The 57,671-nt window shown below is 50.9% G+C and carries 59 protein-coding genes (2 of these 59 only partly in view); 42 read left to right on the top strand and 17 right to left on the bottom strand.

The features are described from left to right. On the top strand, positions 1-235 hold the 3' end of the coding sequence (gene otsB / locus HUZ68_RS13240; RefSeq protein ID WP_001302045.1) for a trehalose-phosphatase. 566 nt of this gene lie to the left of the window's left edge; only the last 235 of its 801 coding nucleotides appear in the window; its start codon lies off the left edge, out of view; the stop codon is at positions 233-235. Continuing rightward, positions 210-1,634, top strand: coding sequence for an alpha,alpha-trehalose-phosphate synthase (otsA, locus tag HUZ68_RS13235; protein WP_001295646.1), 1,425 nt, complete (start codon positions 210-212; stop codon positions 1,632-1,634). The genes otsB and otsA overlap by 26 nt, the downstream gene beginning before the upstream one ends. Before the next feature lie 6 nt (positions 1,635-1,640). Here otsA and uspC read toward each other — a convergent pair whose 3' ends face one another. After that, positions 1,641-2,069, bottom strand: a complete 429-nt coding sequence (gene uspC / locus HUZ68_RS13230; RefSeq protein WP_239593894.1) for a universal stress protein UspC — start codon at positions 2,067-2,069, stop codon at positions 1,641-1,643. Between the two features lie 779 nt (positions 2,070-2,848). Between uspC and flhD the strand changes: the two genes are divergently transcribed. From flhD to flhE, 15 genes are all read left to right on the top strand, one after another. After that, complete coding sequence (gene flhD / locus HUZ68_RS13225) at positions 2,849-3,199, top strand: flagellar transcriptional regulator FlhD (protein WP_001295647.1); 351 nt, start codon at positions 2,849-2,851, stop codon at positions 3,197-3,199. Positions 3,200-3,201: 2 nt separating this feature from the next. Continuing rightward, a complete protein-coding gene (gene flhC, locus HUZ68_RS13220; protein ID WP_001291603.1) occupies positions 3,202-3,780 on the top strand; it encodes a flagellar transcriptional regulator FlhC in 579 nt (192 codons plus the stop codon). A 126-nt stretch (positions 3,781-3,906) separates the two neighbouring features. Then, positions 3,907-4,794, top strand: a complete 888-nt coding sequence (motA, locus tag HUZ68_RS13215; RefSeq protein WP_000906336.1) for a flagellar motor stator protein MotA — start codon at positions 3,907-3,909, stop codon at positions 4,792-4,794. Then, positions 4,791-5,717, top strand: coding sequence for a flagellar motor protein MotB (gene motB, locus HUZ68_RS13210; RefSeq protein ID WP_000795630.1), 927 nt, complete (start codon positions 4,791-4,793; stop codon positions 5,715-5,717). The genes motA and motB overlap by 4 nt, the downstream gene beginning before the upstream one ends. Before the next feature lie 4 nt (positions 5,718-5,721). Then, complete coding sequence (gene cheA / locus HUZ68_RS13205; RefSeq protein ID WP_077778251.1) at positions 5,722-7,686, top strand: chemotaxis protein CheA; 1,965 nt, start codon at positions 5,722-5,724, stop codon at positions 7,684-7,686. 20 nt (positions 7,687-7,706) lie between these two features. After that, positions 7,707-8,210, top strand: coding sequence for a chemotaxis protein CheW (gene cheW / locus HUZ68_RS13200; RefSeq protein ID WP_000147302.1), 504 nt, complete (start codon positions 7,707-7,709; stop codon positions 8,208-8,210). Positions 8,211-8,354: 144 nt separating this feature from the next. Then, entirely contained in the window at positions 8,355-10,016 is a 1,662-nt protein-coding gene (tar, locus tag HUZ68_RS13195) for a methyl-accepting chemotaxis protein II (RefSeq protein WP_001313042.1), read from the top strand. A gap of 45 nt (positions 10,017-10,061) precedes the next feature. Then, positions 10,062-11,663 carry a methyl-accepting chemotaxis protein IV gene (gene tap / locus HUZ68_RS13190; protein ID WP_021513093.1) on the top strand — a complete coding sequence of 534 codons (1,602 nt, stop codon included), beginning with the start codon at positions 10,062-10,064 and terminating at the stop codon, positions 11,661-11,663. Between the two features lie 18 nt (positions 11,664-11,681). Further along, the gene (cheR, locus tag HUZ68_RS13185; protein WP_021559268.1) at positions 11,682-12,542 is read left to right on the top strand and encodes a protein-glutamate O-methyltransferase CheR; all 861 of its coding nucleotides are present in this window, start codon (positions 11,682-11,684) and stop codon (positions 12,540-12,542) included. A 2-nt stretch (positions 12,543-12,544) separates the two neighbouring features. Continuing rightward, positions 12,545-13,594 carry a protein-glutamate methylesterase/protein glutamine deamidase gene (cheB, locus tag HUZ68_RS13180; protein WP_000036371.1) on the top strand — a complete coding sequence of 350 codons (1,050 nt, stop codon included), beginning with the start codon at positions 12,545-12,547 and terminating at the stop codon, positions 13,592-13,594. Between the two features lie 14 nt (positions 13,595-13,608). Further along, positions 13,609-13,998, top strand: a complete 390-nt coding sequence (gene cheY / locus HUZ68_RS13175; RefSeq protein ID WP_000763867.1) for a chemotaxis response regulator CheY — start codon at positions 13,609-13,611, stop codon at positions 13,996-13,998. A 10-nt stretch (positions 13,999-14,008) separates the two neighbouring features. Beyond that, on the top strand, positions 14,009-14,653 hold the full coding sequence (gene cheZ, locus HUZ68_RS13170; protein WP_000983609.1) for a protein phosphatase CheZ: 645 nt from the start codon (positions 14,009-14,011) through the stop codon (positions 14,651-14,653). Positions 14,654-14,854: 201 nt separating this feature from the next. Beyond that, positions 14,855-16,003, top strand: a complete 1,149-nt coding sequence (gene flhB / locus HUZ68_RS13165; RefSeq protein ID WP_029392727.1) for a flagellar biosynthesis protein FlhB — start codon at positions 14,855-14,857, stop codon at positions 16,001-16,003. Next, positions 15,996-18,074 (top strand): flagellar biosynthesis protein FlhA, encoded by a 2,079-nt coding sequence (gene flhA, locus HUZ68_RS13160; protein WP_000066966.1) that lies wholly within the window; start codon positions 15,996-15,998, stop codon positions 18,072-18,074. Before flhB ends, flhA begins: the two co-directional genes overlap by 8 nt. Further along, positions 18,074-18,466 (top strand): flagellar protein FlhE, encoded by a 393-nt coding sequence (gene flhE, locus HUZ68_RS13155; RefSeq protein ID WP_001259576.1) that lies wholly within the window; start codon positions 18,074-18,076, stop codon positions 18,464-18,466. The genes flhA and flhE overlap by 1 nt, the downstream gene beginning before the upstream one ends. Positions 18,467-18,587: 121 nt before the next feature. On the opposite strand, the gene HUZ68_RS13150 is transcribed toward flhE, so the two are convergent. Next, entirely contained in the window at positions 18,588-19,076 is a 489-nt protein-coding gene (locus HUZ68_RS13150; RefSeq protein ID WP_001307852.1) for a lysozyme inhibitor LprI family protein, read from the bottom strand. A gap of 90 nt (positions 19,077-19,166) precedes the next feature. Between HUZ68_RS13150 and HUZ68_RS13145 the strand changes: the two genes are divergently transcribed. Next, complete coding sequence (locus HUZ68_RS13145) at positions 19,167-19,211, top strand: hypothetical protein (protein ID WP_212734366.1); 45 nt, start codon at positions 19,167-19,169, stop codon at positions 19,209-19,211. 41 nt (positions 19,212-19,252) lie between these two features. On the opposite strand, the gene argS is transcribed toward HUZ68_RS13145, so the two are convergent. After that, positions 19,253-20,986 (bottom strand): arginine--tRNA ligase, encoded by a 1,734-nt coding sequence (argS, locus tag HUZ68_RS13140; protein ID WP_001025322.1) that lies wholly within the window; start codon positions 20,984-20,986, stop codon positions 19,253-19,255. A 215-nt stretch (positions 20,987-21,201) separates the two neighbouring features. Here argS and HUZ68_RS13135 point away from each other — a divergent pair, with 215 nt between their 5' ends. The 4 genes from HUZ68_RS13135 (at position 21,202) to torZ (ending at position 26,470) form a co-directional block, all read left to right on the top strand. Beyond that, positions 21,202-21,768 carry a VOC family protein gene (locus tag HUZ68_RS13135; RefSeq protein ID WP_001307851.1) on the top strand — a complete coding sequence of 189 codons (567 nt, stop codon included), beginning with the start codon at positions 21,202-21,204 and terminating at the stop codon, positions 21,766-21,768. Between the two features lie 13 nt (positions 21,769-21,781). After that, positions 21,782-22,528, top strand: a complete 747-nt coding sequence (cutC, locus tag HUZ68_RS13130; protein WP_068866705.1) for a copper homeostasis protein CutC — start codon at positions 21,782-21,784, stop codon at positions 22,526-22,528. A 387-nt stretch (positions 22,529-22,915) separates the two neighbouring features. Next, positions 22,916-24,016 carry a NapC/NirT family cytochrome c gene (locus HUZ68_RS13125; RefSeq protein ID WP_001214275.1) on the top strand — a complete coding sequence of 367 codons (1,101 nt, stop codon included), beginning with the start codon at positions 22,916-22,918 and terminating at the stop codon, positions 24,014-24,016. 24 nt (positions 24,017-24,040) lie between these two features. Continuing rightward, positions 24,041-26,470: a trimethylamine N-oxide reductase TorZ gene (torZ, locus tag HUZ68_RS13120; protein WP_000176796.1), complete on the top strand. Its 2,430-nt coding sequence runs from the start codon at positions 24,041-24,043 to the stop codon at positions 26,468-26,470. 164 nt (positions 26,471-26,634) lie between these two features. On the opposite strand, the gene cmoB is transcribed toward torZ, so the two are convergent. From cmoB to HUZ68_RS13095, 5 genes are read right to left on the bottom strand one after another with little or no spacing between them, the layout of a single operon-like run. Next, positions 26,635-27,606 carry a tRNA 5-methoxyuridine(34)/uridine 5-oxyacetic acid(34) synthase CmoB gene (gene cmoB, locus HUZ68_RS13115; RefSeq protein ID WP_000564725.1) on the bottom strand — a complete coding sequence of 324 codons (972 nt, stop codon included), beginning with the start codon at positions 27,604-27,606 and terminating at the stop codon, positions 26,635-26,637. Beyond that, the gene (gene cmoA, locus HUZ68_RS13110) at positions 27,603-28,346 is read right to left on the bottom strand and encodes a carboxy-S-adenosyl-L-methionine synthase CmoA (RefSeq protein WP_000019588.1); all 744 of its coding nucleotides are present in this window, start codon (positions 28,344-28,346) and stop codon (positions 27,603-27,605) included. Before cmoA ends, cmoB begins: the two co-directional genes overlap by 4 nt. A gap of 40 nt (positions 28,347-28,386) precedes the next feature. Further along, entirely contained in the window at positions 28,387-28,782 is a 396-nt protein-coding gene (locus HUZ68_RS13105; RefSeq protein WP_000252980.1) for an MAPEG family protein, read from the bottom strand. Positions 28,783-28,834: 52 nt separating this feature from the next. Next, a complete protein-coding gene (locus HUZ68_RS13100) occupies positions 28,835-29,653 on the bottom strand; it encodes a DUF72 domain-containing protein (RefSeq protein ID WP_000639274.1) in 819 nt (272 codons plus the stop codon). After that, complete coding sequence (locus HUZ68_RS13095; RefSeq protein WP_001537046.1) at positions 29,650-30,216, bottom strand: hydrolase; 567 nt, start codon at positions 30,214-30,216, stop codon at positions 29,650-29,652. Before HUZ68_RS13095 ends, HUZ68_RS13100 begins: the two co-directional genes overlap by 4 nt. Before the next feature lie 309 nt (positions 30,217-30,525). Here HUZ68_RS13095 and aspS point away from each other — a divergent pair, with 309 nt between their 5' ends. From aspS to ruvC, 4 genes are all read left to right on the top strand, one after another. After that, entirely contained in the window at positions 30,526-32,298 is a 1,773-nt protein-coding gene (aspS, locus tag HUZ68_RS13090; RefSeq protein WP_001258662.1) for an aspartate--tRNA ligase, read from the top strand. Positions 32,299-32,415: 117 nt separating this feature from the next. Further along, entirely contained in the window at positions 32,416-32,868 is a 453-nt protein-coding gene (nudB, locus tag HUZ68_RS13085) for a dihydroneopterin triphosphate diphosphatase (protein WP_001300367.1), read from the top strand. Positions 32,869-32,896: 28 nt separating this feature from the next. Then, positions 32,897-33,637, top strand: coding sequence for a YebC/PmpR family DNA-binding transcriptional regulator (locus HUZ68_RS13080; protein ID WP_000907234.1), 741 nt, complete (start codon positions 32,897-32,899; stop codon positions 33,635-33,637). Between the two features lie 34 nt (positions 33,638-33,671). Then, positions 33,672-34,193, top strand: a complete 522-nt coding sequence (ruvC, locus tag HUZ68_RS13075; protein WP_001295503.1) for a crossover junction endodeoxyribonuclease RuvC — start codon at positions 33,672-33,674, stop codon at positions 34,191-34,193. A gap of 1 nt (position 34,194) precedes the next feature. Here the strand turns inward: ruvC and HUZ68_RS13070 are convergent, their stop codons facing one another. After that, on the bottom strand, positions 34,195-34,797 hold the full coding sequence (locus HUZ68_RS13070) for a YebB family permuted papain-like enzyme (protein ID WP_001024929.1): 603 nt from the start codon (positions 34,795-34,797) through the stop codon (positions 34,195-34,197). A 70-nt stretch (positions 34,798-34,867) separates the two neighbouring features. Between HUZ68_RS13070 and yobI the strand changes: the two genes are divergently transcribed. The 3 genes from yobI (at position 34,868) to ruvB (ending at position 36,702) form a co-directional block, all read left to right on the top strand. Then, on the top strand, positions 34,868-34,933 hold the full coding sequence (yobI, locus tag HUZ68_RS13065; RefSeq protein ID WP_010723105.1) for a stress response small protein YobI: 66 nt from the start codon (positions 34,868-34,870) through the stop codon (positions 34,931-34,933). Positions 34,934-35,071: 138 nt separating this feature from the next. Continuing rightward, complete coding sequence (ruvA, locus tag HUZ68_RS13060; RefSeq protein WP_239593893.1) at positions 35,072-35,683, top strand: Holliday junction branch migration protein RuvA; 612 nt, start codon at positions 35,072-35,074, stop codon at positions 35,681-35,683. 8 nt (positions 35,684-35,691) lie between these two features. After that, a complete protein-coding gene (gene ruvB / locus HUZ68_RS13055; protein WP_000568519.1) occupies positions 35,692-36,702 on the top strand; it encodes a Holliday junction branch migration DNA helicase RuvB in 1,011 nt (336 codons plus the stop codon). A gap of 143 nt (positions 36,703-36,845) precedes the next feature. Here ruvB and znuB read toward each other — a convergent pair whose 3' ends face one another. Continuing rightward, positions 36,846-37,631, bottom strand: coding sequence for a zinc ABC transporter permease subunit ZnuB (gene znuB, locus HUZ68_RS13050; RefSeq protein ID WP_000571478.1), 786 nt, complete (start codon positions 37,629-37,631; stop codon positions 36,846-36,848). Beyond that, on the bottom strand, positions 37,628-38,383 hold the full coding sequence (gene znuC / locus HUZ68_RS13045) for a zinc ABC transporter ATP-binding protein ZnuC (protein WP_000202996.1): 756 nt from the start codon (positions 38,381-38,383) through the stop codon (positions 37,628-37,630). The genes znuB and znuC overlap by 4 nt, the downstream gene beginning before the upstream one ends. A gap of 78 nt (positions 38,384-38,461) precedes the next feature. Here znuC and znuA point away from each other — a divergent pair, with 78 nt between their 5' ends. From znuA to lpxM, 3 genes are all read left to right on the top strand, one after another. Further along, complete coding sequence (gene znuA / locus HUZ68_RS13040) at positions 38,462-39,394, top strand: zinc ABC transporter substrate-binding protein ZnuA (RefSeq protein WP_001342995.1); 933 nt, start codon at positions 38,462-38,464, stop codon at positions 39,392-39,394. Positions 39,395-39,409: 15 nt separating this feature from the next. Further along, positions 39,410-40,732 carry a murein DD-endopeptidase MepM gene (mepM, locus tag HUZ68_RS13035; protein WP_001184045.1) on the top strand — a complete coding sequence of 441 codons (1,323 nt, stop codon included), beginning with the start codon at positions 39,410-39,412 and terminating at the stop codon, positions 40,730-40,732. 119 nt (positions 40,733-40,851) lie between these two features. Continuing rightward, entirely contained in the window at positions 40,852-41,823 is a 972-nt protein-coding gene (gene lpxM / locus HUZ68_RS13030) for a lauroyl-Kdo(2)-lipid IV(A) myristoyltransferase (protein WP_000448381.1), read from the top strand. A gap of 130 nt (positions 41,824-41,953) precedes the next feature. Here lpxM and pyk read toward each other — a convergent pair whose 3' ends face one another. Together pyk and hexR are read right to left on the bottom strand one after the other, a co-directional pair. Continuing rightward, positions 41,954-43,396, bottom strand: a complete 1,443-nt coding sequence (pyk, locus tag HUZ68_RS13025) for a pyruvate kinase (protein WP_000091148.1) — start codon at positions 43,394-43,396, stop codon at positions 41,954-41,956. Between the two features lie 127 nt (positions 43,397-43,523). Further along, positions 43,524-44,393, bottom strand: coding sequence for a DNA-binding transcriptional regulator HexR (hexR, locus tag HUZ68_RS13020; RefSeq protein ID WP_001056694.1), 870 nt, complete (start codon positions 44,391-44,393; stop codon positions 43,524-43,526). A gap of 337 nt (positions 44,394-44,730) precedes the next feature. On the opposite strand from hexR, the gene zwf reads away from it, so the two are divergent. From zwf to kdgA, 3 genes are all read left to right on the top strand, one after another. Beyond that, a complete protein-coding gene (gene zwf, locus HUZ68_RS13015) occupies positions 44,731-46,206 on the top strand; it encodes a glucose-6-phosphate dehydrogenase (protein ID WP_000301720.1) in 1,476 nt (491 codons plus the stop codon). 234 nt (positions 46,207-46,440) lie between these two features. Next, positions 46,441-48,252 carry a phosphogluconate dehydratase gene (gene edd, locus HUZ68_RS13010; protein WP_001069467.1) on the top strand — a complete coding sequence of 604 codons (1,812 nt, stop codon included), beginning with the start codon at positions 46,441-46,443 and terminating at the stop codon, positions 48,250-48,252. Positions 48,253-48,288: 36 nt separating this feature from the next. Next, complete coding sequence (gene kdgA, locus HUZ68_RS13005) at positions 48,289-48,930, top strand: bifunctional 4-hydroxy-2-oxoglutarate aldolase/2-dehydro-3-deoxy-phosphogluconate aldolase (RefSeq protein ID WP_000800512.1); 642 nt, start codon at positions 48,289-48,291, stop codon at positions 48,928-48,930. A 55-nt stretch (positions 48,931-48,985) separates the two neighbouring features. Here the strand turns inward: kdgA and purT are convergent, their stop codons facing one another. Then, the gene (gene purT / locus HUZ68_RS13000) at positions 48,986-50,164 is read right to left on the bottom strand and encodes a formate-dependent phosphoribosylglycinamide formyltransferase (RefSeq protein WP_000173474.1); all 1,179 of its coding nucleotides are present in this window, start codon (positions 50,162-50,164) and stop codon (positions 48,986-48,988) included. A gap of 133 nt (positions 50,165-50,297) precedes the next feature. Here purT and yebG point away from each other — a divergent pair, with 133 nt between their 5' ends. From yebG to ptrB, 4 genes are all read left to right on the top strand, one after another. Continuing rightward, complete coding sequence (gene yebG, locus HUZ68_RS12995; RefSeq protein ID WP_000257738.1) at positions 50,298-50,588, top strand: DNA damage-inducible protein YebG; 291 nt, start codon at positions 50,298-50,300, stop codon at positions 50,586-50,588. Between the two features lie 66 nt (positions 50,589-50,654). Beyond that, positions 50,655-51,011, top strand: a complete 357-nt coding sequence (gene yebF / locus HUZ68_RS12990) for a protein YebF (RefSeq protein ID WP_001295500.1) — start codon at positions 50,655-50,657, stop codon at positions 51,009-51,011. Positions 51,012-51,336: 325 nt separating this feature from the next. Next, complete coding sequence (locus HUZ68_RS12985; RefSeq protein ID WP_033814652.1) at positions 51,337-51,996, top strand: tellurite resistance TerB family protein; 660 nt, start codon at positions 51,337-51,339, stop codon at positions 51,994-51,996. Positions 51,997-52,204: 208 nt separating this feature from the next. Beyond that, positions 52,205-54,265 carry an oligopeptidase B gene (ptrB, locus tag HUZ68_RS12980; RefSeq protein WP_033814653.1) on the top strand — a complete coding sequence of 687 codons (2,061 nt, stop codon included), beginning with the start codon at positions 52,205-52,207 and terminating at the stop codon, positions 54,263-54,265. On the opposite strand, the gene exoX is transcribed toward ptrB, so the two are convergent. The 3 genes from exoX to holE form a co-directional block, all read right to left on the bottom strand. Next, the gene (gene exoX, locus HUZ68_RS12975; RefSeq protein WP_000944256.1) at positions 54,262-54,924 is read right to left on the bottom strand and encodes an exodeoxyribonuclease X; all 663 of its coding nucleotides are present in this window, start codon (positions 54,922-54,924) and stop codon (positions 54,262-54,264) included. The two genes, ptrB and exoX, sit on opposite strands and share 4 nt — an antisense overlap. Positions 54,925-54,947: 23 nt before the next feature. Beyond that, on the bottom strand, positions 54,948-55,604 hold the full coding sequence (gene yobB / locus HUZ68_RS12970) for a carbon-nitrogen hydrolase family protein YobB (RefSeq protein ID WP_000011660.1): 657 nt from the start codon (positions 55,602-55,604) through the stop codon (positions 54,948-54,950). A 101-nt stretch (positions 55,605-55,705) separates the two neighbouring features. Further along, positions 55,706-55,936: a DNA polymerase III subunit theta gene (holE, locus tag HUZ68_RS12965; protein ID WP_000916763.1), complete on the bottom strand. Its 231-nt coding sequence runs from the start codon at positions 55,934-55,936 to the stop codon at positions 55,706-55,708. A gap of 138 nt (positions 55,937-56,074) precedes the next feature. Here holE and yobA point away from each other — a divergent pair, with 138 nt between their 5' ends. The 3 genes in view from yobA to HUZ68_RS12950 are tightly spaced (at most 11 nt apart) and all read left to right on the top strand, a layout consistent with a single transcriptional unit that may run on beyond the window. After that, positions 56,075-56,449, top strand: a complete 375-nt coding sequence (gene yobA, locus HUZ68_RS12960) for a CopC domain-containing protein YobA (protein WP_000168747.1) — start codon at positions 56,075-56,077, stop codon at positions 56,447-56,449. 3 nt (positions 56,450-56,452) lie between these two features. Next, on the top strand, positions 56,453-57,325 hold the full coding sequence (gene copD, locus HUZ68_RS12955) for a copper homeostasis membrane protein CopD (RefSeq protein ID WP_033814654.1): 873 nt from the start codon (positions 56,453-56,455) through the stop codon (positions 57,323-57,325). An 11-nt stretch (positions 57,326-57,336) separates the two neighbouring features. Beyond that, a protein-coding gene (locus HUZ68_RS12950; protein ID WP_000976483.1) for a YebY family protein crosses the window boundary here: on the top strand, positions 57,337-57,671 show its 5' portion. It continues 7 nt past the right edge of the window; the window shows 335 of its 342 coding nt (coding positions 1-335); the start codon lies at positions 57,337-57,339; its stop codon lies beyond the right edge, outside the window.

Genomic DNA, 57,671 nt, shown 5'->3' with positions numbered 1-57,671 from the left:
CGGGCGAACGCCCGTATTTCTGGGCGATGATTTAACCGATGAATCTGGTTTCGCAGTCGTTAACCGACTGGGCGGAATGTCAGTAAAAATTGGCACAGGCGCAACTCAGGCATCATGGCGACTGGCGGGCGTACCGGATGTCTGGAGCTGGCTTGAAATGATAACCACCGCATTACAACAAAAAAGAGAAAATAACAGGAGTGATGACTATGAGTCGTTTAGTCGTAGTATCTAACCGGATTGCACCACCAGATGAGCACGCCGCCAGTGCCGGTGGCCTTGCCGTTGGCATACTGGGGGCACTGAAAGCCGCAGGCGGACTGTGGTTTGGCTGGAGTGGTGAAACAGGGAATGAGGATCAGCCGCTAAAAAAGGTGAAAAAGGGTAACATTACGTGGGCCTCTTTTAACCTCAGCGAACAGGACCTTGACGAATACTACAACCAATTCTCCAATGCCGTTCTCTGGCCTGCTTTTCATTATCGCCTCGATCTGGTGCAATTTCAGCGTCCTGCCTGGGACGGCTATCTACGCGTAAATGCGTTGCTGGCAGATAAATTACTGCCGCTGTTGCAAGACGATGACATTATCTGGATCCACGATTATCACCTGTTGCCATTTGCGCATGAATTACGCAAACGGGGAGTGAATAATCGCATTGGTTTCTTTCTGCATATTCCTTTCCCGACACCGGAAATCTTCAACGCGCTGCCGACATATGACACCTTGCTTGAACAGCTTTGTGATTATGATTTGCTGGGTTTCCAGACAGAAAACGATCGTCTGGCGTTCCTGGATTGCCTTTCTAACCTGACCCGCGTCACGACACGTAGCGCAAAAAGCCATACAGCCTGGGGCAAAGCGTTTCGAACAGAAGTTTACCCGATTGGCATTGAGCCAAAAGAAATAGCCAAACAGGCTGCCGGGCCACTGCCGCCAAAACTGGCGCAACTTAAAGCGGAACTGAAAAACGTACAAAATATCTTTTCTGTCGAACGGCTGGATTATTCCAAAGGTTTGCCAGAGCGTTTTCTCGCCTATGAAGCGTTGCTGGAAAAATATCCGCAGCATCATGGTAAAATTCGTTATACCCAGATTGCACCAACGTCGCGTGGTGATGTGCAAGCCTATCAGGATATTCGTCATCAGCTCGAAAATGAAGCTGGACGAATTAATGGTAAATACGGGCAATTAGGCTGGACGCCTCTTTATTATTTGAATCAGCATTTTGACCGTAAATTACTGATGAAAATATTCCGCTACTCTGACGTGGGCTTAGTGACGCCACTGCGTGACGGGATGAACCTGGTGGCAAAAGAGTATGTTGCCGCTCAGGACCCAGCCAATCCGGGCGTTCTTGTTCTTTCGCAATTTGCGGGAGCGGCAAACGAGTTAACGTCGGCGTTAATTGTTAACCCCTACGATCGTGACGAAGTTGCAGCTGCGCTGGATCGTGCATTGACTATGTCGCTGGCGGAACGAATTTCCCGTCATGCAGAAATGCTGGACGTTATCGTGAAAAACGATATTAACCACTGGCAGGAGTGCTTCATTAGCGACCTAAAGCAGATAGTTCCGCGAAGCGCGGAAAGCCAGCAGCGCGATAAAGTTGCTACCTTTCCTAAGCTTGCGTAGGAGCGGTTAATCTCCCGTAAGTGGAACTAACAGCACATCGACCTCACTTGAGGCAATCACTCTTTTCGCCGAGCAGGATGCTCGCGAAAAGAAACTGTGATTGTGATTACCGCAAATCACCAAATCGAAATGATATTTGCGACAAACTTCCAGAATATGTTCGCTTAACTCACCGTAGGCAATAAACCTCTTGTCAACGGGATACCCCGCATCCTGAATTAACTTATCAAGAAAGCTTTGCGTTTCTTCCTGCATCACGCTGCGTAAATCTTCAAGCATCGGCGCAGCTAATTGATTGTACATTTCCGGGTCGGAAGCGAGAGTAATTAAACTGATGTGTCCCTTTACTGGCCTGGCGATAGATACCGCTTTTGCCAGCAGTTGCTGACTTTCCGGTGTAACCGCAACAGCGACAAGAATATTGCTATAGCTCATAACCTGTTCCTTATTCTGTGAACTTCAGGTGACATTAAAGCTTTACTCCTAATGGAGAAACGACGCAATCCCAACTCAGTCAAACAGGTAAATATTAGTCTGATTATTAGTAAAGACAATTAATCAATCACTCTCGGTGATCATATGATTTCAACTGTAATTATAAGAAAATAATGTACTGATTCCCCGCATTAAACAAGTGGTTAATATATGCAAAACATTTTATTAACATTAAGTTGATTGTTGCCTTTCTTTGTATTTAATTAGTTTGTTGTGCGGTAAGTGTCTGTTTAAAAATAGCTTATCTGGTATTGCATGAAAGTGATTATTTATAGCAGATGATTATTTACGGTGAGTTATTTTAACTGTGCGCAACATCCCATTTCGATTATTCCTGTTTCATTTTTGCTTGCTAGCGTAGCGAAAAACTTTTTAACAGATTGAAATACACCCAAAACAAAAGTATGACTTATACATTTATGTTAAGTAATTGAGTGTTTTGTGTGATCTGCATCACACATTATTGAAAATCGCAGCCCCCCTCCGTTGTATGTGCGTGTAGTGACGAGTACAGTTGCGTCGATTTAGGAAAAATCTTAGATAAGTGTAAAGACCCCCTTCTATTTGTAAGGACTTATTAAACCAAAAAGGTGGCTCTGCTTATTGCAGCTTATCGCAACTATTCTAATGCTAATTATTTTTTACCGGGGCTTCCCGGCGACATCACGGGGTGCGGTGAAACCGCATAAAAATAAAGTTGGTTATTCTGGGTGGGAATAATGCATACCTCCGAGTTGCTGAAACACATTTATGACATCAACTTGTCATATTTACTACTTGCACAGCGTCTGATTGTTCAGGACAAAGCGTCCGCTATGTTTCGTCTCGGCATAAATGAAGAAATGGCGACAACATTAGCGGCACTGACTCTTCCGCAAATGGTTAAGCTGGCAGAAACCAATCAGCTGGTTTGTCACTTCCGTTTTGACAGCCACCAGACGATTACTCAGTTGACGCAAGATTCCCGCGTTGACGATCTCCAGCAAATTCATACCGGCATCATGCTCTCAACACGCTTGCTGAATGATGTTAATCAGCCTGAAGAAGCGCTGCGCAAGAAAAGGGCCTGATCATGAGTGAAAAAAGCATTGTTCAGGAAGCGCGGGATATTCAGCTGGCAATGGAATTGATCACCCTGGGCGCTCGTTTGCAGATGCTGGAAAGCGAAACACAGTTAAGTCGCGGACGCCTGATAAAACTTTATAAAGAACTGCGCGGAAGCCCACCGCCGAAAGGCATGCTGCCATTCTCAACCGACTGGTTTATGACCTGGGAACAAAACGTTCATGCTTCGATGTTCTGTAATGCATGGCAGTTTTTACTGAAAACCGGTTTGTGTAATGGCGTCGATGCGGTGATCAAAGCCTACCGTTTATACCTTGAACAGTGCCCGCAAGCAGAAGAAGGACCGCTGCTGGCATTAACCCGTGCCTGGACATTGGTGCGGTTTGTTGAAAGTGGATTACTGCAACTTTCCAGCTGCAACTGCTGCGGCGGCAATTTTATTACCCACGCTCACCAGCCTGTTGGCAGCTTTGCCTGCAGCTTATGTCAACCGCCATCCCGGGCAGTAAAAAGACGTAAACTTTCCCAGAATCCTGCCGATATTATCCCACAACTGCTGGATGAACAGAGAGTACAGGCTGTTTAACTGATACGATGTGGCGCAACATTCCAGCAGCGGTAACGACGTACCGCTGCTTTTTTTTGCCCCAATCGCGCGTTAACGCCTGACGACTGAACATCCTGTCATGGTCAACAGTGGAAGGATGATGTCGTGCTTATCTTATTAGGTTACCTGGTTGTTCTCGGTACAGTTTTCGGCGGTTATTTGATGACCGGTGGAAGCCTTGGAGCACTCTATCAACCCGCTGAACTGGTGATTATTGCCGGTGCAGGGATTGGGTCGTTTATCGTCGGCAATAATGGCAAAGCGATTAAAGGCACGCTGAAGGCGCTGCCGTTGCTGTTTCGTCGCTCCAAATACACCAAAGCAATGTATATGGATCTGCTGGCTCTGCTTTATCGGTTGATGGCGAAATCGCGGCAGATGGGGATGTTTTCGCTGGAACGTGATATTGAAAATCCCCGTGAGAGCGAGATCTTCGCCAGCTACCCACGCATCCTCGCGGATAGCGTCATGCTTGATTTTATCGTCGATTATCTGCGCCTGATTATCAGCGGTCACATGAACACCTTCGAAATCGAAGCCCTGATGGATGAAGAGATTGAGACGCACGAAAGCGAGGCAGAAGTCCCGGCGAACAGTCTGGCGCTGGTCGGGGACTCACTTCCGGCGTTTGGTATTGTCGCGGCTGTAATGGGGGTCGTTCACGCGTTAGGTTCAGCCGATCGTCCTGCCGCCGAGCTGGGGGCGCTTATCGCACATGCGATGGTGGGGACTTTCCTCGGCATTTTATTGGCTTACGGATTTATTTCCCCATTAGCGAGTGTTTTACGTCAGAAAAGCGCCGAAACCAGCAAAATGATGCAGTGCGTCAAAGTCACACTGCTTTCTAATCTGAACGGTTACGCACCGCCTATCGCCGTTGAGTTTGGTCGCAAAACGCTCTATTCCAGCGAACGTCCGTCGTTTATTGAACTGGAAGAGCATGTGCGTGCGGTGAAAAATCCGCAACAACAGACGACAACCGAGGAAGCATGAAGAATCAAGCGCATCCGATTATTGTCGTCAAACGACGCAAAGCCAAAAGCCACGGGGCAGCACATGGATCGTGGAAGATTGCTTATGCCGACTTTATGACCGCGATGATGGCCTTTTTTCTGGTGATGTGGCTGATCTCCATCTCCAGCCCAAAAGAGTTGATTCAGATTGCGGAGTACTTCCGGACTCCACTGGCGACTGCGGTTACGGGCGGCGATCGCATTTCTAATAGTGAAAGCCCAATTCCCGGCGGTGGTGATGATTACACCCAAAGCCAGGGGGAAGTGAATAAGCAGCCGAACATCGAAGAGTTGAAAAAACGCATGGAGCAAAGTCGATTGCGGAAATTGCGGGGTGATCTCGACCAGTTGATAGAGTCCGATCCGAAACTGCGGGCGTTGCGTCCACATCTCAAAATCGATCTGGTCCAGGAAGGTCTACGTATTCAGATCATCGATAGCCAGAATCGCCCGATGTTTAGAACCGGCAGTGCCGATGTCGAACCCTATATGCGCGACATTCTGCGCGCCATCGCGCCTGTACTGAACGGTATTCCCAACCGTATTAGCCTTTCAGGTCATACCGATGATTTTCCCTACGCCAGCGGTGAGAAAGGTTACAGCAACTGGGAGCTTTCTGCCGATCGGGCCAATGCATCCCGCCGCGAACTGATGGTCGGCGGGTTGGATAGCGGCAAAGTGTTACGTGTCGTCGGCATGGCGGCAACGATGCGCTTAAGCGATCGCGGACCTGATGATGCCGTCAACCGTCGCATCAGCCTGCTGGTACTGAACAAACAAGCCGAACAGGCCATTTTGCATGAAAACGCCGAAAGCCAGAATGAGCCAGTAAGCGCCCTGGAAAAACCTGAGGTTGCACCACAGGTCAGTGTTCCCACAATGCCATCAGCCGAACCGAGGTGACAGCGTGAGCATGGATATAAGCGATTTTTATCAGACATTTTTTGACGAAGCGGACGAACTGTTGGCTGATATGGAGCAGCATCTGCTGGTTTTGCAGCCGGAAGCGCCAGATGCCGAACAATTGAATGCCATCTTTCGGGCTGCCCACTCGATCAAAGGAGGGGCAGGAACTTTTGGCTTCGGCGTTTTGCAGGAAACCACGCATCTGATGGAAAACCTGCTCGATGAAGCCAGACGAGGTGAGATGCAACTCAACACCGACATTATCAATCTGTTTTTGGAAACGAAGGACATCATGCAAGAACAGCTCGACGCTTATAAACAGTCGCAAGAGCCGGATGCCGCCAGCTTCGATTATATCTGCCAGGCCTTGCGTCAACTGGCATTAGAAGCGAAAGGCGAAACGCCATCCGCAGTGACCCGATTAAGTGTGGTTGCCAAAAGTGAACCGCAAGATGAGCAGAGTCGCAGTCAGTTGCCGCGACGAATTATCCTTTCGCGCCTGAAGGCCGGCGAAGTCGACCTGCTGGAAGAAGAGCTGGGGCATCTGACAACGTTAACTGACGTGGTGAAAGGGGCGGATTCTCTCTCGGCAATATTACCGGGCGATATCGCCGAAGATGACATCACAGCGGTACTCTGTTTTGTGATTGAAGCCGATCAGATTACCTTTGAAACAGTAGAAGTATCGCCAAAAATATCCACCCCACCAGTGCTTAAACTGGCAGCCGAACAAGCGCCAACCGGTCGCGTGGAGCGGGAAAAAACGACGCGCAGCAGTGAATCCACCAGCATCCGTGTAGCGGTAGAAAAGGTTGATCAATTAATTAACCTCGTCGGCGAGCTGGTTATCACCCAGTCCATGCTTGCCCAGCGTTCCAGCGAACTGGACCCGGTTAATCATGGTGATTTGATTACCAGCATGGGGCAGTTACAACGTAACGCCCGTGATTTGCAGGAATCAGTGATGTCGATTCGCATGATGCCGATGGAATATGTCTTTAGTCGCTATCCCCGGCTGGTGCGTGATCTGGCGGGAAAACTCGGCAAGCAGGTAGAACTGACGCTGGTGGGCAGTTCCACCGAGCTCGACAAGAGCCTGATAGAACGCATTATCGACCCGCTGACCCACCTGGTACGCAATAGCCTCGATCACGGTATTGAACTGCCAGAAAAACGGCTCGCCGCAGGTAAAAACAGCGTCGGAAATTTAATTCTGTCTGCCGAACATCAGGGCGGCAACATTTGCATTGAAGTGACCGACGATGGGGCGGGGCTAAACCGTGAGCGAATTCTGGCAAAAGCGGCCTCGCAAGGTTTGACTGTCAGCGAAAACATGAGCGACGACGAAGTCGCGATGCTGATATTTGCACCAGGCTTCTCCACGGCAGAGCAGGTCACCGACGTCTCCGGGCGCGGCGTCGGCATGGACGTCGTTAAACGTAATATCCAGGAGATGGGCGGTCATGTCGAAATCCAGTCGAAGCAGGGTACTGGCACTACGATCCGCATTTTACTGCCGCTGACGCTGGCCATCCTCGACGGCATGTCCGTACGCGTAGCGGATGAAGTTTTCATTCTGCCGCTGAATGCTGTTATGGAATCACTGCAACCCCGTGAAGCCGATCTCCATCCACTGGCCGGCGGCGAGCGGGTGCTGGAAGTGCGGGGTGAATATCTGCCCATCGTCGAACTGTGGAAAGTGTTCAACGTCGCGGACGCGAAAACCGAAGCCACCCAGGGAATTGTGGTGATCTTACAAAGTGGCGGTCGCCGCTACGCCTTGCTGGTGGATCAATTAATTGGTCAACACCAGGTTGTGGTTAAAAACCTTGAAAGTAACTATCGCAAAGTCCCCGGCATTTCTGCTGCGACCATTCTTGGCGACGGCAGCGTGGCACTGATTGTTGATGTCTCCGCCTTGCAGGCGATAAACCGCGAACAACGTATGGCGAACACCGCCGCCTGAATGAGTAAAAAGGTAACAATATGACCGGTATGACGAATGTAACAAAGCTGGCCAGCGAGCCGTCAGGCCAGGAATTTCTGGTATTTACCCTTGGTGATGAAGAGTACGGTATTGATATCCTGAAAGTGCAGGAGATCCGTGGCTACGATCAGGTAACACGGATTGCGAACACGCCAGCGTTTATCAAAGGCGTCACGAATCTGCGCGGCGTTATTGTGCCGATTGTTGACTTACGAATTAAGTTCAGCCAGGTGGATGTGGACTATAACGACAACACGGTAGTTATCGTCCTGAATCTCGGACAGCGGGTGGTCGGCATCGTGGTTGACGGCGTTTCAGATGTGCTTTCATTGACGGCGGAGCAAATTCGTCCGGCACCGGAATTTGCCGTGACGCTTTCAACAGAATATCTCACTGGACTGGGCGCACTGGGCGACCGGATGTTGATTCTGGTGAACATCGAAAAACTGCTGAACAGCGAAGAGATGGCGCTGTTAGATAGCGCGGCGTCAGAAGTGGCGTAATTCTCCCGATTTCCTCAATTGAAATGAACCCGATGATCTGCGCATCGGGTTTTTTATTTCAATTTCGCGGCGGGTGGCATCAGCAATAAAGTTTCCCCCTTCCTTGCCGATAACGAGATCAACTTGTTTTCAGGAAGGTGCCTTATGATTAACCGTATCCGCGTAGTCACGCTGTTGGTAATGGTGCTGGGGGTATTCGCACTGTTACAGCTTATTTCCGGCAGTCTGTTTTTTTCTTCCCTTCACCATAGCCAGAAGAGCTTTGTGGTTTCCAATCAATTACGGGAACAGCAGGGCGAGCTGACGTCAACCTGGGATTTAATGCTGCAAACGCGCATTAACCTGAGTCGTTCAGCGGTGCGGATGATGATGGATTCCTCCAATCAACAAAGTAATGCCAAAGTTGAATTGCTCGATAGCGCCAGGAAAACATTGGCCCAGGCCGCGACTCATTATAAAAAATTCAAAAGCATGGCACCGTTACCTGAAATGGTCGCTACCAGTCGTAATATTGATGAAAAATATAAAAACTATCACACAGCGTTAACTGAGCTGATTGATTATCTTGATTATGGCAATACTGGAGCTTATTTCGCTCAGCCAACCCAGGGAATGCAAAATGCAATGGGCGAAGCGTTTGCTCAGTACGCCCTCAGCAGTGAAAAACTGTATCGCGATATCGTCACTGACAACGCAGATGATTACCGATTTGCCCAGTGGCAACTGGCGGTTATCGCGCTGGTGGTGGTATTGATTCTGCTGGTAGCGTGGTACGGCATTCGCCGTATGTTGCTTACACCGCTGGCAAAAATTATTGCTCACATTCGCGAAATCGCCGGTGGTAACCTGGCGAATACCCTGACCATTGACGGGCGCAGTGAAATGGGCGACCTGGCGCAGAGCGTTTCACATATGCAACGCTCTTTGACTGACACCGTCACTCATGTCCGCGAAGGTTCAGATGCCATCTATGCCGGTACCCGTGAAATTGCGGCGGGCAACACCGATCTTTCCTCCCGTACTGAACAGCAGGCATCCGCGCTGGAAGAAACTGCCGCCAGCATGGAGCAGCTCACCGCGACAGTGAAGCAAAACGCCGATAACGCCCGCCAGGCCTCGCAACTGGCGCAAAGTGCCTCCGACACCGCCCAGCACGGCGGCAAAGTGGTGGATGGCGTAGTGAAAACGATGCATGAGATCGCCGATAGTTCGAAGAAAATTGCCGACATTATCAGCGTTATCGACGGTATTGCCTTCCAGACTAATATCCTCGCGCTGAATGCCGCGGTTGAAGCCGCGCGAGCGGGTGAACAGGGCCGTGGTTTTGCCGTGGTGGCGGGCGAAGTGCGTAATCTTGCCAGTCGTAGCGCCCAGGCGGCAAAAGAGATCAAAGCTCTCATTGAAGACTCCGTCTCGCGCGTTGATACCGGTTCGGTGCTGGTCGAAAGCGCCGGGGAAACAATGAACAATATCGTCAATGCTGTCACTCGCGTGACTGACATTATGGGCGAGATTGCATCGGCATCGGATGAACAGAGCCGTGGCATCGATCAAGTCGCATTGGCGGTTTCGGAAATGGATCGCGTCACGCAACAGAACGCATCGCTGGTGCAGGAATCAGCTGCCGCTGCAGCTGCGCTGGAAGAACAGGCTAGTCGTTTAACGCAAGCGGTTTCCGCGTTTCGTCTGGCAGCCAGCCCACTCACCAATAAACCGCAAACACCATCCCGTCCTGCCAGTGAGCAACCACCGGCACAGCCACGACTGCGAATTGCTGAACAAGATCCAAACTGGGAAACATTTTGACGAGTATTTACTAACGCGGTCATTGCCGCCTGATGGGGAGCGTTGATGTTTAATCGTATTCGAATTTCGACCACGCTGTTTTTAATTTTGATTCTCTGCGGGATCTTGCAGATTGGCAGTAACGGCATGTCTTTTTGGGCATTTCGCGACGATTTGCAACGACTGAATCAGGTCGAGCAGAGCAATCAGCAACGTGCGGCATTAGCGCAAACTCGGGCGGTAATGTTACAGGCCAGTACCGCGCTGAACAAAGCAGGCACTCTGACAGCGCTTAGCTATCCGGCGGATGACATTAAAACGTTGATGACGACGGCGCGCGCCAGTCTGACGCAATCCACCACGCTGTTTAAAAGTTTTATGGCGATGACTGCGGGCAACGAGCACGTCAGGGTATTGCAAAAAGAGACGGAGAAAAGTTTTGCCCGCTGGCACAACGATCTCGAACATCAGGCGACCTGGCTTGAAAGTAATCAACTTTCGGATTTCCTCACTGCGCCGGTGCAGGGATCACAGAATGCGTTTGACGTTAACTTTGAGGCCTGGCAGCTGGAGATCAACCATGTGCTGGAAGCCGCCAGTGCGCAAAGCCAGCGTAACTATCAGATTTCGGCGCTGGTGTTTATCAGCATGATTATTGTTGCGGCGATCTACATCAGCAGTGCGCTGTGGTGGACGCGCAAGATGATTGTTCAACCACTGGCCATTATCGGTAGCCATTTTGACAGCATTGCTGCGGGTAATCTGGCGCGTCCGATTGCGGTATATGGTCGTAATGAGATCACCGCCATTTTTGCCAGCCTGAAGACCATGCAGCAGGCTTTGCGTGGGACGGTGAGTGATGTGCGTAAGGGAAGCCAGGAGATGCACATTGGGATCGCGGAGATTGTCGCAGGCAATAACGATCTCTCAAGTCGTACCGAACAGCAGGCGGCATCGCTGGCACAAACGGCCGCCAGTATGGAGCAATTAACCGCCACGGTAGGGCAAAACGCCGATAACGCACGACAGGCGTCGGAACTGGCAAAAAATGCCGCGACAACGGCGCAGGCGGGCGGTGTTCAGGTCAGTACCATGACTCACACCATGCAGGAGATCGCCACCAGCTCGCAAAAAATTGGCGACATTATCAGCGTTATCGACGGAATTGCTTTCCAGACTAATATTCTGGCCCTGAATGCGGCAGTGGAAGCGGCTCGCGCCGGAGAGCAGGGGCGTGGTTTTGCGGTAGTGGCAGGTGAAGTGCGCAATCTTGCCAGCCGTAGCGCGCAGGCAGCAAAAGAGATCAAAGGGCTGATCGAAGAGTCAGTCAATCGTGTCCAGCAGGGTTCGAAACTGGTGAATAACGCCGCCGCGACCATGACCGATATTGTCAGTTCGGTGACCCGCGTGAACGACATTATGGGAGAAATTGCTTCGGCGTCGGAAGAACAACGGCGGGGGATTGAGCAGGTTGCACAGGCTGTCAGCCAGATGGATCAGGTGACTCAGCAGAACGCCTCGCTGGTAGAAGAAGCGGCGGTGGCAACGGAACAACTGGCGAATCAGGCCGACCATCTTTCGTCGCGTGTGGCGGTATTTACCCTTGAAGAACATGAAGTAGCACGACATGAGTCGGCGCAGTTACAAATTGCGCCAGTGGTATCCTGAAGTGATTGAGAAGGCGCTATGACTTCATCTCTGCCCTGTGGGCAAACGTCTTTATTGTTACAGATGACCGAGCGCCTGGCGCTTTCCGACGCGCATTTTCGGCGGATAAGTCAATTGATCTATCAACGAGCCGGGATCGTTCTGGCTGACCATAAACGCGACATGGTTTACAACCGACTGGTTCGTCGTTTGCGTTCGCTGGGACTGACGGATTTCGGTCATTATCTGAACTTGCTGGAATCTAATCAGCACAGCGGTGAGTGGCAGGCGTTTATCAATTCGCTGACCACGAATCTGACGGCATTTTTCCGTGAGGCACATCATTTCCCTCTGCTCGCGGATCACGCACGTCGCCGTTCTGGCGAGTATCGCGTATGGAGCGCGGCGGCTTCGACCGGCGAAGAGCCGTACAGCATTGCGATGACGCTGGCTGACACATTGGGCACCGCGCCCGGACGCTGGAAAGTGTTTGCCAGTGATATCGACACCGAAGTGCTGGAAAAAGCCAGAAGCGGTATCTATCGCCATGAAGAGTTGAAAAACCTGACGCCGCAGCAACTGCAACGGTATTTCATGCGAGGGACGGGACCGCATGAAGGGCTGGTACGCGTGCGTCAGGAGCTGGCGAACTATGTTGATTTTGCCCCGCTGAATTTACTGGCGAAACAGTACACCGTGCCGGGGCCGTTTGATGCGATCTTCTGTCGTAACGTCATGATCTACTTCGATCAAACTACCCAGCAGGAGATTTTGCGCCGCTTTGTTCCGCTCCTTAAATCCGACGGATTGCTGTTTGCGGGTCACTCTGAAAACTTTAGCCACCTTGAGCGCCGCTTCACGCTGCGTGGTCAGACGGTGTATGCGCTAAGTAAGGATTAACGATGAGCAAAATCAGGGTGTTATCTGTCGATGATTCGGCACTGATGCGCCAGATCATGACAGAAATCATCAACAGCCATAGCGACATGGAAATGGTGGCGACCGCCCCTGATCCGCTGGTTGCGCGTGATTTGATTAAGAAATTCAATCCCGATGTATTGACGCTGGATGTTGAAATGCCGCGGATGGACGGACTGGATTTCCTCGAAAAATTAATGCGTTTGCGTCCAATGCCCGTAGTGATGGTTTCTTCCCTGACCGGCAAAGGGTCAGAAGTTACGCTGCGCGCGCTGGAGCTGGGGGCGATAGATTTTGTCACCAAACCGCAACTGGGTATTCGCGAAGGTATGCTGGCGTATAGCGAAATGATTGCTGAAAAGGTGCGTACGGCAGCAAAGGCGAGCCTTGCAGCACATAAGCCATTGTCGGCACCGACAACGCTGAAGGCGGGGCCGTTGCTGAGTTCTGAAAAACTGATTGCGATTGGTGCTTCAACGGGTGGAACTGAGGCAATTCGTCACGTACTGCAACCGTTGCCGCTTTCCAGCCCGGCACTGTTAATTACCCAGCATATGCCGCCCGGTTTCACCCGCTCTTTTGCCGACAGACTTAATAAGCTTTGCCAGATCGGGGTTAAAGAAGCCGAAGACGGAGAACGTGTCTTGCCGGGGCATGCCTATATCGCGCCGGGCGATCGGCATATGGAGCTGGCGCGTAGTGGCGCAAATTATCAAATCAAAATTCACGATGGCCCGGCGGTTAACCGTCATCGGCCTTCGGTAGATGTGTTGTTCCATTCTGTCGCCAAACAGGCGGGGCGTAATGCGGTTGGGGTGATCCTGACCGGTATGGGCAACGACGGCGCGGCAGGAATGTTGGCGATGCGTCAGGCGGGGGCATGGACCCTTGCGCAAAACGAAGCAAGTTGCGTGGTGTTCGGCATGCCGCGCGAGGCCATCAATATGGGTGGTGTCTGCGAAGTGGTCGATCTTAGCCAGGTAAGCCAACAAATGTTGGCAAAAATTAGTGCCGGACAGGCGATACGTATTTAAATCAGGAGTGTGAAATGGCGGATAAAGAACTTAAATTTTTGGTTGTGGATGACTTTTCCACCATGCGACGCATAGTGCGTAACCTGCTGAAAGAGCTGGGATTCAATAATGTTGAGGAAGCGGAAGATGGCGTCGACGCTCTCAATAAGTTGCAGGCAGGCGGTTATGGATTTGTTATCTCCGACTGGAACATGCCCAATATGGATGGCCTGGAGTTGCTGAAAACGATTCGTGCAGATGGCGCGATGTCGGCATTGCCAGTGTTAATGGTGACTGCAGAAGCGAAGAAAGAGAACATCATTGCTGCGGCGCAAGCGGGGGCCAGTGGCTATGTGGTGAAGCCATTTACCGCCGCGACGCTGGAGGAAAAACTCAACAAAATCTTTGAGAAACTGGGCATGTGAGGATGCGACTATGATGCAACCATCAATCAAACCTGCTGACGAGCATTCAGCTGGCGATATCATTGCGCGCATCGGCAGCCTGACGCGTATGCTGCGCGACAGTTTGCGGGAACTGGGGCTGGATCAGGCCATTGCCGAAGCGGCGGAAGCCATCCCGGATGCGCGCGATCGTTTGTACTATGTTGTGCAGATGACCGCCCAGGCTGCGGAGCGGGCGCTGAACAGTGTTGAGGCGTCACAACCGCATCAGGATCAAATGGAGAAATCAGCAAAAGCGTTAACCCAACGTTGGGATGACTGGTTTGCCGATCCGATTGACCTTGCCGACGCCCGTGAACTGGTAACAGATACACGACAATTTCTGGCAGATGTACCCGCGCATACCAGCTTTACTAACGCGCAACTGCTGGAAATCATGATGGCGCAGGATTTTCAGGATCTCACCGGACAGGTTATTAAGCGGATGATGGATGTCATTCAGGAGATCGAACGCCAGTTGCTGATGGTGCTGTTGGAAAACATCCCGGAACAGGAGTCGCGTCCAAAACGTGAAAACCAGAGTTTGCTTAATGGACCTCAGGTCGATACCAGCAAAGCCGGTGTGGTAGCCAGTCAGGATCAGGTGGACGATTTGTTGGATAGTCTTGGATTTTGATTTGTATTGCCTGATGTGGCGTGACCACGTCATATCAGGCGGTCTGATAAGGCGATGACGCCGCATCCGACAAACGCACACTATGCTTGATGTGTGGCAGCAAAAGCCCTAAATCCCGCCTGTTTTGCCCCTTACTCAAACCATTGAACGCTTTGCGCTCTGGCATCATTTACGCTTAATACTCTTTCCAGGATTGGCGACGTGTCTGACGAGAGCGACGACAAAACAGAAGCCCCCACACCTCACCGACTAGAAAAAGCGCGGGAAGAGGGGCAAATCCCGCGTTCCCGTGAACTGACTTCACTGCTGATTTTGCTGGTGGGCGTTAGTGTTATCTGGTTTGGCGGTGTGTCGCTGGCCCGTCGATTGTCGGGCATGCTCTCCGCTGGGCTGCATTTTGATCACAGTATTATCAATGACCCGAATCTGATCCTCGGGCAAATTATTCTGCTGATCAGAGAAGCCATGCTGGCGCTGCTGCCGCTGATTAGCGGCGTGGTGCTGGTGGCGCTCATTTCTCCGGTCATGCTGGGAGGGCTGGTATTTAGCGGCAAATCCTTGCAGCCGAAGTTTTCCAAACTCAACCCGCTATCGGGCATTAAACGGATGTTCTCGGCACAGACTGGCGCGGAGTTACTTAAAGCAATTTTGAAAACCATCCTGGTTGGCAGCGTGGCGGGGTTTTTTCTCTGGCATCACTGGCCGCAGATGATGCGCTTAATGGCCGAGTCTCAGATTACCGCCATGGGTAATGCGATGGATCTGGTAGGGCTATGCGCACTGCTGGTGGTGCTTGGTGTCATTCCAATGGTGGGATTTGACGTCTTTTTCCAAATCTTCAGCCACCTGAAAAAGCTGCGAATGTCGCGGCAGGATATTCGTGATGAGTTCAAACAAAGCGAAGGCGACCCCCATGTTAAAGGACGGATCCGTCAGATGCAGCGAGCTGCCGCACGGCGTCGGATGATGGCCGATGTGCCGAAAGCGGATGTCATTGTCAATAACCCGACCCACTATTCGGTAGCGTTGCAGTATGACGAAAACAAAATGAGCGCACCGAAAGTGGTCGCTAAAGGTGCAGGGCTGGTCGCGCTGCGCATTCGTGAAATTGGCGCTGAAAATAACGTCCCGACGCTTGAAGCGCCGCCGCTGGCGCGAGCGCTGTATCGACATGCGGAGATTGGTCAACAAATCCCGGGTCAACTGTACGCCGCGGTGGCGGAAGTGCTGGCCTGGGTCTGGCAACTGAAACGCTGGCGTCTGGCTGGTGGACAGCGCCCTGTACAACCTACTCATCTTCCGGTGCCGGAAGCCCTGGATTTTATTAACGAGAAACCGACCCATGAGTAATCTGGCCGCGATGCTGCGCCTGCCCGCAAACCTGAAATCGACACAATGGCAGATCCTTGCCGGACCGATTTTGATCCTGTTGATCTTGTCGATGATGGTGCTGCCACTGCCCGCATTCATACTCGACCTGTTGTTTACCTTCAATATTGCCTTGTCGATCATGGTGTTGCTGGTGGCGATGTTTACCCAGCGCACGCTTGAGTTTGCTGCGTTTCCGACCATTCTGTTGTTTACCACGCTGTTGCGTCTGGCACTTAACGTGGCTTCAACCCGTATCATTTTGATGGAAGGGCATACCGGCGCAGCGGCGGCTGGGAAGGTGGTCGAAGCGTTCGGTCACTTCCTCGTTGGTGGCAATTTCGCTATCGGTATCGTGGTGTTTGTCATTCTCGTGATCATCAACTTTATGGTCATTACCAAAGGTGCCGGGCGTATCGCAGAAGTGGGTGCGCGCTTTGTTCTCGATGGTATGCCGGGTAAGCAGATGGCGATTGACGCCGACCTTAACGCCGGATTGATTGGTGAAGATGAGGCGAAAAAACGCCGCTCCGAAGTCACTCAGGAAGCCGATTTTTACGGCTCAATGGACGGGGCAAGTAAGTTTGTCCGCGGCGATGCCATCGCCGGGATCCTCATCATGGTCATTAACGTTGTCGGCGGGTTGCTGGTCGGCGTGCTGCAACATGGCATGAGCATGGGACACGCGGCGGAAAGTTATACGCTCTTGACCATTGGCGACGGTCTGGTGGCACAAATCCCGGCGCTGGTGATTTCTACCGCCGCGGGGGTCATTGTTACGCGTGTCAGCACCGATCAGGATGTTGGCGAGCAGATGGTGAATCAGCTTTTCAGTAACCCAAGCGTTATGTTGTTAAGCGCCGCCGTGCTCGGTTTGCTCGGCCTGGTGCCTGGAATGCCGAACCTGGTATTTTTGCTGTTCACTGCTGGATTGCTGGGGCTGGCCTGGTGGATCCGCGGACGCGAACAAAAAGCGCCTGCCGAACCCAAACCGGTAAAAATGGCAGAGAATAATGCCGTTGTCGAAGCGACGTGGAACGATGTACAACTGGAAGATTCTCTGGGAATGGAAGTGGGTTATCGACTGATCCCGATGGTTGATTTCCAACAAGATGGCGAGTTGCTGGGCCGTATTCGTAGTATTCGTAAGAAATTTGCTCAGGAAATGGGCTTCTTGCCGCCGGTGGTGCACATTCGCGACAATATGGATCTGCAACCTGCCCGCTATCGCATTTTGATGAAAGGCGTGGAGATAGGCAGTGGTGATGCTTATCCGGGGCGCTGGCTGGCGATTAACCCTGGAACCGCTGCCGGGACGTTACCTGGTGAGGCGACCATCGATCCGGCATTTGGCCTGAATGCTATCTGGATTGAAAGTGCGCTAAAAGAACAGGCGCAGATTCAGGGGTACACCGTGGTTGAGGCCAGCACGGTGGTAGCAACGCATCTTAACCACCTCATTAGCCAGCATGCCGCAGAGCTGTTTGGTCGTCAGGAGGCGCAACAGCTGCTGGATCGCGTCGCCCAGGAGATGCCAAAGCTGACGGAAGATCTCGTTCCTGGCGTCGTCACGCTCACCACATTGCATAAAGTGCTGCAAAATCTCCTCGATGAAAAAGTACCGATTCGCGATATGCGCACCATTCTCGAAACGCTGGCGGAACATGCACCCATCCAAAGTGATCCACATGAATTAACCGCCGTCGTGCGCGTGGCGTTGGGACGGGCGATTACCCAGCAGTGGTTTCCTGGCAAAGATGAAGTCCATGTTATTGGCCTCGATACACCGCTGGAACGTTTGTTGCTACAGGCGTTGCAGGGCGGGGGCGGACTGGAGCCAGGGCTGGCGGATCGTTTACTGGCGCAAACTCAGGAAGCGCTATCCCGTCAGGAGATGTTGGGTGCGCCGCCAGTATTGTTGGTGAACCACGCGCTGCGACCATTATTGTCTCGCTTTCTGCGCCGCAGCTTGCCGCAGTTAGTGGTGCTGTCGAATCTGGAACTATCTGATAACCGACATATCCGCATGACGGCGACAATTGGCGGTAAATGATGAGAACCTTATTAGCAATATTATTGTTTCCGCTGCTAGTGCAAGCCGCCGGGGAGGGGATGTGGCAGGCAAGTAGTGTCGGAATTACGCTAAATCATCGCGGTGAGTCGATGTCGTCAGCGCCTCTTTCTACTCGACAACCTGCTTCAGGATTGATGACGCTGGTGGCGTGGCGTTATCAGCTTATCGGCCCGACACCTGCAGGACTGCGGGTTCGCTTGTGTTCGCAATCTCGTTGTGTCGAATTAGAGGGGCAGAGCGGAACCACCGTGGCCTTTTCCGGTATAGCGGCAGCAGAACCGTTGCGCTTTATCTGGGAAGTGCCTGGCGGTGGGCGGTTAATTCCACCGCTAAAGGTACAACGGAATGAAGTGATTGTGAATTATCGCTGAAGGACAAATAAAAATTACGCGCTCGCGAGTATGTTTAATGACTCAGTGAAAAAGGCTGGATGTTTTGTTGCAATCATTTATCAGGAATAGATTGCAACAAAACATGCCAAAAATATGTGAATTATCCTCTTGTCAAAGGGCTTGGATAAAAATCTTCAGAGTTACGGTATAGCTGCAACTGGCGAGTTCGCGTATTGGTCTGTATGATCATACATGATAGCCATTCTGATTCAGAATAAGGGTCACTTAAATCCTGAACATCCTCATTTGAAAGGATTAATTCACATTCTTTGTCTCTAAAATCCAGCCAGGCTCGTTGTGATTTTTTAAGCAAGTTAAGTTGTTCGGTATCAGGTTTTTTTGCACCTGTGCGTGGCACTTGTTCTATATAACGATAAGCTTCACCATAAGCTTTATTTAATTGCGCATCGACGAGATTGTATTCTTGTCGCAGACATGATTTGATCACGTTAATGTCAGTATCATCATCTGAATTTTTTTGCCAACAATCTTTGATGGCTGAAATGTCATGATCATTTACTATAACCGTATCTTCTGCGTAAGCCTGGCAAGAGATAATGCCTAATGTTAATACAAGAAATTTAAACACTGCGGTATTCCTTAAATTGAACCGTTATCGTTTTCCTGGGCCTGGATATTACGCTTCTGGCCTCTTACTCAACAGTGAGAAAACGATGGCATGTCCGTTTTCAGAATACATTTAGATGGCAATAAAAAAGCCTGATCGGCTAACCCTGATCAGGCTTCACTCTCACGAAAAATCGATTACATACGCTCTACAGTCTCAATACCCAGCGTATCCAGACCCAGCTTCAGCGTCTTCGCCGTCAGTTGTGCCAGTTTTAGACGGCTGTTACGCACTTCTTCGTTTTCTGCGCTGAGGATCGGGCAGTGCTCGTAGAAGCCAGAGAACAGACCGGCCAGATCGTACAGGTAAGCACACATTACATGCGGCGTGCCTTCACGGGCAACCACGGTGAGGGTTTCTTCAAACTGCAGCAGGCGAGCTGCCAGTTGCGCTTCACGATCTTCACGGATGATAACCGGAGCTGCAGCCAGTTGCTCTTCGTCAATTTCTGCTTTACGGAACACGGACAATACACGCGTGTATGCATACTGCATGTAAGGCGCGGTATTACCCTCAAACGCCAGCATGTTGTCCCAGTCGAAGATGTAGTCCGTGGTGCGGTTTTTGGAGAGATCCGCATATTTCACCGCACCAATACCAACCGCGTTAGCCAGTTTTTCCAGCTCGTCGGCTGGCATATCCGGGTTCTTTTCTGCCACCAGACGGCGTGCACGTTCCAGGGCTTCATCCAGCAGATCGGCCAGTTTCACTGTACCACCCGCGCGGGTTTTGAACGGTTTGCCGTCTTTACCCAGCATCATGCCGAACATGTGGTGTTCCAGCGGTACGGATTCCGGTACATAGCCTGCTTTACGGACGATCGCCCATGCCTGCATCAGGTGTTGATGCTGACGGGAGTCGATGTAATACAGCACGCGATCGGCATGCAGTGTTTCATAACGATATTTCGCACAGGCGATATCAGTGGTGGTGTAGAGATAGCCGCCATCTTTCTTCTGAATGATCACGCCCATCGGCTCGCCTTCCTTGTTTTTAAACTCATCAAGGAATACGACGGTCGCCCCTTCGCTTTCTACTGCCAGACCTTTGGCTTTGAGATCCGCCACAATTCCTGGCAGCATTGGGTTGTAGAGGCTTTCGCCCATCACGTCATCACGGGTCAGCGTCACGTTGAGACGATCGTAGGTGATCTGGTTCTGCGTCATGGTGATGTCGACCAGTTTGCGCCACATCTCGCGGAAATATTCGTCACCGCTTTGCAGTTTTACCACGTAGTTACGTGCACGCTCGGCAAACTCTTCATCTTCGTCGTAATGCTTTTTCGCATCGCGGTAGAAACCTTCAAGGTCAGCCAGCTCCATTTCACCGGCGTTTTCCTGCTGCTGCTTTTCCAGCCATGCAATCAGCATACCGAACTGAGTGCCCCAGTCGCCGACGTGGTTTGCGCGAATCACTTTGTGACCGAGGAACTCCAGAGTACGCACTGCTGCGTCACCAATAATGGTAGAGCGCAGGTGACCGACGTGCATCTCTTTCGCCACGTTTGGCGCAGAGTAGTCAACCACAATGGTCTGTTTTTCTGGCGTAGCAACACCGAGACGATCGGACGCCAGCGCCTGCTGAACATGTTCAGCCAGGAATGCCGGATCAAGGAAAATGTTGATAAAGCCTGGACCGGCGATCTCAACTTTGCTGGCGATACCGTTAAGATCCAGATGAGTCAGCACCTGCTCTGCTAATTGTCGCGGTGCCATACCCAGTTTTTTAGCAACTGCCATCATGCCGTTAGCCTGATAGTCGCCGAACTGAACTTTTGCTGACTGACGAACCTGCGGTTCGCAATCCGCAGGCGCGCCTGCCGCAATCATGGCCTGACGGACTTTTTCTGAGAGAAGAGCCTGAATATTCACCGGAATACCTTACATTGATGAAGCGAGCAAAAATTGCCCGCACCAGTTAAAGAAATTAGGGCGGGAGTATACTGCAAATGGCTGTTTTCGTCAGCAACGTGCGCGTGCCGTATTGCCGTTTTCACTATTGCATCAGAAGCGGCGTGAAATCAGCGGTTGGTTGGCGCAGGGCAACAGGGTAAATTAACGCTTTTACTGAAAGACGAAGAGTGATTATGGCGAACTGGCAATCTATCGACGAGCTGCAGGATATTGCATCGGATTTACCGCGATTTACCCACGCATTAGATGAACTTTCCCGCCGTTTGGGGTTGGATATCACTCCGTTGACTGCCGATCACATTTCCTTGCGTTGCCATCAAAACGCCACCGCTGAACGCTGGCGTCGCGGGTTTGAACAGTGCGGCGAGCTTTTGTCAGAAAATATGATCAATGGCAGACCGATTTGTCTGTTTAAATTGCATGAACCGGTACAGGTTGCTCACTGGCAGTTTTCCATTGTGGAGCTACCGTGGCCCGGGGAAAAACGTTACCCGCACGAAGGTTGGGAACATATTGAAATCGTTCTGCCGGGTGATCCAGAAACGCTGAATGCCCGTGCGCTGGCATTGCTTTCTGATGAAGGACTCAGCCTACCGGGGATCTCAGTTAAAACCAGTTCGCCAAAAGGTGAGCATGAGCGATTACCGAATCCGACGCTGGCGGTCACCGATGGCAAAACAACTATTAAGTTTCATCCGTGGTCCATTGAAGAGATCGTTGCCAGCGAGCAGTCGGCGTAATTAAGGAGTAAAAATGGCATTACTGGAAATTTGCTGTTACAGCATGGAATGTGCACTAACGGCGCAGCAAAACGGCGCAGACAGAGTTGAATTATGCGCAGCCCCAAAAGAGGGGGGCTTAACGCCGTCGTTGGGTGTACTGAAATCCGTGCGCCAGCGGGTGACGATCCCTGTGCATCCGATTATCCGCCCACGCGGTGGTGATTTTTGCTACAGCGACGGTGAGTTTGCCGCCATTCTTGAGGATGTGCGCACAGTCCGCGAATTAGGTTTTCCTGGACTGGTGACAGGCGTGCTCGATGTTGACGGTAATGTCGATATGTCACGAATGGAAAAAATAATGGCTGCTGCCGGTCCGCTGGCAGTGACTTTTCATCGCGCCTTTGATATGTGCGCTAACCCTCTAAATACACTCAATAATCTTGCGGAATTGGGCATTGTCCGGGTGCTGACATCAGGGCAAAAATCAGACGCACTGCAAGGTTTATCAAAAATTATGGAACTTATTGCCCATCGTGATGCTCCAATCATTATGGCCGGAGCAGGAGTCCGTGCAGAAAACCTGCACCACTTCCTCGATGCCGGAGTGCTGGAAGTCCATAGCTCCGCGGGAGCGTGGCAAGCCTCACCGATGCGTTATCGTAATCAAGGATTGTCCATGTCATCAGATGCACACGCGGACGAGTATTCGCGTTATGTCGTAGACGGGGCGGCGGTTGCTGAAATGAAAGGAATCATTGAACGCCATCAGGCCAAATGATTTTTACCGTTGCATCATGTCGCCCAATATGATGCTTGCTCGTACCAGGCCCCTGCAATTTCAACAGGGGCCTTTTTTTATCCCTGAATAGTATAAAAAATGAACGATTACCGCGATCTGTTGAGTGGGTGACAGTGCACATAGCGTTGTGCTAAAAATATTTTATATATTCACATTAATTATGTGATTTAAATTGCTAAAACTGACAAATATATATTCTAAATAACAACTGGATTATTCCTTAGCAATTAATGATTACATTGTAATAAATCATATTCTTTAGCGATTATTTCAGGCAGTGTTGTGCCGAATTAAGCAAGTAGTCAATTCGTTGTATATTTATTTATACAATGATTTCGGTGTTCTGGAATTTAATTAGAGGAATCTATGCGAGGGAAAAAACGCATTGGGTTATTGTTTTTGCTGATAGCGGTTGTGGTTGGTGGTGGCGGGTTCTTGCTGGCGCAAAAAGCCTTACATAAAACGTCGGATACAGCATTTTGCCTTTCCTGCCACTCGATGAGTAAACCTTTTGAGGAATATCAGGGAACTGTCCACTTTTCGAACCAGAAAGGGATACGTGCGGAATGTGCCGATTGCCATATTCCAAAGTCAGGGATGGATTATTTATTCGCTAAATTAAAAGCATCTAAAGATATTTATCATGAATTTGTTAGCGGCAAAATAGACAGTGACGATAAGTTCGAAGCTCATCGCCAGGAAATGGCCGAAACAGTATGGAAAGAATTAAAAGCAACTGACTCTGCAACGTGCCGTAGTTGCCATTCTTTTGATGCCATGGATATTGCCTCGCAAAGTGAATCTGCGCAGAAAATGCATAACAAAGCACAAAAGGGCGGCGAAACCTGTATCGATTGTCATAAAGGCATTGCCCATTTTCCGCCAGAAATAAAAATGGATGACAACGCGGCGCATGAGCTGGAAAGTCAGGCCGCTACTTCAGTGACTAATGGCGCACATATTTATCCTTTCAAAACTTCTCGCATAGGCGAGCTGGCTACCGTGAATCCTGGTACCGATCTCACCGTCGTTGATGCCAGTGGCAAACAGCCGATCGTTCTGTTGCAGGGTTATCAAATGCAGGGCAGTGAAAACACGCTCTACCTGGCGGCAGGTCAACGGCTGGCGCTAGCCACATTAAGTGAAGAAGGTATCAAGGCGCTCACGGTAAACGGGGAATGGCAGGCTGACGAATACGGCAATCAATGGCGTCAGGCGTCTTTACAGGGTGCGCTTACCGATCCCGCATTAGCGGACCGTAAACCGCTATGGCAATACGCTGAAAAACTTGACGATACCTATTGCGCTGGTTGTCATGCCCCTATTGCCGCCGACCATTACACCGTCAATGCGTGGCCGTCCATTGCCAAAGGAATGGGGGCACGAACCAGCATGAGCGAAAACGAACTGGACATTTTAACGCGGTATTTCCAGTACAACGCCAAAGATATTACCGAGAAACAGTGATCCTCGTTGATCAGGGAGGAAGTTATGACATTAACAAGACGTGAATTTATTAAACACAGCGGTATTGCCGCTGGAGCGCTGGTGGTGACATCGGCAGCACCGCTACCCGCATGGGCAGAAGAGAAGGGCGGTAAAATCCTCACCGCGGGACGTTGGGGAGCGATGAACGTAGAAGTGAAGGACGGCAAGATTGTTTCTTCGACAGGCGCGCTGGCGAAAACCATACCGAACTCCTTACAGTCTACGGCGGCGGATCAGGTACACACCACGGCGCGTATTCAGCATCCGATGGTGAGAAAAAGCTATCTCGATAATCCACTGCAACCGGCGAAAGGTCGTGGCGAAGATACCTATGTACAGGTGAGCTGGGAGCAAGCATTAAAACTGATTCATGAGCAACACGATCGCATTCGCAAAGCTAACGGACCATCGGCTATTTTTGCCGGATCATACGGCTGGCGCTCTTCTGGCGTGTTGCATAAAGCGCAAACCTTACTGCAACGTTATATGAACCTGGCGGGCGGTTATTCCGGGCATAGCGGCGATTATTCAACCGGGGCGGCACAGGTGATCATGCCGCATGTGGTCGGTTCTGTAGAGGTGTATGAACAGCAGACCTCCTGGCCGCTGATTCTGGAAAACAGCCAGGTTGTGGTGCTGTGGGGGATGAACCCGCTGAATACCTTAAAAATTGCCTGGAGCAGTACCGATGAGCAAGGGCTGGAATACTTCCATCAGCTGAAAAAATCTGGCAAACCAGTGATTGCCATTGATCCTATCCGCTCCGAAACCATCGAATTCTTTGGCGATAATGCCACCTGGATCGCGCCGAATATGGGCACCGACGTGGCACTGATGTTAGGGATTGCGCATACCCTGATGACACAAGGCAAACACGATAAAGTGTTCCTTGAAAAATACACCACCGGGTATCCGCAGTTTGAAGAATATCTGACAGGTAAGAGCGATAATACTCCGAAGAGCGCGGCCTGGGCGGCGGAAATTACTGGCGTACCGGAAGCGCAGATAGTCAAACTCGCTGAACTGATGGCGGCGAATCGCACAATGCTGATGGCAGGCTGGGGAATTCAGCGCCAGCAATATGGTGAACAGAAACACTGGATGCTGGTGACGCTGGCGGCGATGTTAGGGCAGATTGGTACACCGGGCGGCGGTTTTGGTTTCTCTTATCATTACTCCAATGGTGGCAACCCGACGCGTGTTGGCGGCGTGCTGCCGGAAATGTCTGCGGCGATTGCCGGACAGGCCAGCGAGGCCGCTGATGATGGCGGAATGACGGCGATTCCTGTTGCCCGTATCGTCGATGCGCTGGAAAATCCTGGCGGCAAATATCAGCATAACGGTAAAGAACAAACGTATCCGAATATCAAAATGATCTGGTGGGCGGGTGGCGGTAACTTTACCCATCACCAGGATACTAATCGTCTGATCAAAGCATGGCAGAAACCGGAGATGATCGTCGTTTCTGAATGCTACTGGACCGCAGCTGCTAAACATGCAGATATCGTATTACCGATCACCACATCGTTTGAGCGCAATGACTTGACGATGACCGGTGATTACAGCAACCAGCATATTGTACCGATGAAGCAGGCTGTCGCTCCGCAATTTGAAGCGCGTAACGATTTTGACGTGTTTGCCGATCTTGCTGAATTACTGAAACCTGGCGGAAAAGAGATCTATACCGAAGGTAAAGATGAAATGGCGTGGCTGAAATTTTTCTATGATGCCGCTCAGAAAGGTGCCCGTGCGCAACGCGTCACTATGCCAATGTTTAATGCCTTCTGGCAGCAAAATAAACTGATCGAAATGCGCCGCAGCGAGAAGAACGAACAGTATGTTCGTTATGGTGATTTCCGCGCCGATCCAGTGAAAAATGCGCTGGGTACGCCAAGCGGCAAAATTGAGATTTACTCCAAAACGCTGGAAAAATTTGGCTATAAGGATTGCCCGGCACACCCAACCTGGCTTGCGCCTGATGAGTGGAAGGGTACCGCCGACGAGAAGCAGTTGCAGCTTCTGACCGCACATCCGGCACACCGTTTACACAGTCAGCTTAACTATGCGGAACTGCGTAAAAAATATGCGGTTGCCGATCGTGAACCAATCACTATTCACACCGAAGATGCTGCTCGCTTTGGTATTGCGAATGGCGATCTGGTCCGTGTCTGGAATAAACGAGGTCAGATCCTGACAGGCGCTGTGGTGACTGACGGGATCAAAAAAGGCGTGGTATGCGTGCATGAAGGTGCATGGCCAGATCTGGAAAATGGCTTGTGTAAAAACGGCAGTGCGAACGTGTTAACGGCGGATATCCCCAGCTCGCAGCTGGCAAATGCCTGTGCCGGTAACTCTGCGCTGGTGTATATCGAAAAATATACGGGTAACGCACCGAAGTTAACGGCGTTTGATCAGCCAGCTGTTCAGGCGTAAGACGTGAAAAGCGCCCGGAAACGGGCGCTGAGGTTATGCAAACATAAAGCTGCCTGATGCGCTATGCTTATCAGGCCTACATAGTCCCTGCAATATATTGAATTAGCAAGGTTTTGTAGGCCGGATAAGGCGTTCACGCCGCATCCGGCAGTAATACCAGACCTTTACGGCTTGCGCGCAATCAGCACCGCGCGTTTAGGTGCCGGATAACCTTCCACCGTTTTACCCGGATCATGTGGGTCGAGGAAATCGGCCAGCGATTCGGTAACCATCCATTCGGTGCGTCGCTGCTCTTCTGTGGTGGTAACGCTCACATCCGCAATGCGGATATCTACAAAACCACACTTCTTCAGCCAGTTTTTCAGCGCCAGCGCGGAAGGGATGAAATAGACATTACGCATTTGCGCGTAACGATCGCCCGGCACCAGCACCGTGTTCTCATCACCATCAATAACCAGCGTTTCAAGCACCAGTTCACCTTCATTGACCAGTTGATCTTTCAACTGCCAGAGATGCTCCAGCGGTGAACGACGATGATAAAGCACGCCCATCGAAAAGACGGTATCAAAGGCTTTCAGTGCCGGAAGTTGTTCAATACCTAACGGTAACAAATGCGCGCGCTGATCATTACCCAGTAGTTTACGCACCGCTTCAAACTGGCACAGAAACAGTTGCGTAGGGTCGATCCCCACCGCGAGGTGCGCGCCTGCGCCAATCATGCGCCACATGTGATAACCGCTGCCGCAGCCGACATCCAGAATGGTGCGTCCGGTTAAATCAGAAAGATGGGGCAGAACACGATCCCATTTCCAGTCGGAACGCCATTCGGTATCGATGTTGACGCCATACAGTGAGAACGGCCCTTTGCGCCACGGCATCAGGTTGCGCATCAGCGTTTCAATGCGTTTAATTTGCCCTGCGCTCAGTGGCTCTTCGCTTTCTGCCGTAACGCTATGCAATAAATCAAGACGATACGGTTTAATTTCAGGTAGAAACTCCACCGCATTTGACCACTGCTTAAACAACCCGTGCTGCTGCTCGCGCTGCCAGTTAGCAATCTGCGCGGGCAGCGTTTCGAGCCAGTGTGAAAGATGATTTTTGGCAATCAGAGAATAAAAGTTACCAAAGTCGATCATGCAGCGTCCTCTGCTTTTAATGCCACCAGTGAACCAAAGTTAAAGCACTGGAACCACAGCTCGCTATGCTCAAAACCGGCTTTATGCAGGCGTGCTTTATGGGTTTCCACGGAATCGGTCAGCATCACGTTTTCCAGCATGCTGCGCTTCTGGCTGATCTCCAGTTCGCTGTAACCGTTGGCACGTTTAAAGTCGTGGTGCATGTTGAACAACAGTTCACCAACTTTGGCATCTTCGAAACTGAATTTTTCCGAAAGCACCAGCGCGCCGCCGGGGTTCAGCCCTTGATAAATTTTATCCAGTAATGCCTGGCGCTCGGAAGGTTCCAGGAATTGCAGGGTAAAATTCAGCACCACCATCGATGCGTTTTCAATGGCGATATCGCGAATATCACCTTCAATGACGTCTACTGGCGTAGGGGCTTTATAGGCGTCAATATGACGACGGCAGCGTTCAATCATCGCCGGGGAGTTGTCGATGGCAATAATTTTGCAATTATCATGATGAATGTTGCGACGCACCGAGAGCGTCGCCGCGCCCAGAGAACAACCCAGATCGTAAACCTGCGTACCAGGTTGAACGAAGCGCTCGGCTAACATACCAATCATGGAAATAATATTGGAATAGCCGGGAACGGAACGCTGGATCATATCCGGGAAGACTTCAGCTACCCGTTCATCAAAGGTCCAGTCGCCCAGTCTGGCGATAGGGGCAGAAAATAGCGTGTCGCGGTGAGACATAACGTAAAAATCCGGGAAAAAGAAAGTGGCGTATTGTGCGCTAACGCAGGGAGAAAACCAACTCCCAGGGCATATACCAAAGATTCGCCAGCACCATCAGCAACAGCGCACACCAGGTGGCGCTCATGCCGGAACGTCGCCAGCGAAACAGACGGTGATGAAAACCGTAATAATGCATCAGACGACCAGCAAGCAAAACGATGCCGCAAATATGCACCATCCAGGTTTCTGCGCCATTCATTTCCATAAACAGCATCAGCACAATCGCGATGGGAATATATTCCACCGCGTTACCATGAATGCGAATAGCGCTTTGCAGTTCGCTAAAACCACCGTCACCATAGGCAACGCGGTACTGCATTCGCAGGCGAACGACATCAAAAGAGAACTTCATTAATAACAACGCACTTAAAACGGCATACAGCGCGCTTACCATACAAACTCCCTTTAAAATGGCCGATGGCACCTGTCTATGATAGGTGGCAAATTCAGAAAAGAGAAGATTGCTGTGGAATAGCCGGAACTGCTCCGATCTCTGGAAGCGTTTTACGTAAGTCTTCCCACAGGGTATGTACCAGTTCCGGTGCCTGGGCAATGTCTGGCGTATGTAAAAAAAGATAAGGCGTAGTGGTCTGATGCCACTGCGCTAATTTTTGTAACCAGACCTGAAATAATTCCCGGTTTTGCGTCATATCATCACTACCGATAAAACGGATCAGTGGATTTGTCGCCGTCAGTACAGCATGTACCGGAACTTTAGGTTTTTTTCGTTGAGCGTCGCGAATAGCTTCACTGTGTGGACGTGCTGCATGAACCGGGCGGCTGTCTAAAATCACCCGATTAACGCCGCGCTGATGTAAACCGCGATTAAGCGTTTGTTCCTCTTCCCCTTTGGCGAAAAACTGTGGATGGCGGACTTCCACACCATAATTAAATTCGCCAGGGAGAGAATCGAGAAAATGCCAAAGCGCAGGCAGCTCCCGTGGGCCGAATGTGGCAGGCAGTTGCAGCCAGTATTGCCCAATGCGCGGAGCCAACGGTGACATGCGGGTCAAAAATTCAGTCACTAAATCATCGCAATGCCGTAATGCTGCCTGATGCGAAATGGTCGCCGGAAACTTAAAACAGAAGCGGAAGTCATCTGTGGTCTGCTCACGCCAGCGCAGGACAACCTCGGGTTTCGGCAGGGCGTAAAGCGTGGTGTTGCCCTCCACGCAGTTAAAGTGGCGGGCATACTCTTCAAGGCTGGTGATCCCCAACCGCACCCATTTAGGATGCGACCATTGCGGTAGACCGATGTAAATCATAACGCGTGAAGGATCTCTTCCACGCTACGCACACGGGCGATGCGCGGGTAGATATGATTAATGCTGTTATTGTGTTGCTCGGCGCTGGCGGCACTACAGGCGTCTTCGGCAATCACCAGATTAAAGCCAAGTTCCCAGGCATTGCGGGCGGTGGATTCAACACCGATATTGGTCGAGATCCCACATAACACTATTGTATCGATACCTCGGCGGTGTAATTGCAACTCCAGATCCGTACCGTAAAACGCACCCCACTGACGTTTGATTATTTCGATATCACTGTCAGTTGCACCTAATGCAGCTGGATGTTGCCACCAGTTTTCGGGCAACACTTTAGCGGGGGAAGGGGCATCAACCGGCTGTTTTAATGCTTCGGCGTAATCGGCAGACCAGCCAACGCGCACCAGAAACACGGGCTGACCGCTGGCGCGAAATTTCGCCGCCAGCTTCCCGGCGCGATTAACTACCTCATCGGCAGTATGTGGACCACCGGCAAAAGGTAAGATGCCTTCTTGTAAATCGATCACCACCAGCGCAGTGGTTTTAGCATTAAGTTCAAGCATGATGACTCCTGAAAAAACAAAATCGTGCCTCACACCTTAATGCGATTAGCCGATGGCGGAACGACAAATTTTGTTAATTTTTATGAGTTCGGGCAACACCTTTATAGCAAACTGGCGTAGAGTCTGATTTCAGGCCCGATATAAAGTGGTAACGAGGCGTTCCAGCGCGGGCCAGGCTCTTACGGTGCGGCAGAATTTCCAGTATAATAGCCGCCTTTTTTCATTCAGTTGTGACATACAGCTAACGCTGCGACTTGGTCACCTGCGCAGCAGGGGGCATCCGCCGGCAGCTAAGTTAAGGGATATCTCATGCGTACAGAATATTGTGGACAGCTCCGTTTGTCCCACGTGGGGCAGCAGGTGACTCTGTGTGGTTGGGTCAACCGTCGTCGTGATCTTGGTAGCCTGATCTTCATCGATATGCGCGACCGCGAAGGTATCGTGCAGGTATTTTTCGATCCGGATCGTGCGGACGCGTTAAAGCTGGCCTCTGAACTGCGTAATGAGTTCTGCATTCAGGTCACGGGCACCGTACGTGCGCGTGACGAAAAAAATATTAACCGCGATATGGCGACCGGCGAAATCGAAGTGCTGGCGTCCTCGCTGACTATCATCAACCGCGCAGATGTTCTGCCGCTTGACTCTAACCACGTCAACACCGAAGAAGCGCGTCTGAAATACCGCTACCTCGACCTGCGTCGTCCGGAAATGGCTCAGCGCCTGAAAACCCGCGCTAAAATCACCAGCCTGGTGCGCCGTTTTATGGATGACCACGGCTTCCTCGACATCGAAACTCCGATGCTGACCAAAGCCACGCCGGAAGGCGCGCGTGACTACCTGGTGCCTTCTCGTGTGCACAAAGGTAAATTCTACGCACTGCCGCAATCCCCACAGTTGTTCAAACAGCTGCTGATGATGTCCGGCTTTGACCGCTACTATCAGATCGTTAAATGCTTCCGTGACGAAGACCTGCGCGCTGATCGTCAGCCTGAATTTACTCAGATCGATGTGGAAACTTCTTTCATGACCGCGCCGCAAGTGCGTGAAGTGATGGAAGCGCTGGTGCGCCATCTGTGGCTGGAAGTGAAGGGCGTGGATCTGGGCGATTTCCCGGTAATGACCTTTGCGGAAGCCGAACGCCGTTATGGTTCTGATAAACCGGATCTGCGTAACCCGATGGAACTGACCGACGTTGCTGATCTGCTGAAATCTGTTGAGTTTGCAGTATTTGCAGGTCCGGCGAACGATCCGAAAGGCCGTGTTGCCGCTCTGCGTGTTCCGGGTGGCGCATCGCTGACCCGTAAGCAGATCGACGAATACGGTAACTTCGTTAAAATCTACGGCGCGAAAGGTTTGGCTTACATCAAAGTTAACGAACGCGCGAAAGGTCTGGAAGGTATCAACAGCCCGGTAGCGAAGTTCCTTAATGCAGAAATCATCGAAGCCATCCTGGATCGTACTGCCGCGCAAGATGGCGATATGATTTTCTTCGGTGCCGACAACAAGAAAATTGTTGCCGACGCGATGGGCGCATTGCGCCTGAAAGTGGGTAAAGACCTTGGTCTGACCGACGAAAGCAAATGGGCACCGCTGTGGGTTATCGACTTCCCGATGTTTGAAGACGACGGTGAAGGCGGCCTGACGGCAATGCACCATCCGTTCACCTCACCGAAAGACATGACGGCTGCAGAGCTGAAAGCTGCACCGGAAAATGCGGTGGCGAACGCTTACGATATGGTCATCAATGGTTACGAAGTGGGCGGTGGTTCAGTACGTATCCATAATGGTGATATGCAGCAGACGGTGTTTGGTATTCTGGGTATCAACGAAGAGGAACAGCGCGAGAAATTCGGCTTCCTTCTCGACGCTCTGAAATACGGTACTCCGCCGCACGCAGGTCTGGCATTCGGTCTTGACCGTCTGACCATGCTGCTGACCGGCACCGACAATATCCGTGACGTTATCGCCTTCCCGAAAACCACGGCGGCAGCGTGTCTGATGACTGAAGCACCGAGCTTTGCTAACCCGACTGCACTGGCTGAGCTGAGCATTCAGGTTGTGAAGAAGGCTGAGAATAACTGATATGACTCAAATACACGAAATCATTCGCGTTGCATCGAGGCGGCAACTGAGTGAACTCCCATGAGCATAGATAACTATGTGAATGGGATGAGCGAAGGCAGTCAACGAAGAGGCAGCGTGAAGGATAAAGTGTATAAGCGTCCCGTTTCGATCTTAGTGGTCATCTACGCACAAGATACGAAACGGGTGCTGATGTTGCAGCGGCGTGATGACCCCGATTTCTGGCAGTCGGTAACCGGCAGCGTGGAAGAGGGTGAAACCGCGCCGCAAGCTGCCATGCGCGAAGTAAAGGAAGAGGTCACCATTGATGTTGTCGCTGAACAACTGACCTTAATTGACTGTCAGCGCACGGTAGAGTTTGAAATTTTTTCACATTTACGTCATCGCTATGCGCCGGGCGTGACGCGTAATACGGAATCATGGTTCTGTCTTGCGCTTCCGCACGAGCGGCAGATCGTTTTCACTGAACATCTGGCTTACAAGTGGCTTGATGCGCCTGCTGCGGCGGCGCTCACTAAGTCCTGGAGCAACCGGCAGGCGATTGAACAGTTTGTAATTAACGCTGCCTGAACAGGCAGGGCTATTTGGAGATATTTTTATGGCAGGTCATAGTAAATGGGCCAACACCAGACATCGTAAAGCTGCGCAGGATGCTAAGCGCGGTAAAATCTTCACTAAAATCATTCGTGAGCTGGTAACCGCGGCGAAGTTGGGCGGTGGCGATCCGGACGCTAACCCGCGTCTGCGTGCAGCAATTGATAAAGCACTGTCTAACAACATGACCCGTGACACGCTGAACCGCGCAATTGCACGTGGTGTGGGCGGTGATGATGATGCGAACATGGAAACCATCATCTACGAAGGTTACGGTCCTGGCGGCACGGCAATCATGATTGAATGTCTGTCTGACAACCGCAACCGTACCGTTGCTGAAGTGCGTCATGCATTCAGCAAATGTGGCGGTAACCTCGGTACTGATGGTTCCGTAGCCTATCTGTTCAGCAAAAAAGGCGTGATCTCCTTCGAGAAAGGCGATGAAGACACCATCATGGAAGCAGCATTGGAAGCAGGTGCTGAAGACGTTGTGACCTATGATGACGGCGCGATTGATGTCTACACTGCATGGGAAGAAATGGGTAAAGTGCGCGACGCACTGGAAGCGGCAGGTCTGAAAGCAGACAGCGCGGAAGTTTCCATGATCCCGTCTACCAAAGCTGATATGGATGCAGAAACCGCACCGAAACTGATGCGTCTGATCGATATGCTGGAAGATTGCGACGACGTGCAGGAAGTTTACCATAACGGTGAAATCTCTGATGAGGTCGCAGCGACTCTCTGATGAGGCCTGCTAAACAGCAAAACGGAGACGCGTGATGGCTATTATTCTCGGCATTGATCCGGGTTCGCGCGTGACCGGCTACGGCGTCATCCGCCAGGTAGGTAGGCAACTGTCCTACCTGGGTAGCGGATGCATCCGCACCAAAGTGGATGATTTACCGTCTCGTCTGAAACTCATCTATGCGGGCGTGACGGAAATCATCACCCAGTTCCAGCCTGATTATTTCGCCATTGAACAAGTCTTTATGGCAAAGAACGCTGACTCAGCCCTGAAACTGGGCCAGGCGCGCGGCGTGGCGATTGTGGCGGCGGTGAATCAGGAGTTGCCAGTATTTGAATACGCGGCACGTCAGGTAAAGCAAACGGTGGTAGGTATTGGTAGTGCCGAAAAAAGCCAGGTGCAGCATATGGTCCGCACCTTGCTGAAACTGCCCGCTAATCCACAGGCGGATGCCGCCGATGCGCTGGCGATTGCCATCACCCACTGCCACGTTAGTCAGAATGCGATGCAGATGAGCGAATCGCGGCTGAACCTGGCGAGAGGGCGACTGCGTTAAGTTATACCGCCTCGGTCAGTTCCGGCTGAGGCGTTTCCACTCCCTCCGCATGAATCAACACCAAACCCGGATGATGCCACAAACTGGCTGGCGTGACGGTTTTACGCTCCCACGGAATAGAACCCAGGAACCAGAATTTCCAGAAAGTGAGTTTTGCATTCGGATTGCTATTTAACAATTCTCCAAACGTCTCTATTTCACCCACCGGAATACATAGCGCTTCTTTATAAATATCAAAAACAAATTTTGAACAGAACTGGCGCGAAGATTCGTATTTAAAACCGGTGTGGTAAAGTTTGCGTAGCCGGGAGGGAACCTGTTCAACAATTCGTTGTTTTTGTTGTTCTGTCAGCCCAGCGTCTAATCGCTTTATAGCATAGCGTTGATTAGACGAACGTTTAATAAAACGAGATAGCGTGGTGATGGTTGAAAGGGGAACCCGGCTTTCTGCAACCAGGAAGTCTTCACCGTTATGACCGATAATGATCCCGACGTGATTACTCCAGCAATTTGATGCAGCTGATATTTGACCAAATAAGGCAGCACCTATACATGTAAAGACGATATCTCCAATTTCATATTCAGCAGGGTAATTAATATTCACGTTGTCATTCCATTGAAATAGATACGAATATACGTAATAGCATAAAAAATTTATTTTTTCAGGAGGCGCAATGTATATTTTTATTACGCATTTCTTCACTGAATATGTAATATTAAAATATTTGCTTCCAATATAACCTGTAGAATAAATTATACTGTGCCATTTTTCAGTTCATCGAGACACCTCGCAAGTTTTCTTCATCCTTCGCTGGATATCTATCCAGCATTTTTTTATCATACAGCATTATCTTTGATTCATTACGCAGGAGCGTCATGTGATAGGCAGACTCAGAGGCATCATCATTGGAAAACAACCCCCGCTGGTGTTAATTGAAGTGGGCGGCGTAGGCTATGAAGTGCATATGCCGATGACCTGTTTTTATGAACTCCCTGAAGCGGGTCAGGAAGCGATCGTTTTCACCCACTTTGTGGTGCGTGAAGACGCGCAACTGCTGTACGGTTTTAACAATAAACAAGAGCGCACATTGTTCAAAGAGTTGATCAAAACCAACGGCGTCGGCCCGAAGTTGGCGCTGGCGATCCTCTCCGGAATGTCAGCGCAGCAGTTTGTTAATGCCGTTGAGCGTGAAGAAGTGGGGGCACTGGTGAAACTGCCAGGTATTGGCAAAAAAACCGCCGAACGCTTGATTGTTGAAATGAAAGACCGATTTAAAGGTTTGCATGGCGATCTCTTTACGCCAGCCGCCGACCTGGTACTCACGTCTCCTGCCAGCCCGGCGACCGACGATGCTGAACAAGAAGCGGTTGCCGCGCTGGTGGCGCTGGGCTATAAACCACAAGAAGCAAGCCTCATGGTGAGCAAAATCGCTCGCCCTGACGCCAGCAGTGAAACATTAATTCGCGAAGCCCTACGCGCCGCGTTATGAGGTAAAGGATGATTGAAGCAGACCGTCTGATTTCTGCCGGTACCACTTTGCCGGAAGATGTAGCAGATCGCGCCATTCGCCCTAAATTACTGGAAGAGTATGTTGGTCAGCCGCAGGTTCGTTCACAGATGGAGATTTTCATCAAAGCAGCGAAACTGCGCGGCGATGCCCTCGATCATTTGTTGATTTTTGGTCCTCCGGGGTTGGGTAAAACTACGCTTGCCAACATTGTCGCCAATGAAATGGGCGTTAATTTACGCACGACTTCTGGTCCGGTGCTGGAAAAGGCGGGCGATTTGGCTGCGATGCTCACTAACCTTGAACCGCATGACGTGCTGTTTATTGATGAGATCCACCGTTTATCGCCAGTTGTTGAAGAAGTGCTGTACCCGGCAATGGAAGACTACCAACTGGATATCATGATTGGTGAAGGTCCGGCGGCACGCTCCATTAAAATTGATTTGCCGCCGTTTACCCTGATTGGTGCAACCACGCGCGCAGGTTCGCTGACATCACCGTTGCGCGACCGTTTTGGTATTGTGCAACGTCTGGAGTTTTATCAGGTGCCGGATCTGCAATATATCGTCAGTCGCAGCGCACGCTTTATGGGGCTTGAGATGAGTGATGACGGCGCGCTGGAAGTTGCTCGTCGCGCTCGCGGTACGCCGCGCATTGCCAACCGTCTGCTGCGTCGAGTGCGTGATTTCGCCGAAGTGAAGCACGATGGCACCATCTCGGCAGATATCGCTGCTCAGGCGCTGGATATGTTGAATGTCGATGCTGAAGGTTTCGATTATATGGACCGCAAATTGTTGCTGGCGGTAATCGATAAGTTCTTTGGTGGGCCGGTAGGTCTGGATAACCTGGCGGCGGCTATTGGCGAAGAACGTGAAACCATTGAGGATGTGCTGGAACCTTATTTGATTCAGCAAGGCTTTTTGCAGCGTACACCGCGCGGGCGTATGGCGACGACGCGGGCGTGGAATCACTTTGGCATAACGCCGCCAGAAATGCCGTAAGTCGGATTGGTCGCTCGCACCGCATCCGACATTGGCAGTGTGCCTGATGCGACGCTATTCGCGTCTTATCAGGCATATACCAGAGATAGCGAACCGTAGGGCGGAAAAGGCGCTCGCGCCGCATCCGACATTTTAGGTTTAAATTAACTGGCCTGTTTTTTCATCATACTGATAATAAACAATAGTGCAGCACATAGTACTACCGACGGACCCGCCGGCGTATCGTAAAATGCGGAAAAGGTTAAACCGCCAGTCACTGCCACCATCCCCACCAAAACAGCGACACCAGCCATCTGTTCCGGCGTGCGGGCAAAGCGACGTGCAGTAGCTGCAGGAATAATCAGCAGCGAAGTAATAATCAACGCGCCGACAAATTTCATCGCTACACCAATCGTCAATGCCGTCACCAGCATCAACAACAATTTCACGCGCTGTAATTTCACACCATCAACAAACGCCAGATCCGGGCTAATCGTCATCGACAGCAAATTGCGCCATTGCCAGAACAAAATCGCCACCACGATGACCACGCCAATCGCAATAGAGATGAGATCTTCTGGCGTCACTGCCAGTAAATCACCGAACAGGTAAGCCATCAAATCAACACGAATGTTAGACATCAGACTAACGACCACCAGGCCCAGCGACAGGGCACTGTGCGCCATAATCCCTAATAACGTGTCGATCGCCAGCTGTGGACGCTTCTCCAGCCATACTAGACCGCCCGCCAGCAGCAGCGTAACGGCAATCACCGCATAGAATGGATTCACGTCCAGCAACAAACCAAACGCGACACCAAGTAATGAGGCATGAGCCAGCGTATCACCGAAATAAGACATACGACGCCAGACTACAAACGAACCAAGCGGACCCGCGGCACAGGCGAGCATGATCCCGGCTAACCAACCGGGAAATAATAATTCAATCATGAGCGATCATTTCCCCGACGCAAAACAATTCGTCCCTGTAAATCGTGACGATGATTATGATGATGGCGATAGATACCCAGTTGTTCAGCACCACGAGGACCAAACATTGAAATAAACTCCGGATGCAGGGAAACAACTTCCGGTGTGCCGGAACAACAAATGTGGTGATTCAGGCACAGCACTTCATCGGTTTTTGCCATTACCAGATGCAGATCGTGAGAGACCATTAAAACGCCACAATCCAGTTCACGACGCAGTTGGTCAATAAGGTCATATAACGCCACCTGGCCATTTACATCCACGCCTTGAGTGGGTTCATCCAGCACTAATAATTGCGGGCGATTTAACAATGCTCGCGCTAACAGTACACGCTGCGTTTCGCCACCCGAGAGCTTTTGCATCGGTGCGTTAATCAGGTGCCCGGCCTGGACACGTTTTAGTGCAGGCAAAATATCTTCTTTATGTGTACCAGGGCGTAAGCGTAAAAAACGGTTTACGGTCAGTGGCAACGTGGTGTCGAGATACAGCTTCTGCGGTACATAGCCGATGCGCAGTTTTCCGTTGCGCTTGATAACCCCTTCATCGGGTGTTACCAGCCCGAGCACTACCCGTACCAGTGTCGACTTACCTGCGCCATTTGGCCCAAGTAAAGTCAAAATTTTTCCAGGTTTAAGTTCCAGCGACACATCAGAGAGGACGCGGCGTTGGCCAAAAGAAACCGAGACATTTTCCAGGGAAACCAGACTTGTCATGTTAATTTTAGTCTTGCAGTAGTCATGAAATGTTATAATATCACACTTCTCATATTCATTACGATGATTGGTCGCATTATGTTACATAAAAAAACGCTTCTTTTCGCAGCATTATCCGCCGCTCTCTGGGGCGGTGCAACACAGGCCGCAGATGCCGCCGTTGTCGCTTCGCTTAAACCCGTTGGGTTCATCGCTTCTGCCATTGCTGATGGGGTAACAGAAACGGAGGTTTTACTTCCTGACGGCGCTTCAGAACATGATTATTCACTGCGTCCATCGGATGTAAAACGCTTACAGAACGCGGACTTAGTCGTTTGGGTTGGCCCGGAGATGGAAGCGTTTATGCAAAAACCGGTAAGCAAATTACCAGAAGCGAAGCAGGTAACGATTGCGCAGCTAGAAGATGTGAAACCGCTACTGATGAAAAGTATTCACGGCGATGATGATGATCACGACCACGCGGAAAAAAGTGACGAAGATCACCATCACGGCGATTTCAACATGCATCTTTGGCTTTCCCCAGAGATAGCGCGGGCTACAGCGGTTGCAATCCATGGAAAATTAGTGGAACTTATGCCGCAAAGTCGAGCCAAACTTGACGCCAACCTGAAGGATTTTGAGGCACAATTAGCTTCAACCGAAACGCAGGTTGGTAACGAGCTCGCGCCGCTCAAGGGGAAAGGTTATTTCGTTTTTCACGATGCTTACGGCTATTTCGAAAAACAGTTCGGACTGACACCGCTTGGTCATTTTACCGTTAACCCTGAGATTCAACCTGGCGCGCAGCGTTTACATGAAATAAGAACACAGTTGGTTGAGCAAAAAGCAACCTGCGTTTTTGCTGAGCCACAGTTCAGGCCAGCGGTCGTTGAGAGCGTCGCACGAGGGACATCCGTTCGTATGGGAACGTTGGATCCCCTGGGGACGAATATCAAACTGGGTAAAACAAGCTATTCAGAATTCCTGAGTCAATTAGCCAACCAGTATGCGAGCTGCCTGAAAGGAGATTAATGAGGAAGTGATTACGTGCAACAGATAGCCCGCTCTGTCGCCCTGGCGTTTAATAATTTACCGCGACCACACCGCGTTATGTTGGGGTCGCTCACCGTTCTTACTCTGGCCGTCGCTGTCTGGCGGCCCTATGTTTATCACCGCGATGCCACGCCAATTGTCAAAACCATTGAGCTGGAACAGAACGAAATTCGTTCGCTCTTACCTGAAGCCAGTGAACCGATTGATCAAGCTGCACAAGAAGATGAAGCCATTCCCCAGGACGAACTGGATGACAAAATTGCCGGTGAAGCGGGCGTGCATGAATATGTTGTTTCCACTGGCGATACGCTAAGCAGCATTCTCAATCAGTATGGTATTGATATGGGTGATATCACCCAACTGGCTGCGGCCGACAAAGAATTGCGTAACCTGAAAATCGGTCAACAACTCTCCTGGACATTAACCGCGGACGGCGAACTGCAGCGCCTCACCTGGGAAGTGTCTCGTCGTGAAACCCGAACCTATGACCGTACTGCTGCTAACGGTTTTAAAATGACCAGCGAAATGCAGCAAGGAGAGTGGGTTAACAATCTGCTGAAAGGTACCGTCGGGGGGAGCTTTGTTGCCAGCGCCAGAAACGCCGGTTTAACCAGCGCCGAAGTGAGCGCAGTGATTAAAGCCATGCAGTGGCAAATGGATTTCCGCAAACTGAAAAAAGGCGATGAATTTGCGGTATTAATGTCTCGAGAAATGCTTGATGGTAAACGTGAGCAAAGCCAGCTGCTGGGCGTACGTTTGCGTTCAGAAGGTAAAGATTATTACGCTATCCGCGCTGAAGATGGCAAATTCTACGATCGTAACGGTACTGGTCTGGCGAAAGGATTCTTGCGATTCCCGACGGCGAAACAGTTCCGTATCTCGTCTAACTTTAACCCGCGTCGTACTAATCCGGTGACCGGTCGCGTTGCACCACACAGAGGTGTTGATTTCGCCATGCCGCAGGGTACGCCAGTGCTTTCAGTGGGTGACGGTGAAGTGGTGGTTGCCAAACGCAGTGGCGCAGCAGGTTATTATGTGGCTATTCGTCATGGTCGCAGCTACACCACGCGTTATATGCACTTGCGCAAGATTCTGGTGAAACCGGGACAGAAGGTGAAACGTGGCGACCGTATCGCGCTTTCCGGTAATACCGGACGTTCAACCGGGCCGCATCTGCACTATGAAGTATGGATAAACCAGCAGGCCGTAAACCCGCTGACGGCAAAACTGCCGCGTACCGAAGGGCTGACCGGCTCCGATCGTCGCGAATTCCTGGCGCAGGCCAAAGAGATTGTGCCGCAGCTACGGTTTGATTAATTAACATCCATTCGCAGCCGGTACGCAGTCAGTACCGGCTTTTTTTATTTGGTGCGGGGCAAGTTGCGCCGCTACACTATCACCAGATTGATTTTTGCCTTATCCGAAACTGGAAAAGCATGGAAACGAAAAAAAATAATAGCGAATACATTCCTGAGTTTGATAAATCCTTTCGCCACCCGCGCTACTGGGGAGCATGGCTGGGCGTAGCAGCGATGGCGGGTATCGCTTTAACGCCGCCAAAGTTCCGTGATCCCATTCTGGCACGGCTGGGACGTTTTGCCGGACGACTGGGAAAAAGCTCACGCCGTCGTGCGTTAATCAATCTGTCGCTCTGCTTTCCAGAACGTAGTGAAGCTGAACGCGAAGCGATTGTTGATGAGATGTTTGCCACCGCGCCGCAAGCGATGGCAATGATGGCTGAGTTGGCAATACGCGGGCCGGAGAAAATTCAGCCGCGAGTTGACTGGCAAGGGCTGGAGATCATCGAAGAGATGCGGCGTAATAACGAGAAAGTTATCTTTCTGGTGCCGCACGGTTGGGCCGTCGATATTCCTGCCATGCTGATGGCCTCGCAAGGGCAGAAAATGGCAGCGATGTTCCATAATCAGGGCAACCCGGTTTTTGATTATGTCTGGAACACGGTGCGTCGTCGCTTTGGCGGTCGTCTGCATGCGAGAAATGACGGTATTAAACCATTCATCCAGTCGGTACGTCAGGGGTACTGGGGATATTATTTACCCGATCAGGATCATGGCCCAGAGCACAGCGAATTTGTGGATTTCTTTGCCACCTATAAAGCGACGTTGCCCGCGATTGGTCGTTTGATGAAAGTGTGCCGTGCGCGCGTTGTACCGCTGTTTCCGATTTATGATGGCAAGACGCATCGTCTGACGATTCAGGTGCGCCCACCGATGGATGATCTGTTAGAGGCGGATGATCATACGATTGCGCGGCGGATGAATGAAGAAGTCGAGATTTTTGTTGGTCCGCGACCAGAACAATACACCTGGATACTAAAATTGCTGAAAACTCGCAAACCGGGCGAAATCCAGCCGTATAAGCGCAAAGATCTTTATCCCATCAAATAAAAAAGCCTCTCGCGAGGAGAGGCCTTCGCCTGATGATAAGTTCAAGTTTGCTTCAGAATATTCGAAATCTGTTGAACTATCATTGAACTGTAGGCCGGATGTGGCGTTTTCGCCGCATCCGGCAACGTACTTACTCTACCGTTAAAATACGCGTGGTATTAGTAGAACCCACGGTACTCATCACGTCGCCCTGGGTGACAATCACCAGGTCACCAGACATCAAGTAACCTTTATCGCGCAGCAGATTAACCGCTTCGCTGGCAGCTGCTACGCCGTCATTAGCGCTATCAAAGTGCACCGGCGTAACGCCACGATAGAGAGCAGTCAGGTTCAGCGTACGTTCATGGCGCGACATGGCGAAAATTGGTAGACCAGAGCTGATACGGGAGGTCATCAGCGCGGTACGACCCGATTCGGTCATGGTAATGATCGCCGTAACGCCTTTCAGGTGGTTAGCTGCGTACATTGCTGACATGGCAATAGCTTCTTCCACATTGTCGAACTGAACGTCCAGACGGTGTTTAGAAACGTTGATGCTCGGGATTTTTTCCGCACCCAGGCAAACGCGCGCCATGGCTGCAACAGTTTCTGACGGATACTGCCCAGCGGCAGTTTCTGCAGACAGCATCACAGCGTCAGTACCATCCAGAACGGCGTTTGCTACGTCCATGACTTCTGCACGCGTCGGCATCGGGTTAGTAATCATTGACTCCATCATCTGGGTCGCCGTGATTACCGCTCGGTTTAGCTGACGCGCACGACGGATCAACGCTTTCTGAATGCCGACCAGTTCCGGGTCGCCAATTTCCACACCGAGGTCGCCACGTGCAACCATTACCACGTCAGAGGCGAGGATGATGTCATCCATTGCATCCTGGCTGCAAACGGCTTCCGCACGTTCAACCTTGGCAACAATTTTCGCATCACATCCTGCATCGCGTGCCAGGCGACGGGCATAGTTCAGATCTTCGCCACAGCGTGGGAAGGAGACAGCCAGGTAATCTACGCCAATCAACGCCGCAGTCTTAATGTCTGCTTTGTCTTTTTCGGTCAGCGCTTCAGCCGACAAACCGCCGCCAAGTTTGTTGATACCTTTATTGTTGGAGAGGGGACCACCGACGGTGACTTCGGTGAACACTTTCATGCCCTGAACTTCCAGTACTTTTAACTGGACGCGACCATCGTCCAGCAGCAGGATGTCACCAGGCACGACGTCAGCAGGCAGGCCTTTGTAGTCGATACCGACTTTTTCTTTGTCGCCTTCACCTTTACCCAGGTTGGCGTCGAGCAGGAATTTATCCCCAATATTGAGGAAAACTTTGCCTTCCTTAAAGGTGGATACACGGATTTTGGGCCCCTGGAGGTCACCCAGAATAGCCACATGACGCCCCAGTTTTGCGGCAATCTCACGAACTTTATCCGCGCGCATTTTGTGATCTTCAGGCGAGCCGTGAGAAAAGTTCATACGTACAACGTTGGCACCCGCCGCGATAACTTTTTCAAGATTATTATCGCGATCTGTTGCTGGGCCTAACGTGGTAACGATTTTTGTTCTGCGAAGCCTTCTGGACATGTAATACTCCGTTGACTGAAACAACCAGGTGTTGCTTGAACATGAAATCCGAATGAAATAACGCCGCGATGGCGATAAATTAATCTCATTCGGATGTCGTATAAGATTAGAACAGTGACAGTCGCTTTTAGCGATCGTCACTTAAATTAAGTAACTGCTTATCAAAACGCGATTCCTTCAGCGCTTCCTTGACCCGCTTCAAGTTATCTCTGAATTTTGCACCGCGTCGCAAAGTAAATCCTGTCGCCAGCACATCTATCACGGTCAGCTGTGCAAGTCGAGAAACCATGGGCATATAAATGTCAGTATCTTCCGGTACGTCGAGGGTAATTGCCAGCGTTGCTTCCCGGGCGAGCGGGGTACCCGCAGAGGTGAGGGCAATCACCATGGCGTCGTTTTCGCGTGCCAGCTGCGCCAGCTCGACCAGATTTTTTGTTCTTCCAGTGTGAGAAATCAGCACCACCACGTCTCCGTCGCTACAATTCATACAACTCATGCGTTGCAGCACGATATCATCGGAGTACACCACCGGAACATTAAAACGAAAGAACTTATTCATCGCATCGTGGGCAACGGCGGCTGAAGAGCCTAATCCGAAAAAGGCGATTTTTTTTGCCTGAGTGAGCAAGTCGACGGCGCGGTTGATGGCAGATTTATCCAGTGAATGACGGACATGATCGAGCGTTGCCATTGCGGACTCAAATATTTTCCCTGTGTATGATTCAACGCTGTCATCTTCATTGACGTTGCGATTAACATAGGGAGTGCCATTCGCCAGACTCTGTGCCAGATGAAGTTTAAAATCAGGAAAACCGCGCGTGTCCATGCTGCGACAGAAACGATTCACCGTCGGTTCGCTAACATTGGCTTCCAGCGCCAGAGCAGCAATACTCGAATGGATCGCGTTATCGGGCGAAGCCAGAATGACCTCGGCAACTTTGCGCTCCGATTTGCTCAAATGTTCCAGCTGAGACTGGATTTTTTCCAGCATATTCATGATGTAAAGAGACTCACGGGTAATGACGATTTCCGCACTGAAAGAAATCGAAATGCAGTTTTGTCAGATATTACGCCTGTGTGCTGTGTTAATGACAAAAGCAGATAAAAAAGTTGTTATTTTTTTTCATAACATGATCAGTGTCAGATTTTTACCCAATGGAAAACGATGATTTTTTTATCAGTTTTGCCGCACTTTACGCGCTTTTACCGTAATCGCACGGGTGGATAAGCGTTTACAGTTTTCGCAAGCTCGTAAAAGCAGTACAGTGCACCGTAAGAAAATTACAAGTATACCCTGGCTTAAGTACCGGGTTAGTTAACTTAAGGAGAATGACATGGCGGTAACGCAAACAGCCCAGGCCTGTGACCTGGTCATTTTCGGCGCGAAAGGCGACCTTGCGCGTCGTAAATTGCTGCCTTCCCTGTATCAACTGGAAAAAGCCGGTCAGCTCAACCCGGACACCCGGATTATCGGCGTAGGGCGTGCTGACTGGGATAAAGCGGCATATACCAAAGTTGTCCGCGAGGCGCTCGAAACTTTCATGAAAGAAACCATTGATGAAGGTTTATGGGACACCCTGAGTGCACGTCTGGATTTTTGTAATCTCGATGTCAATGACACTGCTGCATTCAACCGTCTCGGCGCGATGCTGGATCAAAAAAATCGTATCACCATTAACTACTTTGCCATGCCGCCCAGCACTTTTGGCGCAATTTGCAAAGGGCTTGGCGAGGCAAAACTGAATGCTAAACCGGCACGCGTAGTCATGGAGAAACCGCTGGGGACGTCGCTGGCGACCTCGCAGGAAATCAATGATCAGGTTGGCGAATACTTCGAGGAGTGCCAGGTTTACCGTATCGACCACTATCTTGGTAAAGAAACGGTGCTGAACCTGTTGGCGCTGCGTTTTGCTAACTCCCTGTTTGTGAATAACTGGGACAATCGCACCATTGATCATGTTGAGATTACCGTGGCAGAAGAAGTGGGGATCGAAGGGCGCTGGGGCTATTTTGATAAAGCCGGTCAGATGCGCGACATGATCCAGAACCACCTGCTGCAAATTCTTTGCATGATTGCGATGTCTCCGCCGTCTGACCTGAGCGCAGACAGCATTCGCGATGAAAAAGTGAAAGTACTGAAGTCTCTGCGCCGCATCGACCGCTCCAACGTACGCGAAAAAACCGTACGCGGGCAATATACTGCGGGCTTCGCCCAGGGCAAAAAAGTGCCGGGATATCTGGAAGAAGAGGGCGCGAACAAGAGCAGCAATACAGAAACCTTCGTGGCGATCCGCGTCGACATTGATAACTGGCGCTGGGCCGGTGTGCCATTCTACCTGCGTACTGGTAAACGTCTGCCGACCAAATGTTCTGAAGTCGTGGTCTATTTCAAAACACCTGAACTGAATCTGTTTAAAGAGTCGTGGCAGGATCTGCCGCAGAATAAACTGACTATCCGTCTGCAACCTGATGAAGGCGTGGATATCCAGGTACTGAATAAAGTTCCTGGCCTTGACCACAAACATAACCTGCAAATCACCAAGCTGGATCTGAGCTATTCAGAAACCTTTAATCAGACGCATCTGGCGGATGCCTATGAACGTTTGCTGCTGGAAACCATGCGTGGTATTCAGGCACTGTTTGTACGTCGCGATGAAGTGGAAGAAGCCTGGAAATGGGTAGACTCCATTACTGAGGCGTGGGCGATGGACAATGATGCGCCGAAACCGTATCAGGCCGGAACCTGGGGACCCGTTGCCTCGGTGGCGATGATTACCCGTGATGGTCGTTCCTGGAATGAGTTTGAGTAATATCTGCGCTTATCCTTTATGGTTATTTTACCGGTAACATGATCTTGCACAGATTGTAGAACAATTTTTACACTTTCAGGCCTCGTGCGGATTCACCCACGAGGCTTTTTTTATTACACTGACTGAAACGTTTTTGCCCTATGAGCTCCGGTTACAGGCGTTTCACTCATAAATCCTCTGAATGAAACGCGTTGTGAATCATCCTGCTCTGACAACTCAATTTCAGGAGCCTTTATGAATCCACAATTGTTACGCGTAACAAATCGAATCATTGAACGTTCGCGCGAGACTCGCTCTGCTTATCTCGCCCGGATAGAACAAGCGAAAACGTCGACCGTTCATCGTTCGCAGTTGGCATGCGGTAACCTGGCACACGGTTTCGCTGCCTGCCAGCCAGAAGACAAAGCCTCTTTGAAAAGCATGTTGCGTAACAATATCGCCATCATCACCTCCTATAACGACATGCTCTCCGCTCACCAGCCTTATGAACACTATCCAGAAATCATTCGTAAAGCCCTGCATGAAGCGAATGCGGTTGGTCAGGTTGCGGGTGGTGTTCCGGCGATGTGTGATGGTGTCACCCAGGGGCAGGATGGAATGGAATTGTCGCTGCTAAGCCGCGAAGTGATAGCGATGTCTGCGGCGGTCGGGCTGTCCCATAACATGTTTGATGGTGCTCTGTTCCTCGGGGTGTGCGACAAGATTGTCCCGGGTCTGACGATGGCAGCCCTGTCGTTTGGTCATTTGCCTGCGGTGTTTGTGCCGTCTGGACCGATGGCAAGCGGTTTGCCAAATAAAGAAAAAGTGCGTATTCGCCAGCTTTATGCCGAAGGTAAAGTGGACCGCATGGCCTTACTGGAGTCAGAAGCCGCGTCTTACCATGCGCCGGGAACATGTACTTTCTACGGTACTGCCAACACCAACCAGATGGTGGTGGAGTTTATGGGGATGCAGTTGCCAGGCTCTTCTTTTGTTCATCCGGATTCTCCGCTGCGCGATGCTTTGACCGCTGCCGCTGCGCGTCAGGTTACACGCATGACCGGTAATGGTAATGAATGGATGCCGATCGGTAAGATGATCGATGAGAAAGTGGTGGTGAACGGTATCGTTGCACTGCTGGCGACCGGTGGTTCCACTAACCACACCATGCACCTGGTGGCGATGGCGCGCGCGGCCGGTATTCAGATTAACTGGGATGACTTCTCTGACCTTTCTGATGTTGTACCGCTGATGGCTCGTCTCTACCCGAACGGTCCGGCCGATATTAACCACTTCCAGGCGGCAGGTGGCGTACCGGTTCTGGTGCGTGAACTGCTCAAAGCAGGCCTGCTGCATGAAGATGTCAATACGGTGGCAGGCTTTGGTCTGTCTCGTTATACCCTTGAACCATGGCTGAATAATGGTGAACTGGACTGGCGGGAAGGGGCGGAAAAATCACTCGACAGCAATGTGATCGCTTCCTTCGAACAACCTTTCTCTCATCATGGTGGGACAAAAGTGTTAAGCGGTAACCTGGGCCGTGCGGTTATGAAAACCTCTGCCGTGCCGGTTGAGAACCAGGTGATTGAAGCGCCAGCGGTTGTTTTTGAAAGCCAGCATGACGTTATGCCGGCCTTTGAAGCGGGTTTGCTGGACCGCGATTGTGTCGTTGTTGTCCGTCATCAGGGGCCAAAAGCGAACGGAATGCCAGAATTACATAAACTCATGCCGCCACTTGGTGTATTATTGGACCGGTGTTTCAAAATTGCGTTAGTTACCGATGGACGACTCTCCGGCGCTTCAGGTAAAGTGCCGTCAGCTATCCACGTAACACCAGAAGCCTACGATGGCGGGCTGCTGGCAAAAGTGCGCGACGGGGACATCATTCGTGTGAATGGACAGACAGGCGAACTGACGCTGCTGGTAGACGAAGCGGAACTGGCTGCTCGCGAACCACACATTCCTGACCTGAGCGCGTCACGCGTGGGAACAGGACGTGAATTATTCAGCGCCTTGCGTGAAAAACTGTCCGGTGCCGAACAGGGCGCAACCTGTATCACTTTTTAAGACGACAAATTTGTAATCAGGCGAGAGAAAACTCTGATGAAAAACTGGAAAACAAGTGCAGAATCAATCCTGACCACCGGCCCGGTTGTACCGGTTATCGTGGTAAAAAAACTGGAACACGCGGTGCCGATGGCAAAAGCGTTGGTTGCTGGTGGGGTGCGCGTTCTGGAAGTGACTCTGCGTACCGAGTGTGCAGTTGACGCTATCCGTGCTATCGCCAAAGAAGTGCCTGAAGCGATTGTGGGTGCCGGTACGGTGCTGAATCCACAGCAGCTGGCAGAAGTCACTGAAGCGGGTGCACAGTTCGCAATTAGCCCGGGTCTGACCGAGCCGCTGCTGAAAGCTGCTACCGAAGGGACTATTCCGCTGATTCCGGGGATCAGCACTGTTTCCGAACTGATGCTGGGTATGGACTACGGTTTGAAAGAGTTCAAATTCTTCCCGGCTGAAGCTAACGGCGGCGTGAAAGCCCTGCAGGCGATCGCGGGTCCGTTCTCCCAGGTCCGTTTCTGCCCGACGGGTGGTATTTCTCCGGCTAACTACCGTGACTACCTGGCGCTGAAAAGCGTGCTGTGCATCGGTGGTTCCTGGTTGGTTCCGGCAGATGCGCTGGAAGCGGGCGATTACGACCGCATTACTAAGCTGGCGCGTGAAGCTGTAGAAGGCGCTAAGCTGTAAAAGTCAAAATGCCCGATCGAGGATCGGGCATTTTTGTAGCGTTTATTTGCCGGGTTTAACCCTGTACTTTTACCTGTCCGGCGGCGTGCTTCGCGCGTTCAATGGCGTCAACAACACTCTCTGCAGTAGCCAGTGCCACCCCCAGACGACGGCTGCCATCAATTTCCGGCTTACCAAATAAACGAATCTGCAAATCTGCGCCTACGGCATTCTGCACATTATCAAACGTGACATTCTGACTGGTCAATTGTGGCAGAATAACGGCAGAAGCTGCAGGACCATACTGACGGATCCCGCCAACCGGAAGTCCGAGGAAGGCACGTACATGCAGGGCAAACTCTGAGAGATCTTGAGAAATTAACGTCACCATCCCGGTATCATGTGGACGAGGGGAGACCTCACTGAAAATCACCTCATCACCACAGACAAACAGCTCGACACCAAACAGACCATAACCGCCCAGTGCCAGCACCACTTTACGGGCAATCTCCTGCGCACGTTCAAGGGCAAGCGGGCTCATTTGCTGTGGTTGCCAGGATTCACGGTAGTCGCCATCTTCCTGGCGATGACCTACTGGTGCACAGAAATGGACGCCATCCACCGCGCTGACGGTTAGCAGGGTAATTTCGAAGTCAAACTTAACGACGCCTTCAACAATTACGCGGCCCGCTCCGGCGCGACCGCCTTGCTGAGCGTATTCCCATGCCTGAGCAAGTTGCTCTGCAGAGCGAATAAACGTCTGCCCCTTGCCGGAAGAGCTCATCACCGGTTTTACAATGCAGGGATAGCCAATGGCGGCAACCGCCTCGCGGAAAAGGCTTTCGCTATCGGCAAAACGATAAGTGGAAGTGGGCAGCTGCAGCTCTTCTGCCGCCAGGCGACGGATACCCTCGCGATTCATCGTTAATTTCGTTGCGCGAGCGCAGGGGACAACATTCAGTCCTTCCTCTTCAAGTTGGATCAGCATATCGGTGGCAATAGCTTCGATCTCCGGCACGATATAATGTGGTTTTTCCAGTTCAACCACACGGCGTAATGCATCACCATCAAGCATATTAATGACATGGGAGCGATGCGCGACATGCATGGCTGGTGCGTCGGCATAGCGATCGACGGCAATCACCTCTACGCCGAGACGCTGACACTCGATTGCCACTTCTTTACCCAGTTCACCGGAGCCTAATAACATCACGCGAGTTGCTGCCGGACGCAGCGCAGTGCCTAATAACGTCATAACTAATATCCCCTGATTAATTCCGCGCGCAGTATAAACGAAAACGTTTGCGTGTGTCTTTATTGCTGGTGTTGATTTCTCAACCGAAAAGAAATATACTGTATAAAATCACAGTTATTATGAGAGGCTGCAAATGGCGGTTGAAGTTAAATACGTAGTCATTCGTGAGGGCGAAGAGAAAATGTCGTTTACCAGCAAAAAGGAAGCCGATGCTTATGACAAAATGCTTGATACGGCGGATCTGCTTGACACCTGGCTGACAAATTCTCCAGTGCAAATGGAAGACGAGCAACGTGAAGCCCTTTCGCTATGGCTGGCAGAACAAAAAGATGTGCTGAGCACCATTCTGAAAACCGGCAAATTACCGTCCCCACAGGTCGTCGGTGCTGAATCCGAAGAGGAAGATGCCTCACACGCGGCCTGAAGCAACTTGCGCTCCTGACAATTTGTACCATGCTTTCTCCTGAATCATTGTGCTATGGAGAAAAACATGAAAAAAAGAGGGGCGTTTTTAGGGCTGTTGTTGGTTTCTGCCTGCGCATCAGTTTTCGCTGCCAATAATGAAACCAGCAAGTCGGTCACTTTCCCAAAGTGTGAAGGTCTGGATGCTGCCGGAATTGCCGCGAGTGTAAAACGTGATTATCAACAAAATCGCGTGGCGCGCTGGGCAGATGATCAAAAAATTGTCGGTCAGGCCGATCCCGTGGCTTGGGTCAGTTTGCAGGACATTCAGGGTAAAGATGATAAATGGTCAGTACCGCTAACCGTGCGTGGTAAAAGTGCCGATATTCATTACCAGGTCAGCGTGGACTGCAAAGCGGGAATGGCGGAATATCAGCGGCGTTAATGGGTTCTGATAATTCGATTGACCGTTGGCGGATGGGCGCGAGTGCCTTGTCCGCCCCAAAACGCACCACAATCGTAGGCCTGAGAAGACGCAACAGCGTCGCATCGGGCAATCAGCATCAAACAATGCCACTCAAAACGTCAAACTACTTTCACCTAAAATACCCTTATCACCTGATATACAGTAAACACCTTACCTGGCGCGAATTTCTTTGAATAACGGCCAACCGCCCCGCTTATTTGCGCATCTTTTGTCTCGATATACATTTTCTGACATCCTCATCCACTATGCTACAGGCACTAAAAATGGTTATTGAGGAGCAAATATGGCTAACTGGTTAAATCAACTGCAATCCCTGCTTGGGCAAAGCAGTTCTTCTACCTCCTCGTCTGCGGATCAGGGATTGGGCAAACTTTTAGTGCCGGGCGCATTAGGTGGACTGGCTGGACTGCTGGTCGCAAATAAATCAGCACGTAAACTTCTTACGAAATATGGCACCAACGCGTTGCTGGTTGGCGGCGGAGCGGTAGCGGGTACGGTGCTGTGGAATAAATACAAAGATAAAATTCGCGCGGCGCATCAGGACGAACCGCAGTTTGGCGCGCAAAGTACGCCGCTGGATGAGCGTACGGAACGTTTGATCCTTGCGCTAGTCTTTGCCGCTAAAAGTGATGGTCATATTGATGCCAAAGAACGTGCGACAATCGACCAGCAATTGCGTGAAGCCGGCGTGGAAGAGCAGGGGCGGGTACTCATTGAGCAGGCAATCGAACAACCGCTGGATCCACAACGCCTGGCTACCGGGGTCCGCAATGAAGAAGAGGCGCTGGAAATCTATTTCCTGAGCTGCGCGGCTATTGATATTGACCATTTTATGGAACGCAGTTACCTGAATGCACTGGGTGACGCGCTGAAAATCCCCCAGGATGTTCGTGAAGGCATTGAACGCGATCTCGAACAGCAAAAACGCACTTTGGCGGAATAATTCCGCTCTCTGGATAGCCTGAAGTTGACTATTTCGGGCTATCCAGAACCGCACAGCCATTTGAACAGGCTGATTTTCTCTGTCTGCATAACATTCGATATTCGCGCCATTACCTGTCATCATCTAAGCAATGACTGCCCTGTTTCGCTTGCATCCCCGGTGAGTTTTGCCACCCTTATAAGATGTTTCAACCAGAAAGAACAATAACATGCTACCAAAAGCCGCCCGCATTCCCCACGCCATGACGCTTCATGGCGATACGCGCATCGATAATTACTACTGGCTGCGGGACGATACGCGTTCTCAGCCGGAAGTCCTGGACTACCTGCAACAAGAAAATAGTTACGGTCATCGGGTGATGGCCTCACAACAAGCCTTGCAGGATCGCATCTTAAAGGAAATCATCGACCGCATTCCGCAACGAGAAGTTTCTGCGCCCTACATCAAAAATGGCTACCGCTATCGGCATATTTATGAACCAGGCTGTGAATATGCTATCTACCAGCGTCAATCGGCGTTCAGTGAAGAGTGGGACGAGTGGGAAATATTGCTCGATGCCAACAAGCGCGCGGCTCATAGTGAGTTTTATTCGATGGGCGGAATGGCGATTACGCCCGATAACACCATTATGGCGCTGGCAGAAGATTTTCTTTCCCGACGCCAGTACGGCATTCGTTTTCGTAATCTGGAAACAGGTAACTGGTACCCGGAACTGCTGGATAACGTTGAACCCAGCTTTGTCTGGGCAAATGACTCCTGGACTTTCTACTATGTACGCAAGCATCCGGTGACGCTGCTGCCTTATCAGGTCTGGCGTCACGCCATCGGTACGCCAGCATCGCAAGATAAACTGATTTACGAAGAAAAAGACGATACCTATTACGTCAGCCTGCATAAAACGACCTCGAAGCACTATGTAGTCATTCATCTGGCCAGCGCCACCAGCAGTGAAGTTCGCCTGCTGGACGCGGAAATGGCCGATGCCGAGCCGTTTGTTTTTCTGCCGCGCCGCAAAGATCACGAATACAGCCTTGATCACTACCAGCATCGTTTTTATCTGCGTTCCAACCGCCACGGCAAAAACTTTGGCTTATACCGTACCCGTATGCGTGATGAGCAACAGTGGGAAGAGTTAATTCCGCCACGCGAAAACATCATGCTGGAAGGGTTTACGCTGTTTACCGACTGGCTGGTGGTTGAAGAGCGTCAGCGCGGGTTAACCAGTTTGCGCCAAATTAACCGCAAGACCCGGGAAGTCATTGGTATTGCCTTTGATGATCCAGCCTATGTGACCTGGATTGCCTACAATCCAGAACCTGAAACCGCGCGATTGCGTTATGGTTATTCTTCCATGACCACACCAGACACTTTGTTTGAACTGGATATGGATACCGGTGAGCGTCGTGTATTAAAACAAACGGAAGTTCCTGGTTTTGATGCGGCGAATTACCGCAGTGAACACCTGTGGATAGTCGCCCGTGATGGCGTCGAAGTTCCGGTTTCGTTGGTCTACCATCGCAAACATTTTCGCAAAGGGCACAACCCGTTGCTGGTGTATGGCTATGGTTCTTACGGCGCAAGTATTGATGCCGATTTCAGTTTTAGCCGCTTGAGTTTGTTAGATCGTGGTTTTGTCTACGCCATCGTCCATGTTCGCGGCGGCGGTGAGCTGGGGCAACAATGGTACGAAGACGGTAAATTTCTGAAGAAGAAAAATACGTTTAATGATTATCTTGATGCCTGCGATGCATTGTTAAAACTGGGCTATGGCTCTCCTTCGCTTTGTTATGCGATGGGCGGGAGTGCGGGGGGCATGTTGATGGGCGTTGCAATTAATCAACGCCCGGAATTATTCCACGGCGTTATCGCCCAGGTACCGTTTGTTGATGTTGTAACAACGATGCTTGATGAATCAATTCCTCTTACCACTGGTGAGTTTGAAGAGTGGGGGAATCCGCAGGATCCGCAATATTACGAGTATATGAAAAGCTACAGCCCGTATGACAACGTCACCGCACAGGCTTATCCGCATTTACTGGTAACGACCGGTTTACACGATTCTCAGGTGCAATATTGGGAACCGGCAAAATGGGTCGCTAAATTGCGCGAGCTGAAAACCGATAACCATCTTTTATTGCTCTGTACCGACATGGACTCAGGCCATGGCGGTAAATCTGGCCGCTTTAAATCGTACGAAGGCGTAGCGATGGAATATGCTTTTCTGGTCGCGCTGGCGCAGGGAACATTACCCGCTACGCCTGCGGATTAGGTATTTTCCAGATAATGTTTCAGTGTTAAACGCAGCTCCGGGCTCATGCTGTCCAGGTTATTAAACAACCAGCGCAGATAGCCCGGATCGCGTTCGGCAACGTCGGAAACCGCTTTGCCACGGTATTTGCCAAAGGTGAAGGTCGTCATCAACGACGGACGTCCGGTGATATCGGCCATCTGTTCTGCCGTCCAGCCGGAGGTGTTCATAATATCGATAAGCAACGCGGCGGTGATATAACAGTCATACAACGCGCGGTGATGATGCAGGCCCGGCGGCGTCTGTACATTGAGCTTCCGTGTTTTATATAACGCCATATTGCTGTACTTGATCCCTGGCCACAAACGACGGGCCAGTTTCATAGTGCAAATCCACTCACCGGGCATCTCAGGCAGTACGCGGCGGTCAAAGCTGGCGTTGTGCGCGACATACCATTCACTACCGTAATAGTGTGGGATCACATCTTCAATCCACGGTTTATCGGCTACCATGGCTTCGGTGATGCGATGAATCGCCATCGCTTGTGGACTAATAGGACGATCGGGGCGCACCAGGTGGCTCATGGGGTTGACGATTTTTCCGTCAATGACATCAACAGAGGCAATCTCAACGATCCCTCCCTGCAAACCGCAGGTTTCTGTATCGATAATGCGCAACATGGCATGCTCCAGGCCGAAAAAGCCTAGCGTAATGGAATGATATCGCCTTGCCAACCCTGTGATGAACGCTGACCGACTAACAATAATGAACCACGATCGGCGCGAACGATGAGACGACCATGTTCATCCCATAGTGCACTGTTACCACGGGCATTTGCCATCAGCACGGCAATGGAGTACTGATGTGAAAAAAATTGTAAGCGGCGGGTAGATGCCAGTAGGTCGGGTTCCCCCAGACATTGCCCTGTCGTAAACAGTGAACAGGTCGGGTCCATATCCATACCTTGCGGTTGTTCATCGACCACCGTGATGGTTCTGGAACGACGGCCCAGACATGCACCATGACTCTGATGGTAGATCCCCGGCGTTTTTCGCCACGGTGCGAACACCGCAATTCCACGAATAAAGCGATCGTTATATTCAACGGGAAGGCCGGCTATGATGGTCATTCGCCAGGTCGTTGCGGCATAACAAAGCGGGTCTAACAGTGAGAGATCGGGTGGGGCAGGAAGGGCACGTCGTGAATAATCACACCCCAGTAAAGAAAGCGATGGAAAAACTAACAGCTGACATTGTTGCCTGGCGGCGGCCCTCACAAACTCCAGATGATGAGCTACCTGTTCGGTGAGTGAGGTTTTACGAGGCTCATATTGCGCTGCTGCAACTTTCCAGAACGACATAATGACTTCCTTTTCAAAATGACTGCAAATTATGGGTGCGGTTTAGAAAATACTCATAATTTAGCAGGCGTTATGTAAGAAAGTGTAACTCTGTATAAGTTTTATTTAAGTTTGGGCTCGTAAGGTAAACGTGACAGATTGACCGAAGCCAAACGGTGGGCGATAAGACGCTCGCGAAACCAGCTGCGCAAATGTTCAGGCTGTTCACGTTCAACCGCTTCAGCGATCACCGGCATATTGTAGCGTTCTTTAAATGCCACCCCGGCCGCCGCCAAATCGACATTCACTTTATCCATTTCTGTTTGATCCAGTTTTGCCAGATTCTTCAGCATTCTTAATCTCCTCATCATTCGCGGGCAAAAGTTACTAAGAGTGAGCCTGGATGGCAAGCCGGAATTGATGATCCTCGACTCAGACATTAGACAAGGTTATGCTCTGTAAAAAAGTTATTACAAAAAGGAATAGATAATATGGCTTCAACTGCACGCTCCCTTCGCTACGCGCTGGCAATCCTGACCACTTCGTTGGTGACACCTTCCGTCTGGGCACATGCGCATTTAACGCATCAGTATCCTGCGGCAAACGCGCAAGTGACAGCTGCACCGCAGGCAATCACTTTAAACTTCTCGGAAGGTGTTGAAACAGGATTCAGTGGTGCAAAAATCACGGGGCCAAAAAACGAAAATATTAAAACATTACCGGCGAAGCGAAATGAGCAGGACCAAAAGCAACTGATTGTTCCACTGGCCGATTCGCTGAAACCCGGAACCTACACCGTTGACTGGCATGTTGTTTCGGTGGACGGGCATAAAACGAAAGGACACTACACCTTTAGCGTGAAATAAATCATGCTGGCGTTTACCTGGATCGCGCTGCGATTTATCCATTTCACCTCGCTGATGCTGGTCTTTGGCTTCGCAATGTACGGTGCCTGGCTGTCACCCTTAACGATTCGTCGTTTGCTGGCGAAGCGTTTTCTGCGTTTACAACAGCACGCTGCCGTCTGGAGTTTGATCAGTGCCACTGCAATGCTCGCCGTTCAGGGCGGGTTGATGGGAACGGGATGGACAGATGTATTTTCGCCAAACATTTGGCAGGCTGTTTTGCAAACGCAGTTTGGTGGCGTCTGGTTATGGCAAATTGTTCTCGCCCTCGTAACGTTGATCGTCGCCCTTATGCAACCGCGGAATATGCCACGTTTGCTGTTTATGCTCACTACCGCGCAATTTATTCTGCTGGCGGGAGTGGGGCATGCGACGCTGAATGAAGGGGTAACGGCGAAAATCCATCAGACTAATCACGCGATTCACCTGATTTGTGCGGCGGCGTGGTTTGGGGGATTACTGCCGGTGCTCTGGTGTATGCAACTCATCAAAGGCCGTTGGCGACACCAGGCTATTCAGGCGCTGATGCGTTTTTCTTGGTGCGGGCATTTTGCGGTGATCGGCGTACTGGCAAGCGGCGTGCTTAATGCATTGTTGATTACCGGATTTCCCCCCACGCTTACGACTTACTGGGGCCAACTCTTATTGCTCAAAGCCATCCTGGTGATGATTATGGTGGTCATTGCGCTGGCTAATCGTTATGTTCTTGTACCGCGCATGAGGCAGGATGAAGATCGTGCGGCACCCTGGTTTGTGTGGATGACTAAACTCGAATGGGCGATAGGTGCGGTAGTGCTGGTGATCATCAGCCTGCTTGCGACTCTCGAACCTTTTTGATGGATTACGAAATGATGAAAAAAAGTATTCTGGCGTTTCTGTTACTCACCAGTTCTGCAGCGGCGCTGGCTGCACCGCAGGTGATTACCGTCAGCCGTTTTGAAGTGGGTAAAGACAAATGGGCGTTTAATCGCGAAGAGGTGATGCTGACTTGCCGACCGGGTAATGCTTTGTATGTCATCAACCCAAGTACCCTCGTGCAGTATCCTTTAAACGATGTCGCACAGAAGGAAGTTGCCAGTGGGAAGACTAAAGCCCAACCCATTTCGGTGATTCAGATTGATGATCCCAACAATCCCGGCGAAAAAATGAGTCTGGCACCGTTTATAGAACGAGCTGAAAAACT

Origin of the sequence: Shigella dysenteriae (assembly GCF_022354085.1) — a bacterium.
GTDB lineage: Bacteria > Pseudomonadota > Gammaproteobacteria > Enterobacterales > Enterobacteriaceae > Escherichia > Escherichia coli.
The sequence above is the reverse complement of the archived record's forward strand: the minus strand, read 5'-3'. Positions and strand labels throughout refer to the sequence as shown.

Excerpts from the sequence above, each read along its gene's own strand:
- otsA (WP_001295646.1), top strand. The coding sequence starts at position 210 with ATGAGTCGTTTAGTCGTAGTATCTAACCGGATTGCACCACCAGATGAG.
- uspC (WP_239593894.1), bottom strand. The coding sequence starts at position 2,069 with ATGAGCTATAGCAATATTCTTGTCGCTGTTGCGGTTACACCGGAAAGT.
- flhD (WP_001295647.1), top strand. The coding sequence starts at position 2,849 with ATGCATACCTCCGAGTTGCTGAAACACATTTATGACATCAACTTGTCA.
- flhC (WP_001291603.1), top strand. The coding sequence starts at position 3,202 with ATGAGTGAAAAAAGCATTGTTCAGGAAGCGCGGGATATTCAGCTGGCA.
- motB (WP_000795630.1), top strand. The coding sequence starts at position 4,791 with ATGAAGAATCAAGCGCATCCGATTATTGTCGTCAAACGACGCAAAGCC.
- cheW (WP_000147302.1), top strand. The coding sequence starts at position 7,707 with ATGACCGGTATGACGAATGTAACAAAGCTGGCCAGCGAGCCGTCAGGC.
- tar (WP_001313042.1), top strand. The coding sequence starts at position 8,355 with ATGATTAACCGTATCCGCGTAGTCACGCTGTTGGTAATGGTGCTGGGG.
- tap (WP_021513093.1), top strand. The coding sequence starts at position 10,062 with ATGTTTAATCGTATTCGAATTTCGACCACGCTGTTTTTAATTTTGATT.
- cheR (WP_021559268.1), top strand. The coding sequence starts at position 11,682 with ATGACTTCATCTCTGCCCTGTGGGCAAACGTCTTTATTGTTACAGATG.
- cheB (WP_000036371.1), top strand. The coding sequence starts at position 12,545 with ATGAGCAAAATCAGGGTGTTATCTGTCGATGATTCGGCACTGATGCGC.
- cheY (WP_000763867.1), top strand. The coding sequence starts at position 13,609 with ATGGCGGATAAAGAACTTAAATTTTTGGTTGTGGATGACTTTTCCACC.
- cheZ (WP_000983609.1), top strand. The coding sequence starts at position 14,009 with ATGATGCAACCATCAATCAAACCTGCTGACGAGCATTCAGCTGGCGAT.
- flhA (WP_000066966.1), top strand. The coding sequence starts at position 15,996 with ATGAGTAATCTGGCCGCGATGCTGCGCCTGCCCGCAAACCTGAAATCG.
- flhE (WP_001259576.1), top strand. The coding sequence starts at position 18,074 with ATGAGAACCTTATTAGCAATATTATTGTTTCCGCTGCTAGTGCAAGCC.
- HUZ68_RS13135 (WP_001307851.1), top strand. The coding sequence starts at position 21,202 with ATGGCGAACTGGCAATCTATCGACGAGCTGCAGGATATTGCATCGGAT.
- cutC (WP_068866705.1), top strand. The coding sequence starts at position 21,782 with ATGGCATTACTGGAAATTTGCTGTTACAGCATGGAATGTGCACTAACG.
- HUZ68_RS13125 (WP_001214275.1), top strand. The coding sequence starts at position 22,916 with ATGCGAGGGAAAAAACGCATTGGGTTATTGTTTTTGCTGATAGCGGTT.
- torZ (WP_000176796.1), top strand. The coding sequence starts at position 24,041 with ATGACATTAACAAGACGTGAATTTATTAAACACAGCGGTATTGCCGCT.
- cmoB (WP_000564725.1), bottom strand. The coding sequence starts at position 27,606 with ATGATCGACTTTGGTAACTTTTATTCTCTGATTGCCAAAAATCATCTT.
- cmoA (WP_000019588.1), bottom strand. The coding sequence starts at position 28,346 with ATGTCTCACCGCGACACGCTATTTTCTGCCCCTATCGCCAGACTGGGC.
- HUZ68_RS13105 (WP_000252980.1), bottom strand. The coding sequence starts at position 28,782 with ATGGTAAGCGCGCTGTATGCCGTTTTAAGTGCGTTGTTATTAATGAAG.
- HUZ68_RS13100 (WP_000639274.1), bottom strand. The coding sequence starts at position 29,653 with ATGATTTACATCGGTCTACCGCAATGGTCGCATCCTAAATGGGTGCGG.
- HUZ68_RS13095 (WP_001537046.1), bottom strand. The coding sequence starts at position 30,216 with ATGCTTGAACTTAATGCTAAAACCACTGCGCTGGTGGTGATCGATTTA.
- aspS (WP_001258662.1), top strand. The coding sequence starts at position 30,526 with ATGCGTACAGAATATTGTGGACAGCTCCGTTTGTCCCACGTGGGGCAG.
- HUZ68_RS13080 (WP_000907234.1), top strand. The coding sequence starts at position 32,897 with ATGGCAGGTCATAGTAAATGGGCCAACACCAGACATCGTAAAGCTGCG.
- ruvC (WP_001295503.1), top strand. The coding sequence starts at position 33,672 with ATGGCTATTATTCTCGGCATTGATCCGGGTTCGCGCGTGACCGGCTAC.
- ruvB (WP_000568519.1), top strand. The coding sequence starts at position 35,692 with ATGATTGAAGCAGACCGTCTGATTTCTGCCGGTACCACTTTGCCGGAA.
- znuB (WP_000571478.1), bottom strand. The coding sequence starts at position 37,631 with ATGATTGAATTATTATTTCCCGGTTGGTTAGCCGGGATCATGCTCGCC.
- znuC (WP_000202996.1), bottom strand. The coding sequence starts at position 38,383 with ATGACAAGTCTGGTTTCCCTGGAAAATGTCTCGGTTTCTTTTGGCCAA.
- znuA (WP_001342995.1), top strand. The coding sequence starts at position 38,462 with ATGTTACATAAAAAAACGCTTCTTTTCGCAGCATTATCCGCCGCTCTC.
- lpxM (WP_000448381.1), top strand. The coding sequence starts at position 40,852 with ATGGAAACGAAAAAAAATAATAGCGAATACATTCCTGAGTTTGATAAA.
- pyk (WP_000091148.1), bottom strand. The coding sequence starts at position 43,396 with ATGTCCAGAAGGCTTCGCAGAACAAAAATCGTTACCACGTTAGGCCCA.
- hexR (WP_001056694.1), bottom strand. The coding sequence starts at position 44,393 with ATGAATATGCTGGAAAAAATCCAGTCTCAGCTGGAACATTTGAGCAAA.
- zwf (WP_000301720.1), top strand. The coding sequence starts at position 44,731 with ATGGCGGTAACGCAAACAGCCCAGGCCTGTGACCTGGTCATTTTCGGC.
- edd (WP_001069467.1), top strand. The coding sequence starts at position 46,441 with ATGAATCCACAATTGTTACGCGTAACAAATCGAATCATTGAACGTTCG.
- kdgA (WP_000800512.1), top strand. The coding sequence starts at position 48,289 with ATGAAAAACTGGAAAACAAGTGCAGAATCAATCCTGACCACCGGCCCG.
- purT (WP_000173474.1), bottom strand. The coding sequence starts at position 50,164 with ATGACGTTATTAGGCACTGCGCTGCGTCCGGCAGCAACTCGCGTGATG.
- yebG (WP_000257738.1), top strand. The coding sequence starts at position 50,298 with ATGGCGGTTGAAGTTAAATACGTAGTCATTCGTGAGGGCGAAGAGAAA.
- yebF (WP_001295500.1), top strand. The coding sequence starts at position 50,655 with ATGAAAAAAAGAGGGGCGTTTTTAGGGCTGTTGTTGGTTTCTGCCTGC.
- HUZ68_RS12985 (WP_033814652.1), top strand. The coding sequence starts at position 51,337 with ATGGCTAACTGGTTAAATCAACTGCAATCCCTGCTTGGGCAAAGCAGT.
- ptrB (WP_033814653.1), top strand. The coding sequence starts at position 52,205 with ATGCTACCAAAAGCCGCCCGCATTCCCCACGCCATGACGCTTCATGGC.
- exoX (WP_000944256.1), bottom strand. The coding sequence starts at position 54,924 with ATGTTGCGCATTATCGATACAGAAACCTGCGGTTTGCAGGGAGGGATC.
- yobB (WP_000011660.1), bottom strand. The coding sequence starts at position 55,604 with ATGTCGTTCTGGAAAGTTGCAGCAGCGCAATATGAGCCTCGTAAAACC.
- holE (WP_000916763.1), bottom strand. The coding sequence starts at position 55,936 with ATGCTGAAGAATCTGGCAAAACTGGATCAAACAGAAATGGATAAAGTG.
- yobA (WP_000168747.1), top strand. The coding sequence starts at position 56,075 with ATGGCTTCAACTGCACGCTCCCTTCGCTACGCGCTGGCAATCCTGACC.
- copD (WP_033814654.1), top strand. The coding sequence starts at position 56,453 with ATGCTGGCGTTTACCTGGATCGCGCTGCGATTTATCCATTTCACCTCG.